This window comes from Chryseomicrobium aureum (genome assembly GCF_016909155.1).
Lineage (GTDB): Bacteria > Bacillota > Bacilli > Bacillales_A > Planococcaceae > Chryseomicrobium > Chryseomicrobium aureum.
Genome location: NZ_JAFBFG010000007.1, coordinates 1 through 57450, shown reverse-complemented (window position 1 = coordinate 57450; position 57450 = coordinate 1). Strand labels below are relative to the sequence as shown.

Sequence of the window (57450 nt, the reverse complement as noted above, 5' to 3'; positions counted from 1 at the left end):
TGACTTCGGTAGAATAAAAAGTGGTTTGGGTAGAATAAATTTCAGTTTCGGTAGAAAAAAAGTCGATTTGAGTAGAATAAATCATACTTTCGGTAGATGAACGCTCGCTCAGTCCAAAACTTCTGATCGCCACATACATCTAACCGTAATCGAGTTGCGCCTCCTAGAAATCCCGCAAGATGCCATCGCGGTCTATGAAGCATAGAACACTTCACAGTCCACGCTGTCATCTCGCACTATTTCTGAACAGTCGGCTCCACATCTAATAGTAAAATATTGCCCTTTCTTTTTCCGGAGATTTTGCTATGCTAAGTAAATGTTTAGCGAGGAAGAAGGAACGCACAATGAAAAAAACAAAACAAACCGGTGACTTAAACCTCTTTCATTTAACATGGCCGATTTTTTTAGAAGTCTTTTTATTCATGTTGATGGGTATAGTGGATACCTTTATGCTCAGCTCCCTTTCAGACGACGCAGTTTCTGGAGTAGGAGCGGCTAATCAGTATATTCATATAGCGATATTGCTACTAGAAGTAGTGGCAGCAGGAGCTTCAATCGTCGTTGCGCAGTACCTTGGATCAAAGCTTTTTAAAGAAGCTTCCAAAGTTGCAGCACTCTCCATCACACTCAATCTTGTGATCGGAATTATTCTCAGCATCGTCTATTTGATTTTTGCCAAATCGATGATGGTTGCGATGAACCTGCAAGGAGATGTCCTGGACTACGCAGTGAGTTATCTATCGATTGTTGGTGGAGCCATCTTCTTACAAGCCATTATTAACTCCTTGTCGGCCGTCATTCGTGTTCATGGATGGACGAAACAGACGATGTATGTGTCGCTTGGAATGAACATCATTCACGTTATCGGGAACTATGTTTTGATTTTTGGGAAATTTGGTTTTCCTGAACTCGGCGTTGAAGGGGCAGCGATTTCTTCAATTGGAAGTCGTTTCTTGGCGATGCTCGTGTTCTTCTGGTTATTTTATAAAGTGATGGATGTTCGCGTTATGTGGCGAGACTATTTCCAGTGGTCAAAAGACTATATTGGAAAAATTCTTCGTATTGGACTGCCCGCTGCGTTTGAACAAATTTTGTACCAAGCTGCGCAAATCGTATTTCTCTTCTATATTACGTACCTTGGTGCAGAGTCACTTGCGGCGAGGCAATATGCGCACAACATTTCGATGTTCACGTACTTGTTCGCGATAGCTATTGGAATGGGGACTGCCATTATTGTTGGACGGTTTGTAGGGGCTGGGCGTTCTGAAGAGGCGTACAGTCAACTTTGGAAGAGTGTGCAATACGCGATGACATTTACTATTGTGGCCGTATCCATAGTGGTCATCTTCCGAGAGTCGATTGTAGGGATTTTCACGGACAATCCTGAAGTCATTCGTCTTGCCGCACAAGTGCTAGTGTTAGGTCTTGCACTCGAAACGGGAAGAACCTTGAATATAGTCATCATTAACTCGTTACGCGCTGCAGGAGATGCACGCTTCCCTGTAATAATGGGAGCTATTTCAATGATCGGTATCAGTCTACCGCTCGGTTATTTCTTCGTTTTTACTTTGGAATGGGGACTAGTGGGTGTGTGGGCTGCGATTGCAATTGATGAATGGACGCGTGGATTGATCATGTTGTTTAGATGGAAGAGCAAAGCATGGAAAAGATATGCGCTCGTTAAAGTGCCAGAAAAACAAAAAGAAGCCGAGTCGTTGTAAACTCGGCTTCACTGCTAGCTGAACATCGGGAATACGTATGAAATCAAGAACCAAAGAATACCAAAGAAAATAATGATGTACGCTGCATATTTGATAAATGTAGCACCGACTAGACCGCTGTCTGTCTTTTCTTCACGTCGAACCTCAACGTGCTTTTCTTCATGACGGTTGTTATCCATAAATAGACCTCCTTGTTTAGGTGTTTACTATGAAATACCCCGCCATGAAAAAATTTAAACGTCGATACGATTCGAATTAATTAGCAACACCAGTGCTGGGCCGGCAATTGGTATGAAGGCCAATGCCTTTGCGCGAGCTTCTGGATAAAAGTGATACACGGCATAAATGGATAGGCCCCAAAGGACGAACCAATCTACTGTCATGACCGATACAAGATGCGACTGTTGGAAAGTTTCCATATAAGCATCTAGTGAAATGCCGTTTTGTAAGGAAATCAAATTGGCGACTGTAATCACAATCAAGAATAGTAGCCATGTTTTTGAGCGTAAAATACGAAGCAACCATTTAGGCGTTCGGATTTTTCGTTCCGGTGGTCGATTTCCGAAAGCAAAATACAAGAGTAGTGAAAACGCACCAAGGCCGAATGAAACGAGCGAGAACGGCCAAGCCGGCCAACGTTTCGTATCGTTGCGAAGTAGTACTGTGAGAAAGATGAGTGGGAAAATCCCTAACGAATTAAATACAGTTAACACGAGGGGATCAATCGCCGCCCAATTTCCTGCAAATACTTCTGTTAACACGGGATCACTGCTGTTGCCTTGCCCAGGTGCTAGAAAAACAGCATAGCCAACGAGTATAATCCACACTACAAAAAATATCATTGGACCACCTCTTTTTTCTTTTCATCATACCCTAAAATGATTCGTGTCACCTAGTTCTAGGAAAAGTGATCCAAATGCAGAGTTTCTGCGTTATCTTATTAATAGTAATACTTTGCTACTTTCCGTTATGATAAGAGGAACTGGAAGTAGGGGAGGGAACTACGTGTCTTTTTCGGATGAAGAGTTGTACGAGCAAATTTTAGCCAAGGATCAACATGCGCTAGAAGAGCTTTATAATAAATATGAACGACTGGTCTATTCATTTGCTTACCGTATGATGCAAGATCAACAACGAGCAGAAGACATCGTGCAAGACGTATTCACAAAGCTCTGGCGTGATCACGCACCATTTGATGCTAGCCGCGGCAAGTTTTCTTCATGGTTGCTCACGATGACACGCAACCGTTGTTTGGACGTGATTCGAAAGTCTGCTAAACAACAAGAAGTCGGATTACTAGATAAAGATGCTGAACGTGTCACGGATACAATGCATGATGCCCCCGAGCAAGCGGTCGAGTGGCAAGAGAAAAGTGATCGTATTCGCAAGGCATTGTCTTATTTGAAAGAAGATCAAAGAAAAATTGTTGAGCTGTTTTATTTTCATGGCTACTCGCAAGACCGTATCTCAAAAGATTTAAATATTCCTTTAGGGACGGTCAAAGGAAGGATACGATTAGCCTTACAACATCTCAGAAAACGATTAGAACCGGAAAGGGGGGAACTTGCAGATGGAACGAGTGATGTGTGATTTAACAATTGATTATTTCAACGAACAACTGACAACGGAAGAGAAGGAAGCGTTTGAACAGCATTTGGCAACATGCGCCGAGTGTCAACAAGAGCTTGCTGAGTGGCAGGCGTTATCAGAAGATTTACCGTACGTGTCGGAATTCACGGAACCCCCAGTGGGAATGAAAGAACGCGTACTTGGGTCAATCTTTGAAGAGACCCCACCAGCGCAAGCGGATCCCGTTGTCCCATTCCGACCAGCACCTAAAGAAACTACACAGCCAACACCTGTAACACATACCTCTAGTAAGAGAAGAGGTACACCAAAATGGCTACCACTACTTGCAGCAGCGCTTGTCCTCTCATTAGTAGGAAACGCTTATCTAGGATGGATCGTAAGTGATCAACAACAAACATTAGTGTCGCAAAGTGAAACAGTCGATCAATTGATTGCACTTGTGAATTTGCAACCTCTTGAAGGTGACTCAACAGGAACCGCATCTATTGTCCGAAATGGCGATGAGATTCGAGTGGTCGTCCAAGCATCTTCATTGCCAGAACTAACAGATGAAGAAGTCTATCAAGTTTGGTTAATTGATGAGGATGGTCCAGATCGTGCAGGAACATTTACATCCACAGGAACAGATGGAGCGGTTGTGTATACACTTCCTGCTGGGAAAGATTTCACATGGGATCAGATTGCTGTATCTCATGAACCAACAAAAGATAGTGAAACACCACTTGGTGATGTATTGATGGCTTCAACTATTTCAGCACCAAATGCCAATTAATTTCTTGAATCGCTCATGAAAATGGGCGATTTTTTCTTTTTGTTATACATTTTGTAGAAGGTTGAAACCCTTATGTATCAACGTTTGGAGAAGGTTGGTCAAAAGAATTTAAAAAAACTTTCAAAAAAAGTGATCCAATCGAATTTCTCTTCCGTTAGCTTGGTGTAAAATAAAAACCCCAAAAAAAGGAGAGATTCACATGAACTACAAAATGAAATCAAAAGCAATTTTAGCGGCAACACTGGCAATGACAATGGCGGCACCGGCGATTGCACTAGCAGATGACCACGGCGATCATTCTTCAATGGGTGGAGCAGTTTCAGATGACATGGGAGTTTCTTCACCAGCATCAGAACTTCGCTCGACACTAACACACTTATTCACTGAGCATGCATTCTTAGCAGTGGAAACATTGAAAAAAGGTGCAGATGGAACAGAAGATTTTGAAGCATTAGCTGGCGCATTAAACGGGAACACAGATGACTTAACAGCAGCTGTCTCTTCTGTATATGGAGAAGAAGCAGGAGCACAATTCAAAGAGATTTGGGCTTCACACATTGGCTACTTCGTAGACTATGCAAATGCAACTGCAGCAGATGACCAAGCAGGAAAAGATCAAGCTGTAGCTGAATTAGATGAATACATTGTCGAGCAAGCAGCATTCTTAGATGCAGCAACTGAAGGACGTTTACCAGCAGCAGATCTAGAAGCAGGGTTGACTGAACACGTAGGTCAATTAGTCGCAGCGTTCGATAGCTATGTAGCTGGAGATTATGAAGCGTCTTACAATAGCGAGCGCGAAGCAATCAACCACATGGTAATGGTAGCATCTGGTATGGCTTCAGCAATTACTGACCAATTCCCAGAGAACTTTGATAATACTGTAGCTGTAACACCAGCAGCGGATTTACGTGCTAACCTAGACCGTATCTTCACAGAGCATGCCGGACTTGCAGTAATGGCTATGCAAAATGGAGTAGATGGTGACCCTGACTATGATGCATCAGCAGCAGCACTTCTTGCTAACGCAGATGACCTATCAGCAGCAGTCGCTTCAGTATATGGTGAAGAAGGCGGAGCACAATTTAAAGAGATCTGGAACAGCCACATTGGCTACTTCGTAGATTACGTGGTTGCTACAGCAAATGAGGATGAAGCTGGACAAGAGCAGGCAATGGCAGAACTTGACGAGTATATCGTTGAGCAAGCAGCATTCCTAGCAGCGGCTACTGAAGACCGTTTACCAGCAGCAGATTTAGAAGCTGGTTTGACTGAGCACGTAGATCAGTTATTAGCAGCATTTGATCTATATGTAGAGGGCGATTTCGAAGGAGCATACTCAAACCTTCGTGAAGCTTATGCGCACATGTTAATGCCATCAGCGGCTATCTCAGGCGCAATTGTTGATCAATTCCCTGAAAACTTCCAAGGTGGGGAGATGCCAGAAGGTATGCCAAGTACTGGTATGGGCGGAATGGCTGAAGAAGAAGGTATGGGTGCACAAGGATTCCTACTTGGATCTTTACTAGCAGCATCACTTGGTGCAGCAGCATTCATGACTCGTCGCCGTAAAAGCGAACAGAACTAATCCAGCGGGTTAAGACATGGATCCCATCATGCGCGACGACCACTAGATTGGAAGATTCCAATTTAGACCCTTACAGCTCTTATCCAGAGTTAGTTCGGGGGACACTAGCAGCATAGGGATGTAAGGGCCAGTATCGTTTCGATGATTTGGACCAACGTCTTTTACCAATAGAAAAAGAGTCCGATACTCTGGGGAGTGTCGGGCTCTTTTGTGTAGTTTTCTAGAAAGATCTTAGGAAATCAGGGCTTGCAGATGAAATTAGTTTCCATAACATGACTCAGGGCACACAAATGAGTTTCGAGGGCACAGAAATGCTCGCTCGAGAAACAAAACAACTCACGCACGTCACAAAAACAGCCGCCCAGGGCACAAACCCCCGAGCGACCCAAGCCCTTACTAGAAAGACCTTAAGAAATCAGTTAAACCTCTGCTCGCACAGAACGCGCTGCATCTAGTAGTGGAAGAATTGCGTCACGGTCACCCCGGTGCAGTGCGTCGACTACAAAGCTTCCAACGATTACGCCATCCACGACCTCACTTAATTGCTGTACATGCTCAGGAGTCGAGACACCAAAGCCTGCCATCACTGGAACTGGGCTCACAGACTTAAGTGCAGCAAGATGCTTAAATGTCTCTTCTGGCAGCGACTGGCGTGTCCCGGTTATGCCGTTCACCGTTACAGCGTAGACGAATCCCTGGGAAGCTTTCGCAATCCGTTCCACACGTTCGCGCGGGCTCGTTAAACTGACTAATTGAACTAAATCGATTCCAGCAGGTTCTAGTACACCAGACAAAATCTCGGATTCCTCGAGTGGAAGATCAGATACGATGACACCTGCAACGCGCGCTTCTTTGGCCAAGTTCGCAAATGTATCGAGCCCGAGCTGTAAAATAGGATTGAAATACGTCATGACCACAAGTGGAAGCGTGATGTCGCTCTTTAGTGCCTTCACAGCCTCAAGAACGTCGCGAAGCGTAGTTCCATGGGCAAGTGAACGAAGGCCAGCTGCTTGGATGACTGGGCCATCTGCGACTGGATCGGAAAACGGAATGCCTAGCTCGACCGCTGTTGCACCCGAATTCTGCAAGAATAGCAGTTGTTCCTTTAACCCGTCGAGTCCTCCGTCACCCGCCATGATATAGGGGATGAACGCAGTTTCTCCTGCCTCCACGCGCGACTGGATTGCTTTTGTTAATCGACTCATTCGTTTTCCTCCTTACTAGCGAGTGCTTCTCGGATTGTATGCACGTCTTTGTCTCCACGACCTGATAAACAAATGACGACATGATCATCTTCGGTTGTCGTTGGGAGGAGGACGTCTAGGTGAGCAAGTGCATGTGCTGATTCAAGTGCCGGAATAATGCCTTCTGTCTGGGCGAGTAGTTGTAGAGCTGTCAATGCTTCTTCGTCCGTCACAGACGTGTACTCGACGCGACCGAGGTCGTGCAGGTAACTATGCTCGGGTCCGATACCCGGGTAATCAAGTCCTGCTGAAATCGAGTGAGCTTCTTGAATTTGACCAGCTTCATCTTGTAAGAGGTGCATCATGGCACCGTGCAATACGCCAACTTTCCCACCAGTTAAGCTTGCTGCATGTTTCCCAGAAGCGACCCCGTGACCAGCTGCTTCAATACCAATTAACTTTACATCGGAATCATTGATGAACGGATAGAACATACCCATCGCATTACTACCACCGCCGATGCAGGCGAGAACGTGTGTAGGTAACTGCTCGAATTGCGCGAGACTTTGGCGCCGTGTTTCTTGGCCGATTACGGATTGGTAGTCTCGGACAATTTGCGGGAATGGGTGAGGTCCTAGAACTGACCCCATGATGTAGTGCGTATCGTCCACATGTGTGACCCAGTAACGAAGAGCCTCGTTGACAGCGTCTTTCAGCGTACCGCTTCCTTGTGTAACTTCGACAACTTTAGCACCCAGCAACTCCATCCGGAAAACGTTCAACTGTTGTCTACGAATGTCTTCTTTTCCCATAAAAATCGTGCACTCAAGGCCGAACAACGCACTAACAGTTGCAGTAGCAACGCCGTGTTGGCCGGCACCAGTCTCAGCAACGACTTTCTTTTTCCCCATACGTTTTGCAAGGAGGGCTTGTCCGACTGTATTGTTGATTTTGTGCGCTCCTGTATGGTTTAAATCTTCACGTTTCAAATAAATTTTTGCTTTGCCATAATGCTTAGTTAAACGTTCTGCAAAATATAAAGGATTTTCACGCCCGACGTACTGTTCCAGATAATAGCGGACTTCTTCGTTAAACACTTGATCTTTTTGCGCGTCAAGGTAGGCTTCTTCAAGTTCTGCTAAAGCGTGCATGAGCGTCTCTGGAACGAATTGGCCACCGTAATTTCCGTAGCGACCTTTTACTGGTGCTGTGTAGTTTGTCATCCTAATTCCTCCCGTACGGCGCGTATGAACGCCTTAATTTTTTCGCTGTCTTTTCGTCCATCAGTTTCTACGCCACTCGATACATCCACCATAGCGGGCTGTAAATCTCGTACGGCTTCTCCTACATTTTCTGGCGTCAATCCACCTGCTAGAATGAAGGGTCTCGACGTTGATACTTGATGGAAGTACGTCCAATCAAATGTGTGACCGGAACCTCCTCGGTGTGTCGTACCTGGTGCATCCACGAGTACGAGGGGAGCAGGGCTTGCAAACGCACGCTCCAAATCTTCTTTTGAACGGATTGAAAATGCTTTAATCACGGGTACTTCAATGGCATCCAGTAATGTGTCGGGTTCATCCCCGTGCAACTGCACGTAATCGAGAGGAACGGCTTGTGACGTGGCATTGATTTCTTCGGCAGTCGCGTTCACAAAAACCCCTACCTTTTTGACAGGGAACGGAATGGCTTTCGCAAGTTGAGCGGCTTCTGATAGCGTGATTTGGCGCTTGCTCGGGGCGAATACAAAACCGATGGCATCTGCCCCAGCAAAAACTGCAGCTTCCACATGTTCCGCCTCTTTTAATCCACAAATCTTAATACGCGTCATGAACGACCCTCCCGACCTGGAATGCTTGCAGCGCTTCTTCCACTGAATCTGCGCGAACCAATGTCTCACCGACTAGTAATCCATGGGCACCACAAGCACTTAGGCGTTCTGCATCTTGCGGGGAGACAATACCGCTTTCACTAATGAGGTGAACGTTTGCAGTAACAGGAATTTTCCGTGCCAGCCGTTCTGTCGTATCAAGAGACACTTCGAAAGTACGAAGGTCTCGATTGTTTACGCCAATCAATTGAGCACCTAGATTTAGAGCGATTTCCAATTCTTCTTCGTCGTGCACTTCAACAAGTACTTCAAGGCCAAGACGAGTCGCATAATCGTAGAGTGCGTGTAGTGCATCAACTTCTAGTGCTGCAACAATCAATAAGATGATGGACGCTCCGTGGCTATACGCGGCATCGATTTGAATTGGATCGACCATAAAATCTTTGCACAATACTGGAAGATCGGTAGAGTTTGCTACTTGCGTCAAATCCTCAAACGACCCTTGGAAATACTCGATGTCCGTGAGAACCGAAATCGCAGCTGCACCACCTGCAACGTAGCGGCTGGCTTGCGCCACAGCATCAAGGTTCGGATGTATCAATCCTTTTGAAGGGGACGCGCGCTTAATTTCAGCAATCACTTCAAGGCGATTCGAATGCGCGAGTGTATTCGATAATTTTTGGCGCAATGGGATGGATCGCTCCGGTAAGACTGTTGTTTTCAGTTGTTCTACTTCTTTATATTTCGTTGCGATGATTGTATCTAGTATTGTCATGACGTTACCTCCACAGCTGTTGGGTAATGCAGCAATTGATGAAGTGCTTTGCCGGACTGAATGCTCTCCCGCGCAGTTTCAATTCCTTCTCTGACAGAAGATGCAGCTCCTGCAGCAAACAATGCGAGTCCACTATTTAACAATGTCGTGTCCAAATAAGCAGAAGGTTCGCCATTTAATACAGCCCGTAAAATGTGTGCGTTTTGTTCTGCGTCGCCACCTGCAATCGCTTCACGTGGAAGTGGGGAGAGCCCGACCTGTTCTGCAGTAAGGGTGTGCGTCGTGATTTCCGAATCGTGCAACACAGTATAGCGCGTTGTGCCATCAAGAGAAGCTTCATCAAGACGCCCTTCACCCGTTACGATGACCGCCCGCTTTCTTCCAAGAAGACGTGCCGCTTCAGCCAGTGTTTGCTGGTAGTCTTCACGGTACACGCCAATTAATTGATGCGTTAACGGATACGGATTGGCGAGGGGTCCAATCAAATTGAAAAGTGTTGGTTTCCCGATTGCTTTTCGAATCGGTTGAAGAACCCGCATCGCCGGGTGGACATCCGGTGCGAATAAAAAGGTAAGGCCTGTCGTCTCAAGGAGATGTGCGCTTTCTTCCGGTGTAACAGTAAGTTCTAATCCGAGAGCAGCTAATACATCGGCACTTCCTGAACGGCTAGAAATGCTTCGGTTGCCATGTTTAGCGACACGGACTCCAGCACCTGAAGTGACAAATGCAGCGGTTGTGCTGATATTGAAACTTCCCGATTGATCGCCACCTGTACCGCACATATCGAATACCGGGAAGGGAACAGTAGGATAGGATGTCGCACGTTCCATCAAGGCATCCACAACACCTGCAAGTTCTTCCGCCGTTTCTTGCCTCGCGTGAAGAGCCAGCAAGATATCTTTGATCAACTTCTCCTCTGCATCTGCTTCAAAAAATTGACCGGCGAGTTGTTTCATCTCCAATCGCGATAAGTAGTCCCCTTCTAGGATTCGCTCATAAGTAGCTTTCACTTCGCATCACTCCTTGTAAGTAATTGGCCAAGCGTTTTCTGCCGTCCGGTGTTCCGATGGATTCCGGATGATACTGCATCCCGACAATGGGTAACGTGCGGTGACGCATCTCCATCAATGTCCCGTCTTCTTGTGCGAAGCTGACAGGTAGAAACTCTTCTGGAAGAGTCGTTGCATCGACAGCTAACGAATGGTACCGCATCACAACACCGCTTTCTTCTTGAGTATCTGCATCTTGTAAGCGTGAGGTCTTGCCATGAAAGATTTGCGGAGCTGAGATAATGGCTGCTCCAGTGCAAAGTCCCATTAACTGATGCCCTAGACAGATGCCGAGGAACGGGTAAGTAGTATGGAGCTCTTTGTAAATATTTTGCGTGACTGTATAGTCTTTTGGGTGGCCCGGGCCAGGAGAAAGTACGATAGCAGTTGGGTTCATTTTTTGGATGGACTCCACTGTCAACGTGTCGTAGCGCACCACTTCGACTTGCTCTCCGAGTTCTTGAAAGTACTGGGCCAGATTGTACGTAAACGAATCGTAGTGATCGATCAAGAGAATCATTGGAACACCTCCAGAAGAGAGCGTGCTTTGTGTAACGTTTCTTCATATTCTTTCACGGGGTCTGAATGGTACACGATACCAGCACCGGCTTGGATTGCGATGGAACCTTCAGAGATGACCGCTGTACGAATTGCTAGGGCAGCATCTAAATTGCCACTCGCGCTCAAATAGCCGACTGCTCCTGCGTAGACACCGCGCTGCGTCGTCTCAAGTTCATTGATCAACTGCATTGCTCGAATTTTTGGTGCGCCCGAAACGGTACCGGCTGGCAGACACGCTGTGAGTGCTTCAAGTGGGTGGATGTTTGGAAGTAGCTGTCCTTCGACTTCCGACACCAGGTGCATCACGTGTTGATACCGCTCGACTTGCTGATATTTTGTGACTTTTACACTGCCAGCTTTACTAAGGCGACCGACGTCATTACGTGCTAGGTCTACAAGCATGTCGTGTTCTGCGCGTTCTTTCGGGTCTTGCCGCAAATCTTCTTCAAGCGCAAGATCAAGTTCCCGCGTAGCGCCCCTTGGTCGCGTTCCAGCAATCGGGTTGGACTGAAAAACACCTTCAGAAACGCGTACGAAACTTTCCGGTGAAGCCCCAAGTACAACTGCATCCCCGAAGTCGATGTAAAACATATAAGGGGAAGGGTTGACGCGTCGTAACTTTCGGTAATAGGCGAAGGGTGTCTGATTAATGGAAGCAGAAAGTCTTTGCGACAATACAAGTTGAAAGATTTCCCCCTCATAAATCCATTCTTTCGATTTTTCAACGTTCGCTAGAAATTCGTCTTTTGTGATGTTGGATGTAAAGTGAAGCGGCGTCGCTTCATCAGGAAGCTCAGTCGTGGGCGTCTTTTGTAATTCCGCAACCACTTGCGCCACTTCGTCTTCATTTCCATTGCTGTTTAGTACGGTTACCGTATGCGTCTGATGATCGTAGACGACGACTGTTGGATACCACAGGAAATAGATGTCTGGTAATTCTCGTGCTTTCGGAAGTGGGTGGCCTGTTGGTTCTGTATGCCCTAGCACTTCATATCCTACGTAGCCGATTGCCCCTGTGGAAAAGGGGAAAGGACCTTCGGGAAGTGGAGGGGGAAGCAACTGTTTCAGAAGCGTCATCGCGTCTCCATGAAATTGATCAGTCGCCCCACTCAGTAAGTCTTTCACAGTCAACTGGCCTTTTTCCCCACAATACATCGTGGATGGGGAAGCGCCGATAAAGGAATAGCGACCGGATTTTTCGTGCTTTAAAGAGCTTTCAAGCAAAAACTTACGGTCGCCTTGTAAGCGGTGGTAGATAGAAATAGGGGTTAAAGAATCTCCATTAAGAGACTCGTGCACATAGTGTGTCATCTGGACTTGGCTCCTCTCATAGGAGCAGAAAATGAAAAAAGCCCTCCACAGGCAAAAAGCCTGCAGAGGGCGAACGGTTCGCGGTACCACCTCTGGTTTCAAGTTCAAAAACTCTCTCCAGATCTTGTAACGGGGATCATCCGTTCTTCCTTTTCAGAAGACTCTCCAAAGTCCATTCCAGCTGATGACATGACCGGTTTTCAGCGATGACCGGCTCTCTTTGACATGTCGCGTCAGTGTACTCTTCTTTGTCGAGGATTTCTCATCTCTGCTCTCTCATCTCAACTCTGCTCTAGGGCGATGGCGGCTCTCCGGCATCTTCTACCCATCCCGAACAAAAAGTTTTGTTTATCTTACCTTCTTTACTGTGTCGTTGTCAATGATGAAGGATTCATCATTTTCAAAAAGTTTCTTAAAATAGTGTGCGGCTTCCGTCATTTTTGCACCGTACCAGAACATTTCCCCGGCGACTAACACGGGCTTAGAAGTTGATGTGAACTCTGCAAATTCCTGTTTGTGTTTCTCGGCAAATGGAAACGGTTCAGATGCGAGAAGTAGATAATCCGGTTTGAGTTCTTCAAGTAATTCAGGTGTGATTTCAGGATAGCGACCATCAAGAGGCTTTGCTGCATTTTGGAATCCAAGTGCTTCTAACGTTGCTTGGATATACGTAGTATCACCGACTGCCATATATGGTTTGCGCCAGATCATATAGAGGACAGATGGCTGTCCAGAAACTTTAGGTAGTGAGTCGAAAGACATGCGCGCTTCTTGCTCAAGTTTTGTTGCAGCAGTTTGCGCACCGGACACCGCTCCAAGGTCACGAATCAGACGGTAAGAATCTTCAATCGTCTGGACCTCAAACACGACGACAGGTGCGATTTCTGAAAGAAGCTCTACCGTTTCTTTTGTATTTTCCTCTTTTTCAGCAAGGATCAAGTCAGGCTTTAAAGCGCGTACTTTTTCGATGGAAACATCTTTGGTGCCTCCGACTGAAGGAAGTGCCTCCACCTGATGTTTTGGGAAAATACAATATTTTGTACGGCCGACTACTTGATCCTGAACGTTCAGTGCAAAGAGCGTTTCGGTAATGGCAGGACAGATTGAAACGATTCGCTGAGGAAAAGTAGGAATCTGTAATTCCCTATCTAAATGGTCTTTAAACAGTTTCATCGAAAAAAACACCTCTTTTATGTTTAAGTATAACGAATATCGGGTAAACATGTCGTGGTGAGGATTTTTATCTAGCCTGATTTTTCCTCAACTTGTACGCTGCAAAAAACAAAAATCTCCGGGCAATGAAAAATTCGAAGGAGCTAACAACAATGAACTGGTATACAAAATTGAACCAATACTTTCCTGTAGAAGAAATGAAGTCACGTGAGCATATGGAGACGTTGCTAGAAGAAAAAGGCAAGGTCTACCGCAAAGATGAGGGGCCAAAGCATGTCCTCATGTATGTGGAATTTAAAGACTTTATTTTTGTCGACTACTTGTTTGTTTCAAAAGAAGCACGCGGAGAAGGTCTTGGGAAGAAGTTACTCGAAAAACTAAAAGCCACTGGTAAAACGATTCTATTAGAAGTTGAGCCTGTGAATTATGAAGATACAGATACTGAAAAACGTTTACGTTTCTATCAGCGTGAAGGATTTGTCCATGCGACTCAAATTGGATACAATCGTCGTTCTCTAGCAACTGGCGAGAACACAGTGCTTGAGATTCTTTACTGGACGCCTGAACCACGTGATGAGAAAGAAGTGTACGAAGCGATGAAATGGACGTATGAAAATATTCATACGTACATAGATGAAGAATTTTATGGGGAATCGTATGATCCAACCAACAAAGTTCTCACGTTCCTTACTGAAAAACGCGATTCGATTTTAGATGATAACTAAGAGTCTTTAGCCCATTCTATAGGAATGGGTTTTTTACTAAACAAATATCTTGAATTCAAGATAATTACGTCGTATACTAAAATCAGAAAGAAACACAAGGAGGAAAAATCATGAATGAATTAAAAGGAATCCACCACGTTACAGCGATCACGAGCAGTGCGGAGAAAAACTATGAGTTCTTCACATATGTGCTCGGGATGCGTTTAGTAAAGAAAACAGTCAACCAAGATGATATCCAGACGTATCACTTATTCTTTGCAGATGACCGCGGTAGCGCAGGAACAGACATGACGTTCTTTGACTTTCCAGGAATTCAAAAAGGGTCTCACGGAACGAACGAAATCTACCGTACATCATTCCGTGTTCCAACGGATGCAGCATTAGAGTATTGGGTGAAACGATTTGACCGTCTAGGTGTGAAAAATCAAGGAATTGAAGAACTGTTTGGCCGTAAAGTTGTAAAATTTGCTGACTTTGACGACCAGCGTTATCAATTGATCTCAGACGAAACAAATAGTGGAGTAGCTTCCGGTACTCCATGGCAGAACGGTCCGATTCCACTAGAGTTTGCGATTACAGGATTGGGTCCGATTGTGTTCCGCTACGACCGCGTCGACTTCTTAAAGGAGATGCTAGATAAAGTACTTGGTTTCCGTGAAATCGCATCTGAAGGCGATTTGACGTGGATGGAAGTAGGGGAAGGTGGAAATGGGGCTGCGGTCATCATCGAGAAGAACGTCGTGTTACCACCAGGTCGTCAAGGTTTCGGTACGGTTCACCACGTGGCGTTCCGCGTTGAAGACCGGGACGCATTGAATTTCTGGATTGACCGTTTGAACCAAGTGGGTATTCCGTCATCTGGCTATGTCGACCGATTCTATTTCGAGTCACTATATGCACGAATCGCACCACCGTTATTATTCGAGTTTGCGACAGATGGGCCAGGATTTATGGATGATGAGCCATATGAGACTTTGGGAGAGAAGCTAGCATTGCCACCGAAGTTTGAAGGCCGCCGTGAACAAATCGAAGCGTTAGTTCGCCCGATTGATACGGTGCGTAGTACGAAGGATATTCAAAAAGAATATGAGTAATAAAAAACCGACCTCGCATGATGCGGGGTCGGTTTTTTGGTGATGGATTGAAGATTTTTCTAGTAAGGTCTTGGGTCGCTTGGGGTTTGTGCCCTGGGAGGCTGTTTTTGTGACGTGCGTGAGTAGTTTTGTTCCTTCAGCGAGCGTTTCTGTGCCCTCGAAACTCTTTTATGTGCCCTGAGTCATGTTATGGAAACTAATTACAAATAAAAAACCGACCTCGCGTGATGCGGGGTCGGTTGTTTTATTTTGCGCTATACGTAGTAACAAAACTAGGTCCATTAAAAATGGCAGGACGTTTGTCGATGCCGTCGTCAGTACCGCGTTTTGCGTGTGCTTTTGAATAGGCTTGTGATGATTGCCAATCCTTGAAATTCTTCTCGTCTTCCCATTCCGTCAATATGATATATGTGTTGGAATCCATTGGGCGCATCACGCGAATCGCAATAAACCCTGGTTCGTCTTCAATCGCGCGAGCGCGGTTCATGAAGCGTTGTTCGAAAACGGGGCGACCTGCTTCCGTCACAGGAATATTATTTAGTACGAAAAATCCTTTATCAGAAAGCTCTCCAGATGAATCAATCACTTCGTAGCCATGCCCCTCTAGTTCTTGCAGAGTTTCATATTCGTTAATATAACGTTCTGTTTCACCTTTTAAATGAAAACCGCTCACTTGCGGTGTATCTGTCAAATAAATGTACATACCTAAACTTCCTCCTTATCCAACTTCTATCGGTTGGAGAGTTTTTAATGCTTCGAGTGCTTCCTTCAATACGTCAACATCTTTTACTAAAGCAATTCGCGCAAACCCGTCACCTTCTGTCCCAAAGATAGATCCAGGTACCATGACGACTCCTGTTTCACGCAATACGTGGAACACAAATTCTGTGTCTTTCATCGGATACGGATACGCTGCCCAAATGAACATACCACCGTTTGAAGGTGCGACTTTCCAGCCGAGTTCTTCAAGTCCTTGTCGCAACACGTGGTGACGTTCTGAAAATACGCGGCGCAGATTGTCAGTGATTTCCTCTGCGTGCGATAGGGCTGTGATGGCTGCTTCTTGAATCGGTTCAAAAATTCCATAGTCGAGATGAGATTTCAAGCTTTTGATTACAGCAATCAATTCAGCATTTCCTGCGATGTACGCAATTCGTGCCCCAGCCAGACTAAAGGTCTTTGATAGAGAATTAATTTCAAGCCCCACTTCTTTAGCTCCAGGAGTGGCCAAGAAACTCTTCGGTCCGCTTCCATCAAAATAAAATTCAGCGTACGCAGCGTCATGGACAACAATAATATTGTGCTTTTTCGCAAACGTGACGACGTCTTTGAAAAACGAATCACTTGGCAAAGCCGGTACTGGGTTGCCAGGTAAATTTAAAATCAACAATTTCGCTTTATCTGCAATTTCATCAGGTATCGATGCGATGTCCGGTAAGAAACCGTTCTCTTCATCAAGTGAAAGGTAGTAAGGTATTGCACCGGCTACATGGATGCCTGCATCATATGCGACATATGCGGGATTGGTTGTCAGGACAATATCGCCTTCATTGCAAAACGCAAGAGGGAGGTGGACAAGACCTTCTTGTGAACCCATTGTCTGAACAATTTCAGTTTCGGGGTCTAGGGAGACGCCCATACGATTTTTGTAATAGGTTGCGACCGCTTCATAAAAACGTGTGGTCCCAGTCAATGTATAGCCATAAGAAGTGGCAAGCGCACTTTTCTCTGAAAGAGTCTGACGGACCGCTTCTGCTGGTGGGAGGTCTGGGCTGCCAAGGCTCAGGTCATAAACAGGTAAGTCATTTGAGGTGCGGACAGCCGCGGCTTTTTTTAGTTCTCCAAAAATTGATGTAGGGAAGCGTTCCATTCGTGTTGCAGGTTGAAAATTCACATGCGTCACTCCTTAACTGATTGGATAAAATACCTTTTCAGTATAGCATGGGTTGTATTGTCTAGAAGTACAACTGTGTTATTTTATAGACTTATACCCTTCAAGTGCGCGTTCCCGTGCTTCTTTATGGTCGACGATCAGTTCGATATCTTGCTCAGCTTTCCAGTGATGTACGTATTCCGCGTTTTTATCGAATTTCTCGAGTTGTGTCGTGGGATTAAAGATTCGGAAATACGGCGCAGCATCAATGCCTGTTCCAGCGACCCACTGCCAACCCATCCCGTTATTCGCCTCGTCGTAATCGACCAATGTCTCTTTGAACCATTCAGCTCCCCACTGCCAAGGAAGGAGAAGGTGTTTGGTGAGGAAGGAAGCTGCGACCATTCGTACGCGATTGTGCATCCAGCCTGTTTCCCAAAGCTGCTTCATGCCAGCATCTACAAGGGGATAGCCCGTCTCACCGCGTTTCCACTTTTCGAAGTCGGCTTTACTTGCTTTCCATGGGAACTTATCAAATTCAGACCGCAACGCCTTCGTCTCAAGCGTTGGATGCTCTAACAATTGACGTTTTGCGAACTCACGCCACACGAGTTGGCGTAGGTAAGGCTCCGCATTCTTTTCTCGTTTCGCAGCATAGTAGACAGCGCGAACGCTAAGATTGCCCCACGTCAAATACGGAGAGATTTCCGAAGTTGCCTGCGCGTCTGGAAAGTCTCGCATTTTTTTGTAGTCCCCAATCTCTTCTTTTGCAAATCGTTGGAAGTTTTTGATGCCCGCTTTCTCACCTGGAATCCAGTGCTTCGCAAACTTTTTCGTCCACGGATGATTGGGGAGGAGTTCTAGTTCTTCAATTGTCTTCAATGTTTTTGCACGGATCCCTTGCCATTCTTCAGGCATCGCAACCGGTCGTTTCACCGTTTCTTGCTGCGAACGTTTATAGAAGGGAGTGAAAATCGAATAAGGTTCACCGTTGTCTTTTGTCAGTTCGTGATGGGGGAAGAGGAGGTCTCCATCCAGTGTTTGATACGTGATGGATTTATCCTCTAACACTTTTTTTACAGCGATTTCTACCTTTCGCTCGTCTGTTGCATAGCTGTCATTCCACAGAACTTGGTCACAGTTATGTTCGTCTACAAGTTTTGGGATGCAAGTCGTTGGATCTTCATCCGTGACTAGAAGTGTAATTCCCTTTTCATGAAGCGTGCTTTTCAGTTCTTTCAATGATTCTTCTAACCACCAACAAGAAGCTTCTAATTTGCGCATCTCAGGGGATAGAGTGAAAAGAGCTAGCACGCGGCCATCGTGACCGGCTTGTGCTAGCGCAGGGTGATCGTGAAGGCGGAGGTCACGACGAAACCAGACAAGTGTCCGTTTAGTCATGCGCAGCGCCTTCTTTCGGTGTATGGTCTTCTTCACGTAACGTGCCGTCTGTCATCTTAAAGACACGGTCACAGTAGTCAATCAATCGCGTATCATGTGTGACAACGAGTGTGGTCGTCTTTTTCGACTTCGTTTCTTTTTGCAACAGTTCCATCACTTCATACGCGCGTTCTGAATCCAGAGAGGCTGTCGGTTCATCGGCTAATACGATAGATGGGTTCGTGTACAAAGCCTTTGCTATCGCCACTCGTTGGCGTTCCCCTCCAGACAAGTCGGAAGGGTACTTGTTGCGAAGCTCTTCGATACCAAGGTCTTTGTAGAGATCTTCAAGCTCTTGGTCGTTTAATGTGTCTTTTTTTACTTTCTTTAAGAGCATCATTTGGTTGTGGACCGTTAAAAATGGCACCAGGTTAGATGCTTGCAAAATAAAGCCGATTTCGTTCAATCGAACTTTGGATAGCTTCTTCTCGTTGAGTTTTGCTAGAGACGTGCCATTGATCAGAACGTCTCCTTCCGATGGTGTCTGCAATCCGCCGGCAATTGTTAAAAACGTACTTTTACCGGAACCAGAAGGACCGATAATAGCAATCATTTCTCCAGCTTTGGCTTGAAAGTTGGTTTCTTTTAGGGCTTCGACTTTTTTATGACCCGAGCCGAATGTCTTTTTCGCTTGTTTGAGTTCAAGTACTGTCATATCATCACGCTCCTATTGCTTTCAGTGGATCGATTTTTACTATCGTTAATACGGAGAAAATCGCGCCTAAGATGGCAACTGCAATTAACACGATGCCGTAGATGGCCATTGCAACACCATCAAATTGCACAGGCACTGCGTTCGGAAGGAACAAGCCTGTCACAAGGGTCAACACATAGCCCGTCACAACCCCGACGGCTGCCAAAATAAACGTTTGCGCTACTACTGAACGTGCCAAGTACCCATTTGAAATTCCTTGAGCCTTCATAACTCCGAACATATTGATCTTTTGCACGGTCAACACGTATAAGAAAATCGCAACGATTGTTGCAGAGATGATGAATAGGAAGTAAATCATAAAGTCGAGCGTTAGTTTCTGCTCTGTATAGCCTGGTAAGTTCTCAATAAATGTTTGGGTATCGACAATTGCCAAATCTTCTGGCGCATCCAGTGCGGATAAATCATCTGAACGAATGACAATACCATTTACTTGATCTGAATTTTGCTCAGCAGCTTCTCCAAAACGCACTATTTGGAATGTGTCGAGTGACGCGTAGAGAACAGGTGCTGCGTTAAAGCGCGCATCTTCTGTGAAGCCTACGATGGTCAATTCTTCATCGGAAGAAGATAGCGTAAGCGTATCTCCGATTTCAAATCCTTCTTCTTGTAAGAAGTCTGCTGCAACCACTTCATTTTCACCGGAGAACAGTTCTCCTTCTGAGATAGCTGGTGTGATAAATTCATCTTCGTTAATACCGAAGATCGCCACACCTTGTTTCAAGTCACCGCTTGTCACGATGGTATTCAACTGGCCAAGTACAGCAGTTTCTGCGTCGAGTTCATCCGCATCGTCAATCGATAGGAACGATTGTGGAAGGCTTTGGTCAGAATCCTCCGTCAACATGATGCCGTCACCGTCCCATTTATCTACGGCCTCTCGGTTTAAGTTTGCGAGTCCATTTGCAAGTCCCGTCAAGAAAAAAACGAGGTAAGAGACAAGGAACAGTACCCCGATCACAAGCGCAAAGCGCAATTTATTCTTTTTTATTTCATTCCATGCTAAAAACATCTAGTCATCCTCCTGTCTTGGTGTAAAGTCTTTGAAGCAGCCAAGCAACTAGCCATCCGTAGAGAAGGTGACCTGTCTGCCACCAAGCTAGCGCACTTAAGTCGGTCACTTCAGGTGTCCGATCTGAAAACCCTGTCGTTGGATAGATGATCAATCCAATGAGTAGTGCTGTTAACACTGTATACAAGAACGGCTTGTTCCAACGATTCCAAAGCCATGCATAGATAAATGCCAATGCAAACGACACAACCATATGGAAGCTAATTTCAATCCACTCAGGGAATGTGTAATTTTTCAAAATCGGAAAATAATCAACATTTAACAATAGTGTATAAACTTTATCTCCTGTTAGCCATTCAATGAACTTGAAGTAATAATTTAAACCAAGTCCTGAGATGAGTCCAACGAGTAAAATACGGCCTACTTTATCCATACATTTAACACATCCTTTACAACAATTATACAGAAAGATTGTTTTCTTCGTCAAATTATTGTATAATGTTATCAAATCAACAAATTGAAAGGAGGCCGACTAATGAAGGGAAATTATAATATCCAACAGGTCTCTGATGTAACAGGTCTGTCTAAACAAGTCATTCGGAAATGGGAAGAGAGGTACCAGCTCATAGAGCCCGAACGGATGGACAATGGGTACCGCCTTTATCAAGATCAAGATATCTCGACGCTTCTTCGTGTAAAACGTCTTTCTGAAGAAGGGTATACAATTAAACAAGCTGCGTTGCTTCTCGAGAAAGAACGCGAGGCTGAACAGGCGGGGAATCAAACTATTCCCGTTCCCGTTGTAGAAGAGTGGAATGATTATGTATTTAAATTACTTGAATACGGTGCAAATTGTGAGGAGCTCGAGTTAAACCGAACACTTCACCAAGCGCATCAAAATTTGGGACTCGACTTATTCTTAAGTTCCGTCGTTCTACCTTACCTTAGAGAAGTAGGGACGCGTTGGGAGAAGAAGCAATGGGATGAATACCAAGAAGCGGTCTCGAGTATGGTTGTACGCGATTTTCTAGTACAAATCCGCCGAAACTACCCTTATCGTGAAGATGCACCGCTTGTTCTTGGCGCGTGTGTCCCAGGAGAGTATCACGAAGTGCCTCTTCATATTTTGCTATTACAATTTATGGTCCGCGGCTGGAAATCGTTTATGATCGGCTCGTCACCAGCGCCTGGTTCCATCGAAGCATTGGTCGACCGACTAAAGCCGAAATTTGTTTTGTTGTCTGCTTCTACGTCAGTTCCCTTAAAGGAACATCCGGAAACTTTAGTGAACTTAAATGAATTTGCTAAAAAGCATCCAAAGGTCAAGTTCTTTGCAGGTGGGAGTGGAATGGAAACGTATTTGAAGACCAATCATCTGGACTCGATTCATTTTGCTCCAGACTTAAACGCTATTATTCAAGAATCCTTATAAAAGTAGAGTCTGTCATGTGATGACAGGCTCTTTTTTTTATGCTACACTCAAATTAGTAGTAGGTACTAATAACAGTTAACAATGGAGGTCGCTATGCGAGATTTGATCAACTTAGCCGGAAAAAATGTTGTAGTCATGGGTGTTGCTAATGAACGAAGTATTGCTTGGGGCGTTGCAAAATCATTGTTCGATGTAGGTGCAAACGTCATTTTCACATACCGAAAAGAACGTTCACAAGGAAAAATTCAAAAAGTATTAGAAAAAGAAGGACGAGAAGCTACAGTCGTGCAATGTGACGTAAACGATGATGCGAGTATCAAACAAGCATTTACTGAAATCGGAGAGAAGTTTGGTGTGATTCACGGCGTCGTCCATTCGATTGCATTTGCTCACGCAGAAGACTTACACAACAATTTCTTGCAGACGTCTCGTGACGGGTTTGCATTTGCACAAGACACAAGTGCGTACTCGTTAATTGCAACAGCGCGGGAAGCAAAGCCGTTCATGACAGAAGGCGGATCAATCATCACGATGAGTTATTTAGGCGCAGAACGCGTATTAGATGGATACAATGTGATGGGCGTTGCGAAAGCATCTTTAGAAGCATCTGTTCGCTATTTAGCAAACGATATCGGAAAAGACGCAATTCGTGTCAATGCAATCTCAGCAGGTGCGATTCGTACACTCGCTGCAAAAGGCGTTCCAGCTTTCAACGAGATCTTGCATCAGATTGAAGCAAAAGCACCTCTGAAGCGAAATGTTACACAACAAGAAGTGGGTGACATGTCTGTTGCGCTTCTTGGAGACACAGGACGCGGTGTCACAGGTGAGGTCATCTATGTAGATAGTGGCTACCACATTATGGCGTAACCTTATACAAAAACCTATCCCAAATTCACTGGAATAGGTTTTTTTTAATGAACTTGGGGAACAGTAAAAATGGAAACGAAGTTCATTAAAGGAGGAAGCCCATTTGACCAATCAAGAAAAGAACAGTAAGCAGCAGCAGCTTGACCAGTTCCGTGTAAATGATCAAGACCAGGCCCTCACGACCAATCAAGGCCTCAAAATGGCAGAGGATGAATTTTCCTTAAAAGCCGGTGAACGAGGACCGACCCTCATTGAAGATTTTCACTTCAGAGAAAAAATGACCCATTTTGACCATGAACGTATCCCAGAGCGCATTGTTCACGCGCGGGGCGAAGGAGCGCATGGTGAATTTGAACTTTATGAATCATTAGAAGCCTATACAAAGGCTGAATTCCTCACAGATACATCGAAAAAAACACCCGTATTCGTACGTTTTTCAACAGTAGCAGGATCTCGTGGTTCTGCAGATTTAGCACGTGATGCTCGCGGATTCGCTACAAAATTTTATACAGAACAAGGAAACTATGACTTAGTAGGAAACAACATTCCTGTTTTCTTCATACAAGACGCAATCAAGTTCCCAGACCTTGTCCATTCCGTAAAACCAGAACCGCATAATGAAATTCCACAAGCGGCGTCTGCGCATGATACGTTTTGGGATTTTGTTGCGAACAATCAAGAGTCTGCGCACATGGTGATGTGGACGATGTCTGACCGTGCTATCCCGCGTAGCCTTCGTATGATGGAGGGCTTTGGTGTGCATACATTCCGTTTGATTAATAAAGAAGGAACATCCCATTTTGTGAAGTTCCACTGGAAACCAGTGCTCGGCACACATTCAGTGGTCTGGGATGAAGCCCAAAAAGTAAATGGAAAAAACCCGGACTTCCACCGTGAAGATCTGTGGCAAGCAATTGAAGATGGGAATTTCCCTGAATGGGAGTTAGGTCTTCAGATCATTTCAGAAGAAGACGAGTTCAAGTTTGATTTCGATATTTTAGATCCTACAAAGCTTTGGCCAGAAGAAGATGTGCCGGTGAAACTTGTCGGGAAGATGACGTTGAACCGCAATCCGGACAATTTCTTCGCAGAAACAGAGCAAGTCGCATTCCACCCGGGTCACTTAGTGCCAGGGATCGACTTCACGAACGATCCATTGCTTCAAGGACGCTTGTTCTCGTACACAGACACGCAGTTGATTCGTCTAGGTGGACCAAATTTCCACGAGTTGCCGATCAATCGTCCTGTTTGTCCGTTCTTCAACAATCAACGTGATGGCTATGGCCGCCAGACAATTAACGTCGGTCGTGTGAGCTATCATAAAAATTCATTGGCAAACAATACGCCACGTACGACACCGGAAGAAGAAGGCGGCTTTAGTCATTACCAAGAAAAAATTGATGCGCGCAAAGTTCGTGCTCGTAGTGAGAGCTTCAAAGACCACTTCTCACAAGCTACGATGTTCTTTAATAGTATGTCGGAAGTAGAGAAGAAGCATTTGATTGACGCGATGAGCTTTGAGCTAGGTAAGTGTAAAGAACCAAGCATTCGTGAGCAAGTCGTGGAGATGTTCAGTCATGTGCATATTGATTTAGCCAAACCTGTTGCTGAAAGTTTAGGTATGGAAGCTCCGACTGAAAAAGGTCCGTACTCTGAAAAGTCATCACCTGCACTTAGTCAGATGAACACAGTGATGAAGCCAGATACGCGGAAAGTGGCAGTATTAACTTCCGTTCATGCTTCTGGTGATGTTCAAGCAGTTGTGGATTCTTTGAAGTCGGCAGGCTTGCAGGTTGAAGTGATTGCAGAGCGTCAAGGGAAACTGGATGGTGGTCTAGAAATCGACCAGAAGTTCTTGACGGCAGATTCGGTTCTCTACGATGCAGTAGTAGCAGTAGCGGGACCGGAAGCTTCGAGTATTTATAAGAAAGAAGCATCCAACTTCTTACGAGAAGCATTTGATCATGTGAAACCGATCGGTTCTGCGGGAGACGGCAAGCAGCTACTTGAGCACCTTGGATTCACTGGGGAGCCAGGTGTCACGGATGATGTGTTGTCAGCATCATTTGTTGACGAAGTAGCCAAACACCGTTTTTGGGAACGTGAGCTTGGCGGCAAATCTAACAACAAACACTAATTACATCAGCCCGTCCGACGAAATTACCGTCGGGCGGGTTTTTATTTGAGATTGATGATGGTAATTAGTTTCCACAAAAGTGTGACAGGCACCAAATTTGCGAATACCAAACTAAGTTGAGTGAAGTGGAGGGGCTGACTCCGGAGGGATTAAAAGCGGAACGTGAGACCCCGGAAGCGTGATCTTGCGCTGAGGAGGCTCACGACGCGCCCTCGGAAAGCAGCCCCGCAACGGAACTCAACGTTTTAGTCAGTTGTCGGCTCTACATCTAAAATTTAGTTTCCATAATATGACTTCGGTAGAACAAATCTGATTTCGGTAGAATAAAAGTCCATTTCGGTAGAAGAAATCACAATTAGTGGAGAACAAATCTCCATTTCATCCGATGAACGCCCGCTCAGCGCAAAACTCCACACACGTTTTTCAAAAATTCATCACGATTCAGAAGAAAGTAGAGAATGTTTACTAAGCAAAGGTTATACTTATCAAAGATGTTTATTTGTACCAGAACCCAAAAGATTCAAGTTAATTAGAAACTAGCAATGGGAGGAGATTAAATGAGAAAATCGATGAAATATTTAATCAGTTTTGTAATCCTAGGATGTATATTTGCAGGGGGATATAGTGAAGGTATCAGAATTTGCTTGATTGAAATCTATCAATTGAATCTACTTTGAAGAACGGAATTCAGAATAAGTAAGGGAGATGCTTTTTAAATGTCACTAGACCCAAATTCATTTTTTATTCACTCTGGTCAAGAGTGGACTGGACCGACATTAGTCGTCACGGATTATTGGAATGATGATTTGAGAAATCTCATGGTGAGTAAATCTATTTACTATTTGAGGTTAAGTAGAAGTGTAGGTTGGGAAGATCATGATTTAGAGTTTTTGAAGAACCTAGATTTCTTAAAGGGTGTTGAAATTTATGCGGATGACATAAAAGATGTTAGTGCGTTGGTGCACCTCAAGTCACTTGAGCACTTATCTTTGGATTGCAAACTGAATATAGAACTAGATGTCAGTCAGTTTAAAAACTTAAGTTCACTCTATTTTAAGTGGAATAAGAAAGTTTTAAATTGGTTTAATGCACCTTCTTTAGAACGGTTAAATGTTGTGAACTATCCATTTGAGAGCCTTGAAGTTTTTAGTAATCTCACAACCTTAAGAGAGTTACTTTTGACGTCAACTAAGTTGCAAACGTTAAAAGGAATTGGATATTTAAAAAGCTTGAAACTATTAGATTTATATAGATGTACTAAATTATATTCACTTGAATCTCTAGGATTTTTAAAAAAATTGGAAAAGATAGTGTTAGATAATTGTAAGCGTATTGAAGATTTAAGCGAGTGTGTAGGATTAGAGACTTTAAAGGCTTTTTTGATTATTGATTGTAAAGAAATTGAGTCAATTGAACCTTTGAAAAATTGTTTAGCATTGAATAGAATTTATATCGCTGGAAACACAACTATAATTGACGGAGATTTTAACCTTATCGTTGATTTACCGAACTTAAGAAAATTTATTTTTGTGGAAAAGAAGCACTACAACTATCAGGAAAAAGAGGTTAAAGAGATCTTATCTATAAAGGATTAGTGTCTCACAATAAATCACACTACTTAAATTAAATTATCTTTCAATAATTTTAGAAAAAAACGGAGGTAAAGCAATGAGTGAACTTACGTACATAAAAGCAAAAGAATTAATTTTTGAGAATGAAGATTTAGCAGACTTCTCAGGTGAAAGGCCAATTAATTTTATTGAAAAAGCAGAGAGAGTAATTGGTTTAAAATTCCCTTCTCTTTATTCGGGTTTTTTGAAAGAATTTGGTTATCTTGGCTTTGGGGCTCAAGAAGTATACGGAATAATTAATGATGATTTTGTAAACTCATCTATTCCTGATGGTATTTGGTATACACTTCAACTTCGTGAGGATGTGAACTTACCATCAAACTTTTTAGCGATTTGTTATGACGGAATGGAAGAAGTTTATTGCTTAGACTTTAACAATGTAGATAAGAATGGAGAACCAAAAGTTGTAGCTATTGATATGGGATATGACTTGGAACATCAAAAGATTCAAATCGTGGCAGAAGACTTTGGAGATTTCCTCTTGGAATTAGTTGAACTAGAACTTGAATTAGAAAACGAATCAGATGATGAATAGTTTGAACCGTTGAATGTTTAGTGAATGGAGTGAATAAGGGGGATGGAGCAACCTACTAGTGAGGAAATACTTAATAAATTCAAGTTTATTTTACAAGGGAAAGTAACAAGAGAAGAAGTTGCGGATTTTGCTTCTTATTATGTTTTTCAAGATACCCCAAACATTGAGAATGAGCTAACTTGGAAACTGCTTACGATTGCTTGTGGGGTCGATTTGAAAAATAGTCCGGACGACTACTTACATGATGAACAAGATATTAAAGACTGGATAACTAGCTATTCACCTTTACTTTCTGCAGAATAAGAGATACTTTAATGATTTTGGGGAGAATGTATAACACATGATGAATAAACTTCACGAGTATATTTCAAACAAAGATATAGTTTCATTAAAAGCATTGTTGGACGCAGGATACGATGTGGATATTAGAGAAGAAAATAATCGTACGGCATTAATAAAAGCAATAATCGAGAGAGACACAGAAATTGCAAAGTTATGTATTGAATATGGTGCTGATTGTAATCAAATAGATGATATCTCTGGAATAACGGCTTTACACTTTGCAGTACAACATCAGTTAATTGAAGTAGTGAAACTCTTAGTAGAAAACCAAGCTGATATAGAGGCTGTAGATGTGAACGGAAATACGCCTTTGTCCGATGCAGTATTTTATTCGGAAGGGAAAGGTGAAATTATTAAGCTCTTGTTGGCCCATGGTGCTGATAGAAATAAAGAAAACTATCATGGTGTTTCTCCATTAAGTTTAGCTAAGAACATTGGAAATTATGATCTTGTTAAATACTTCGAGTAGGAACTAACTTTGCTAAGTTAGTCAAGAGAGAGGAGCAGATAGAATGGTTGAAAAAATCAGAGAATCAATTGAGCAAGGGAAGTTTGAAACAAATATTTATTTGCAATTCACCAGATTGCATTTGCAAGAAGATTGTCTTTCCCTCGTTCTCTCCATCTTCTTAGATAAACTAGATAAAGCTAAGTTAGCCGAACAGTGGCATATAGAGTGCAGGGGCTGGGGAGATTATCGACTTGATAATTTCCTGTCTTATGAGGAAGATGAGTTTGAAATGACAGACGAACACCCTTGCCTTTGGGATTATCAAAAACCGTTGTCAGAGTTATATTTTAGAGGACAAGCCACGAATGTTAAAGCTCTAATAGGAGACTTGTATATAAAGCATAAAAGCCTGACGAATAATACAATCTCGCTAGAACATTACTTGAATACGGAAACCGGTCCAGGTGATTTAGAATGGTTGCTGAGCAGTGGTCAAGGATTGTTCTCAGCTGCACCAGAGATTTTAACAGAAGCCTATCAGGAACTACTTGAGCTATATGGATTCTCAACCCACCTTTTGTTTCAAAAAGTAACTTTAAGTAATGAAGGATTTAAACTACTTCGGTTGGGACCGAGTTATATTATTGCCAAAGAGTTTGCGGTCGAAAAGATTGATTCTAAAATTTTGGGTTTATAAAAAAAAGATGCAATAGATTGAAGCGCCCGCTCGATAATTCATAGAGTGGGTTTTTGAGTAATTGGCTCTTTATTTAACTATTTCTTAGAAATGGTTTAGTTATCTGTAATTAATGCGACAGGGCCGTGATCATAATAATGAACGTTACAAAAGGGTGACAGGCACCTTTTGGGAAATATTGGTAATACGCATCGTTATTAAATGGGGGTTTCAACTAATCTCGAGGCAAAATGGTGCTGAAATGGTTCCAGCCACCGAACTTAACAATAAATAGTCAAAAGTATTTTTAGGAGGTAGTGGAAATGTCAATCATAGCAAAAACTATAGAAACTTTAATGAAACGCCTAGATTCGAATGGATTGTTAGAAGTTCAGCAAGAAGATGGCTATCTTGATAATGTACAAATGATTTTCAACTCTCCTTCTACTGAAGAAGAACTCCGACGGCTACCATTTGATTTGCCGAGAGATTACCAAGAGTTTTTGAGTCTTCATAATGGAGGTGTTATTTTCAGTCATCCTCAGTACGGAGGAGGATTTGAGCTCTTTACAATTGATCAAATACTAGAGTTCAGAGCTATTCCTGGCTACGATTTTCCGGATAATTGGTTTCCAATTGCTTATGGATATGATAGCTGTTGCTTGGTAATTACAGATAAACTAGTAGACTCAGGGTATTTATTTGTTATGGAGACAGGTGATAACTTTGAAGAAGATCACCATATCGGTTTGACATTTGAAAATTGGTTTGAAAAAATTATCGTGGCACAGGGTTCAAAGTTTTGGGAATGGAATGTTAGAAGTCCTAACCTATAGAGACATTCAATGAATGGGAGATATATTATCACTAGATAAGATGAGTGACTATACCATAGATGATATCTAAATCAAAAAAGCTCCTCAAACTACAAAATTTCAGTCTTTTGGGGATTTTTTATATAGTCACAAACCAAACTCCTCACGGCACAATAACCACAATCCAAGGCGTAAAGCCTAAGCGACCCAAGCCCTTGCTAGAAAGCCCTTGGGAAATAAGGGTTTAGGTCCTGTTTATGGGGTGACAGGCACCATTTGGGAACTGTTGGTAATGCACATCATTATTAAATGGGGGTTTTCAACTAATCTCGAGGCAAAATGGTGCCAGTCACCGAGCTATATTTCCGCTGAACTTTCTCATTATTGTGCCGCACTTTTCATGTTTACTGCTGGATTTGCTTGTGGGGGAAGGCTTCGTTGCTGCAAGGATGACAGGCACCAAATTTGCGAATACCAAACTAAGTTGAGTGAAGTGGAGGGGCTGACTCCGGAGGGATTAAAAGCGGAACGTGAGACCCCGGAAGCGTGATTTTGCGCTGAGGAGGCTCACGACGCGCCCTCGGAAAGCAGCCCCGCAACGGAACTCAACGTTTTAGTCAGTTGTCGGCTCTACATCTAAAATTTAGTTTCCATAACATGACTTCGGTAGAACAAATCTGATTTCAGTAGAATAAAAGTCCATTTCGGTAGAAGAAATCACAATTAGTGGAGAACAAATCTCCATTTCATCCGATGAACGCCCGCTCAGCGCAAAACTCCACACACGTTTTCCCTAAATTCCCCACGATTCAGAAAGGACTAGAAGGGGTAGAGCTAGAATAGAGATAGAAAAGGAGTGTGGGCATATGAAATACGTCATCATCGGGGGAGACGCAGCCGGTATGAGCGCTGCGATGGAAATCGTCAGAAATGAAGACAACCCAGAAATCACTGTGCTTGAGGCAGGCCATATATATAGTTACGGCCAATGCGGACTTCCGTACGTGATTAGTGGAGAAATCGAAAAGTCATCAGATGTTATCGCGCGAAGTGTGGAAGAATTCCGGTCAAAATACGGCATCGATGCACGAACGGGGCACGAAGTACGTGAAGTGAACAGCGAGAAGAAAATTGTTCGCGGACGCATCTTACATTCTCTCGAAGACTTCGAAGTCTCGTACGACAAACTCCTTATCGCGACAGGAGCAGCCCCTATTTGGCCTGACTGGGAAGGGATTTCACTAAAAGGCATATATCCGCTGAAAACGATTCCGGACACAGAACGTATACTGACCGCTCTTCAAAAAGACGTGAAACGCGTTGCCATCATCGGCGGAGGATACATAGGACTCGAACTCGCAGAATCGTTTCGTGAACTGGATAAAGAAGTTCGCATATTCCAACGAGGACCACAACTTGCGAACATTTTTGATTTCGAGATGGCCGAGCTAATTCTACGAGAAGCTGAGCGGAAAAATGTGCGTGTCCATCTAGAAGAAGAGGTTCTAAAATTCAGCGGAGAAGATGCAGTTGAAAAAGTACACACGTCGAAAGGAGAATACGAAGCAGACCTTGTCATTGTTGCGATTGGTGTAAGTCCCTCCACACAATTCATCACGAATGCCGAGAAATTGAAAAACCGAGCACTTCTCGTCAATGAGCGTATGGAAACAACTGTGCAAGACATTTACGCCGCTGGAGACTGTGCGAGTCATTACCATATGTTAAAAGAACAACCGGATTACGTACCGCTTGGTACAACTGCGAACAAGCAAGGACGGATTGCAGGGCTTTCCATGATTGGTTTCAATAATGAATTTAAAGGAATCTTAGGAACGTCCATTATAAAATTCTTTGACCTCACACTTGGTAAGACAGGCCTTAGTGAAAAAGAAGCAACAAAACTTGGCATCTCGTATGAAACCAATACACGTATCGGGCATGATGTGGCTGGTTACTACCCTGGAAAAGAAGAACTGCATACAAAATTAATTTGGGAAAAAGAGACCCAATGTCTGCTCGGAGCACAAATTATGGGTGGCGCAGGGGTCGATAAACGAATTGACGTATTAACTGTAGCCTTGACCCAAAAGATGTGTTTAGGCGAACTGTTAGATCTTGATTTGAGCTACGCACCGCCATACAATGGAGTATGGGACCCAATCCAACAAATTGCGAAACGTAACTGGAAACTTGTAAAACGCGAACATGACCATGAACCTTACTAAAGGGGCATGGTTTTTTGCTGTGAATTATTTTTGTGCAAGCGCTTGCATAATCATTTTGAAAGCAGTAGAATGAGAGAAAGAAAATGGGGGAGTGAATGTCGTGCAACAACAGCCATGGTGGAAAACGAGCGTCGTCTATCAAATTTATCCACGTAGTTTTATGGATAGTAATGGTGACGGAATTGGTGATATTCCAGGAATCATCTCGAAGCTCGATTACTTACAAGACCTCGGAATCGACGTCATCTGGCTAAGCCCAGTCTACGATTCACCAAACGATGACAATGGCTACGACATTCGTGACTACCGGGCCATCCATAAAGAATTTGGAACGATGGCCGATTTAGAACAACTGATTGAAGAAGCCAAAAAACGTGGTATCCGCATCGTGATGGACCTCGTTGTCAATCACACATCCGATGAGCATGCTTGGTTCACAGAATCAAAATCATCGACAGATTCTCCTTATAGAGACTATTACATATGGAAGCAAGGAAATCCACCAAATAATTGGGGCTCTGTGTTCTCAGGTTCTGCGTGGGAACGCACTGAAGAGGATTGGCATTACTTGCACTTGTTTTCCAAAAAACAACCTGATTTGAATTGGCGCAGTGAAGCACTCCGGAAAGATGTCTATGATATGATGACCTACTGGTTAGACAAAGGAATCGGCGGTTTCCGAATGGACGTCATTAACTTCATCTCGAAACATGAAGACTTGCCCGACGGGATTGTCCATGAAGGGTCACATTACGGAGACGGCAGCCCCTACTTTATGAACGGACCTGTTATTCACACATACTTACAAGAAATGAATGAAAAAGTTTTAAAACACTATGACATTTTAACGGTTGGAGAAATGCCAGGCGCTACAACAGACGACGCGATTCTCTATACAAAAGAAGATCGTCATGAACTAAACATGGTGTTTACATTTGAACATATGGATCTTGATTCAGGTCCTGGTGGCAAGTGGAATTACAAAGACTTATACTTGCCAGACTTGAAACGAAACTTTGAAAAATGGCAACTTGCCTTAGAACATGAGGGATGGAACTCGCTTTACTGGAACAATCATGATCAACCGCGTATCGTGTCTCGATTCGGAAATGACGAGGCGTATCGCGTACATTCTGCAAAAATGTTGGCACTCGTGTTACACGGCCTAAAAGGAACGCCGTATATTTACCAAGGTGAAGAAATCGGCATGACAAATATCCAACTGCCCGACATCTCGCATTATAAAGATATTGAAACACTCAATATGTACAACGAACGATTGGCTGCAGGGGAAGAGCCGGAAAGTATCTTGAAGCGCATCTACGTTAAAGGACGGGACAATGCACGGACACCGATGCAGTGGACTCCACAAGGCGGATTCACGACAGGTACACCGTGGCTTGCGCAAAACCCGAACACGGCTTCAATCAATGCAGAGCAAGCTGTGAATGATCCTGATTCTATCTTCGCTTTCTATAAAGAGCTAATCGCACTTCGAAAAAAAGAAGCGATTCTGACAAAGGGCGATTTTACTTTACTTTTGCCAGACGATGAAGAATTGTTTGTTTATAAACGTAGTTATCAAGGCACAGAATGGTATGTGCTGGCAAACTTTTCACAGACGACTCGTACTGTAGCGCATGAAGAGTTACCACTACCATCTACACAACACGTAATTGGAAATACAAAACTCAAAACTAGTGCACATGGTATCGAACTTGGTCCCTATGATGCAGTGATTGTCGAGTGTACAAAAGGAGAAGGCAAATGACACAAGTACTTGGAGTAGATATCGGCGGTACGAAAATTCGTTTTGGTGTCGTTACGACAACAGGTGAAGTTTTAGCTGACTGGACCATTCCGACACAAATTCCTCTTTATCCTTATTTAGAGCAGCACGTGAAGCATGCCATTTCTGACCATCCTGGAATCCAAGCAATTGGAATCGGGACGCGCGGAATGGTGGAACCAGGTACAGGCAAAATTGTTTTTGAAATGCAGTTAGAGGGCTGGGAAGGGACACCAGTGAAAGAGTGGCTAGAAGGCGCAACAGGACTTCCGGTCGCAGTAAACAATGATGCGAATGTAGCAGCTCTAGCAGAAGCCATCCTCGGTGCAGGGCAAGGGGCTCGTAACGTTGTAGCAGTCACTGTTGGAACTGGACTAGGTGGCGGGCTGATCTTTGACGGGAAAATCATGGACGGCAAACATGGGGGTGGCGGAGAAATCGGCCACATGCTGTTGTATCCACACGGAATCCCTTGTGGGTGTGGCAGACGCGGGTGCGCAGAGCAATATGTTTCCGGTTCAGCGATTCATCGTTTGATTCAAGAATATCAAGTCGTGCACGCGGACGGTTCTTTCGTCACACCACGTGAAGTGTTCCCGTTAGCATTACAGGGTCATAAACAAGCGCAACAAGTACGCGCGCGTTATGTGCAGGATCTAGCGCTCACAATTTCATCATTACAAGCCATTCTCGACATGGACGTGGTCGTAGTCGGTGGAGGTGTGATCGATTCAGCTGAAGTGTGGTGGAGTCACCTATTAGAAGAGTTAGAACCTTTGTTACTGAAGCCTTTGACTTTAAAACGAGCTCAATTTGGAAATGAAGCAGGCATGCTCGGAGCAGCTATGCTTGTACGCGACGCTGCGGCGCACCGCGAGAAAGGAAGTTTGGCATGACAACTCTTACACTAAAAAATATTACAAAGCGTTATGACAATAAAGTACAAGCAGTAACAGATTTTAATTTAGACATTGAAGACCGTGAGTTCATCGTCTTCGTAGGTCCTTCTGGTTGTGGGAAATCAACGACACTTCGTATGATTGCAGGTCTTGAAGATATTTCAGAAGGCGACTTCATGATTGATGGCAAGCGTATGAACGATGTGGCTTCTAAAGATCGCGACATCGCGATGGTGTTCCAAAACTACGCACTTTATCCACATATGAGCGTGTTCGACAACATGGCGTACGGATTGAAAATTCGCAAAGTGCCAAAAGATGAAATCAAGCGCCGCGTAGATGAAGCTGCAAAGATCTTAGGTCTTGATCCGTACCTAGATCGTAAGCCAAAAGCGCTTTCTGGTGGACAGCGTCAACGTGTAGCATTAGGCCGCGCAATCGTCCGTGATGCATCTGTCTTCTTAATGGATGAGCCTTTATCGAACTTAGACTCCAAATTACGTGTTCAAATGCGTTCAGAGATCATTAAACTTCATAACCGCTTAAACACAACAACGATTTATGTAACACATGATCAAACAGAAGCAATGACGATGGCAACGCGCATTGTCATTATGAAAGACGGTGTCGTTCAACAAGTTGGTACACCAAAAGAAGTATACGACAATCCAGACAACATGTTCGTCGGTGGCTTTATTGGTTCACCTTCTATGAACTTCCTAACAGGTACAGTGGTAAACGGTCAGTTCAAAGTTGGCGAAGTACTGATTTCACTAACGGATGACCAACAAGCACGTTTAAAAGCATACGAAGGACAAGAAGTCGTTCTTGGTATTCGTCCAGAGCATGTTACAGATGATAACGGAGCTTATGATGTAACGCACGCACACCGAGTACCTGCCTACATTGAAGTGGCAGAACTTACAGGTGCCGAGCAGATTTTATATGCAAATTTAGAAGGGCAAGACTTCATTGGACGTGTAGATGCACAAAACGGTATCGAACGCGGCCAGACTGTGGATCTCGTGTTCCACATGGAGCGGGCACACTTCTTTGATAAAGAGACTGAACTACGAATCGGCGCGGTTGACACTATCTAAGAAAGAAGGAGTTCGCATGGCTGTAACGATTATAGATGTTGCACGAGAGGCCAATGTCTCTCCTTCCACTGTTTCACGTGTCATCGCCGATCACCCACGGATTAGTGAAAAGACGAAGAAAAAGGTACGGGAAGTCATGGAAAGTATGCACTACTATCCAAACTTCCAAGCACGAAATCTTGCAGCACGCACGACGCAAACTATTGGTGTCGTGATGGCAAACTCAGCGACACTCGCATTCCAAAACCCGTTCTTCCCGGAAGTCATCCGAGGAATTTCTACAACGGCACATGCCTGCAAGCTAGGTCTGTATTTATCTACAGGTGGCACAGAAGAAGAGATTTTCCAAGAAGTTGTCGCGATGGTACAGGGGAGAAAAGTAGATGGCATCATCTTGTTGTACTCTCGAGTAGATGATAAAACACTCAATTACTTACGTGAGATGCATTTCCCGTTCACGATTGTGGGGCGTCCATATGCATTTGAAGACCAAGTAGATTTTGTCGACAATGACAACAAAAAGATTGCACAAGATGTGGTGGAATATTTATTCGGATTAGGGCATCGCGAAATCGCCTTCATCGGAGGAGATTTAGAGTTCGTCGTATCATCTGATCGTCTAGAGGGATACCGTGCGGCACTTGAATCGCATGCATTAAAGTATCAAGAACAATATTTTATCCACGACTTTGCTTTTGAGCAGGATGGAAAAGAAGCAATCAGACAGTTAATGACACAACAGTCACCACCTACTGCTCTAGTGGCGCACGATGACTCAGTAGCGTACGAAATCATTCGTTACCTTGAACAATTAGAGATTCGCGTACCAGAAGATGTTTCGATTATTAGCTTTAATAACCATGCCTTGTCAGAGCATGTAAAACCACCTTTGACATCAGTGGATATCAATATTTTTGAATTGGGTCTAAAAGCGACCGAGTTACTACTCGAGCGCATCAAACAACCAGAGAGAGAAGCGACCCATCAGTTTGTGGACACTACGCTCATCGTCCGCAACTCCTGCCAATCTCTCAATACACGGTAGAAGTAAGTGAGGCACGTAATGAAAAAAACATGGTGGAAAGAAGCGGTAGCGTACCAAGTCTACCCACGCAGCTTTCAAGATTCAAACGGAGACGGGATTGGAGACTTGCAAGGTCTGATTTCTCGCTTAGATTACATTCAAGATTTAGGCATCGATATTATCTGGATTTGCCCGATGTACAAGTCACCAAATGATGACAACGGCTATGACATTAGTGATTACCAAGACATCATGGACGAGTTCGGGACAATGGAAGACTTCGATTTGTTGCTTGCAGAAGTGCACAAACGGGGCATGAAATTGATCATCGACCTTGTCATTAACCACTCATCGGATGAACATGAATGGTTCATCGAGTCGCGCTCTTCTAAAGAGAGTGACAAACGTGACTGGTACATTTGGAAAGACGGAAAAGATGGCAAAGAACCAAATAACTGGGGAAGTATTTTTGGTGGTTCTGCATGGGAATATGATGAGGCGAGTGGTCAATACTTCTTGCACTTGTTCTCTACTAAACAACCAGACTTAAACTGGGAAAATGAAGATGTGCGCACAGCTTTATATGACATGGTCAACTGGTGGTTGGATAAAGGAATCGACGGCTTCCGCGTAGATGCGATTAGCCATATCAAGAAAGATCTTACGTTTTCTGATATGCCGGAAGAAGAAGGCAAAGAGTATATTCAAGCATGGTCCAAATACATGAATGTAGAAGGTATCATGCCTTTCCTGGGTGAGTTGAAGGAAAAGACGTTTGCGAACTACGACATTATGACGGTTGGAGAAGCAAACGGAGTAAGTAGTGAACAAATCTCGGAATGGGTCAATGAAACCGATGGCAAGTTCGATATGGTCTTCCAGTTTGAGCATCTCGGACTTTGGGATGGCAACTCTTTAGATGTACTCGAGCTGAAAAACGTTTTAACGCGTTGGCAGCACGCCCTTGCAAACGATGGATGGAATGCATTGTTCATTGAAAATCATGACAAAGCGCGCATCGTTTCAACATGGGGGAATGACCAAGAGTATTGGGCACAAAGCGCAAAAGCTCTTGCGACGATGTATTTCTTCATGAAAGGAACACCATTTATCTACCAAGGGCAAGAGATTGGGATGACAAATGTTCAATTCGACTCGATCGATGACTACAAGGATGTGTCGGCGAAGAATATGTATCGTGAGCGGTTGGCAAATGGCGACACACACGAAGCAATCATGCAAGATCTGTGGCAGACGAGCCGCGACAATTCGCGTACGCCAATGCAGTGGTCAGAGGAGATGAACGCTGGCTTCTCTGAGGGGACACCTTGGATTGGTATGAATCCAAACTACACAGAAATTAACGTGGACCGCCAACTTTCGGATGAACAATCGATTTTGAACTATTACAAAGCGATGATTCGTTTGCGTAAAGAAAATGATGCTTTTGTTTATGGCGATTATGATTTGGTGTTAGCAGAAGATGCACAAGTTTATGCCTATACACGCACTCATGAAAACACTCGCTTCCTCGTTGTAGCGAACCTCACAGCAGAAGCAGCTTCCATCGAGAGCCTTTATGAGACTGTAAAAGATGCACAAGTTGTGCTTGCGAACTCTGACTCAGAAAGTCTAGAGCTTGCACCGTTTGAAGCGCGTATTTATAAATTAGTATAAGGTAGCATGCTAAAATCAGTATTTTCTCTTGTGTACAGTTGAGAGTAAATACTGATTTTTGCTATGTTGAGCTACATTGCAGGGCTGCTTTCCACTCAACGTTTCAGTCTGTAAATGATACTCTTCAAGCCTAATTTATTCTTTATGTTGTAAAATTTCTGTACACTTAAATTGATAAGTAAGATGAAAGCACTATTTCTATTAACTGCCCGGAAGCTAGAACGTCATTTCCCGGGCTATCGAAGTTTTGCCGAGACCCCGCAACAAGACGCAGTCGATGGGAGGAGGCTCGGTGAAAGTTCCCCAGGAAATGGCGTTCTAGCTGGAGGGCTTACCAGTTAAGAGTGGCGTTCAACATATTTAAACAAAAGGAGGAAAACGATGAAACTCGCAATTTTCGGAGGCACAGGGCGTGTCGGGAAACAGGTCGTGGATATGGCGCTGCAAGGTGGCCACGAAGTTCAACTACTCGTTCGTACGCAGCAGGACTGGATGGATCAACCAGGAATTACTGCGATTGTCGGAGATGCTAAAAATCCCGAAGATGTAGCAAAGACAGTTCAAGGAACAGACGCGGTCTTTAGCGGCCTTGGTACAGATAAGACCACGACACTGACAGAATTCATCGAAGGCCTGATTCCAGCACTAGCTATTGCAGAGATTTCACGAGTCGTGACGATTGGAACAGCTGGAATTTTAGATAGTCGAACGACACCAGGTGTATATCGTTTCCAGTCTGGTGAATCAAACCGCAAATTGACATTTGCAGCTGAACAACATGCACACGTGTATGAAACGTTTCGTGATTCCGATTTGGACTGGACCATCATTTGTCCGACCTATCTACCAGATGGTCCGTTAACAAAAACGTACCGTACGGAAGAATCGATGCTTCCTGCAGACGGAAAGCATATTTCAACAGCGGATACAGCGCACTGTGCGTACACAGCACTCAGCGAAGGAACATTTAATCGTGTGCGCGTAGGATTAGCCTATTAAAAAACAGCATTTTTTCATCGTATCGATGAGAAAATGCTGTTTTCATTTTATTAAAACCCGGGTTTGTTCAACAAACGGAACATGTTCACTTTGTATTCTTCAACGCCTGGTTGGTCGAAGGGATTGATTTCTAGAAGATACGCACTGTATGCACAGCTAATCATGTAGAAGTATAACAAATACCCAAGCGTGTCTTCCGAGAAGTCCGGAATTTCAAGCGTTACAAGTGGCACGCCACCTGACAAGTGTGCTTCTGCAGTTGCTTGCTGGACGGCATCATTTACTTCATGTAGTGTCTTACCAGCCAAGTAGTTTAACTCATCGCTGTCGTTGTCCGCCAATTGCATCGTGATATCTTCTTCCACGGATGCCACTTTTAAGAATGTCTCAAACAACATGCGTTTACCATCTTGAACATACTGACCGAGAGAATGAAGGTCTGTCGAGTAGACGACGGATGCTGGGAAAATTCCCTTGCCTTCTTTTCCTTCGCTTTCCCCAAACAATTGTTTCCACCATTCTTGAATAAACTTCAAACGCTCCTCGAAAATAGCTGAGATTTCAACTGGGTAGCCACTTGCATACAAGTGATTACGAATCACTGCATATTGTATCGCAGGGTTTGTTTCTAAACTCACTTCTGCGAGCTCTTCTTCTGCGCGCTTCGCACCAGCAAGTAAATTTTGAATCGAATAGCCAGCTGCTGCAATCGGAAGAAGACCAACAGATGTGAATACGGAGTAGCGACCGCCAATATCATCTGGCACGACAAAACGTGCGTACTCTTTCTCTTTTGCAACGTCCAATAGCGCGCCTTTTTCAGCGTCCGTTGTCACATAAATGCGTTCTGCCGCCTCCGCACCATAGCGTTTTTCCATATAGTCTTGGAGGAATCGGAAAGCAATTGCGGGTTCCGTTGTTTTTCCTGACTTTGAAATGACGTTAACCGCGACTTCTTTTGAATCGAGGTAGTTCATGAGATTCTTCAAATAAGCGCCACTTACTAAATGACCCGCGAAGATGATTTCAACTTTTTCATTTGTTTTAAAAGGTTGTCGTAGCGCTTCAAGTACTGCTTTCGCACCTAAGTACGATCCACCGATACCGATGACAACTAATACGTCTGCTTGCTTTTGAATCTTTTCAGCAGTTTGTTGCAGACGTGCAACGAGTTCAGAATCAATTTCAGATGGCCAGTTTTTCCATCCTAAAAACTCGGCGCCTGCCGATGTGCGTGCATTCATTTGTTCAGAAATTGTAGTGATTTTTTGTGTCGTTTCCGGCGTAATGAGTTTTGAGTAATCCCCGGAAAAAGAGATGTGAACAGTCATTGAAAAACTCCCTTATTTATGTCGTTTTGCTCCTTCAATTATAGCACAGAAACGTGCATTTTGATGCGATTTCCTGGAACTAGAAGCATGTTGTGAATTCGTGTATAATGGGAGGCGACTGAATAGAAAGAGAGTGACAATTTATGGGACGTAAATGGAATAATATTAAAGAAAAGAAGGCTTCAAAAGACGCCAATACAAGCCGAATTTATGCTAAATTTGGTCGTGAAATCTACGTGGCTGCTCGTCAAGGTGAGCCGGATCCAGTTTCTAACCAAGCATTGAAAGTTGTACTTGAGCGTGCTAAAACGTACAGTGTACCGAAGCACATCATCGATAAAGCGATTGAAAAAGCAAAAGGTGGCGGAGAAGAAAGTTACGACGAGCTTCGTTACGAAGGATTCGGTCCTGGTGGCTCAATGGTCATTGTCGACGCACTGACAAACAATGTGAATCGCACAGCTTCAGACGTGCGCGCAGCATTCGGGAAAAACGGCGGGAACATGGGTGTCAGCGGTTCGGTATCGTATATGTTTGATGCAACAGCTGTTATTGGTGTTGAAGGAAAAACAGAAGATGACGTATTGGAATTGTTGATGGAAGCAGATGTGGATGCACGTGATATTTTAGGCGAAGAGGAAGCAGTTATTGTCTATGCAGAACCAGACCAGTTCCATACCGTACAAGAAGCTTTCCGCGGGGCGGGTGTTTCGGAATTCTCAGTTGCAGAATTAACAATGCTTGCACAAAATGACATTCAATTAAGCGCAGAAGACCAAGCACAATTTGAAAAAATGATCGACGCAATCGAAGATCTTGAAGATGTTCGCCAAGTCTATCACAACGTGGATTTGAGCGAATGAAAAAACTAGTCGTGTCCATCTTGATTGTTGGGTGGCTACTACTGCCGATTCAAGCATTTGCAAACTTTGCAAGTTTCTTTGTCGTCTATGAAGATCATGTCTATGAATTATCAAGTGAAACTGTGGATGAGGTCGGAAAACGAATCGGTGAAGTCACCGAGTACGGAGACCGAGTTGAGTTCTACAGCGGGAATTTCTCCAATGCGTATGAAGTAGGAACGCCGTACTATGAGATTCCCGGAGTCGATCCTGCAGAGAAGATTGCGGTAGAAGAATCTCCAGGTGTCTATATAGTCGGAGAACGAACAGTTGAGTTTACGGGAGAAGCTGTTCGCGAAAGTTCATTAACGACTGAGTCCATCGGTTCAGTTTTTTCGTTTGTCGTTCTTGGGTTAATCGGTTTCTTCTTGTTTAGACGAATTTCATTCCGTAAAGGGAAGAAAGAAGAAGAGGAGCCTGAAGAAGAATAAAGAATGAAGCCCGGCTCTTACTAGGAGCCGGGCTTTTACTGTCACTGCACGTATTCAACACCATTCTCTGTATAGGATTCTAGATAAATTTGACCCTTCTGAGAATAATAATAATATGTACGCGCATCATCCTTCAATTTAATGGCAACCATCCAATTCTTTGCTCCAGGCAAATTCGCAATGAATGAATCACTGACTAAAATTGACTCTTCCGGTATCGATTCATGTTCAATCAAATACTCAGTTACACGCATTTCTACAAATGCAAGTCGTCCTGATACGGCAATCGCGGTAAACAAAATTACTATACTAATTCCAAAAAGTATTTTTTTCATCACAAATCTCCAGTATATTCGTTTCTAAATTATACGCATCGCTATCACCAAAAGTTCCCACAAAAAAACTGCTGACCCCATTCGGTCAACAGTTCATGCTACTTAAGATGAGACACTCCGACGATATTTCCACTGTTGGTACTGAAAACGAATAAAGCATCCGACACAGAAACCAGCGAGTGCGATGGCAGCAGCTAACCCGACCATAATGCTCGCTGCAACGAAAATAACAGTGCTACCAGCAAGTCCCCCAGCAATCGCAGTTCCTAGAAACGCGACAGCCATAAATTGGTTAAAGCGAAGTTGCCCAACATCTTCTTGTACATACGAAGACAAAGGGTTTTTTAACAATTTCTTTGCCGGTGCTAAAATTGGGTGGAAGCCTGTTGCAAGACTGATTCCATTTGCGAGGAATGGAATGAGCAGTGGCCAAATAGACTGTATACTGAGTGCTGCCACGACAGCTAGCACGATGATCCATTGATTGAGAGTGACAAGAGGTTTTGGAATAGTTTTCATTTAAAACCCACCATTCTTGTATGAATTATAATATTTAAATCATACAAACAAAACGAAGAAATGTAAATTACTTTGCTTGGCTTGTATAAAAATACGTGAACTATTAAGATTATTCTTGTACAATAGATAGTATTACTTTAGGGAGGTAGTGTAATGAAGCAATTAGATGCACATGAAATTATTTCGTACATTCAACACGCTAAAAAATCGACACAAGTGAAAGTCTATTTAAACGGGAATGATCTCGACAAACTTTCATTTGGTGACAATACAAAAGTATTCGGTCAAGGCAACTCGGTCATCCTTTTCGGTGAGTGGGCAGAAATTGAGCCAGCTCTAGACACTGCAAAAGCGCAAATCACAGATATCGTCATCGAAAACGAGAGCCGCAACTCTGCGATTCCGCTTCTTGACTTAAAAAACATCAACTCACGTATCGAACCAGGTGCCTTTATTCGTGATCAAGTACACATCGGCAACAACTGTATCATCATGATGGGCGCTGTCATCAACATTGGTGCATCAATCGACGACGGAACGATGATCGACATGGGCGCTATTTTAGGCGGCCGTGCAACAGTCGGGAAGAACTGTCATATTGGTGCAGGCGCAGTCCTTGCTGGCGTAATCGAGCCACCATCCGCAACACCCGTAATCGTGGAAGACGATGTTCTCATCGGTGCTAATGCAGTAGTGCTTGAAGGCGTTCGTATTGGAAAAGGGTCTGTCGTTGCTGCAGGAGCAGTCGTAACGAAGGATGTTCCAGAATATACAGTGGTTGGTGGAACTCCAGCACGCGTTATTAAAGAAATCGATGACAAGACCCGTTCAAAAACAGAAATCATGCAAGAGCTTCGTCAACTGTAAATGACACATGAACTGATTCAGTTACGCCGCAAATTTCACCAGATTCCGGAGCGTGGATTTGAAGAAGTCAAAACGAAACAGTTGATTGAAGAGACGCTTGCGACATTTCCACAAGACGCACTTGAAGTTTTTCACTGGAGAACGGGTCTCGTTGTAAAAATCAACGGAACAGCTCCTACTAAAACAATTGCGTGGCGTACCGACATCGATGGACTACCAATCGCTGAGCAGACGGGTCTCGAATTTGCGAGTCAACATCCGGGATTCATGCATGCCTGCGGTCACGATATTCATATGACGGTCGCTTTGCATTTAGTGAAGGCACTAGCGGAAAAACCAGCGCGTGATGACGTTCTTGTGTATTTCCAACCTGCTGAAGAATCTCCGGGTGGCGCGTTACCAATGCTTGAGTGGGTGCGTACGGAAAAGCCGGAACTTGAACCGGACGAGTTTTATGCCCTGCACATCGCACCGGAACTTCCGGTCGGTACAGTGGCGACGAAACCTGGTATTTTGTTTGCGAACACCTCGGAATTGTATATCGATTTGTACGGAACAGAAGGTCACGCCGCGTTTCCGCACCGGACAGCAGACATGTCGGTTGCAGCCGCCCATCTTCTAGTGCAGCTACAATCGATTGTCAGCAGGTCTATAGATCCTTTAGAACCAAGCGTAGTGACAATAGGTAAGATGATGTCAGGAACTGTGCAGAACATCATTTCTGGACATGCTCGACTCGAAGGGACGATACGCACGTTCGATGCGGAAGTGATGAAGCAGATCAAGTCACGTATCGAGGCACTTGCACGCGGAATCGAGCAGTCATTTGATTGCCGTGTCACGATTGACTATGGGTCAGCGTATCACCAAGTCTATAATCATGAAGTGCTGGCTGGTCAATTTATTCAGTTTGCACAGCAGGATGCGACTGTCGATTTCTTGTTGTCTAAAGAAGCGATGACAGGAGAGGACTTTGGCTACTTCATTGAAGATATTCCAGGCCTCTTGTTTTGGGCAGGTGTTCAGTCCGAAGCAGGCCTCCATCATGCGAAGTTGAACCCAGATGAGTCCATGATTCCGCTCGTTGCGGAATTTGTGGAACGCTGGATTCGCGCGCGTGCATCCTAAGTAGAAACCCCGACCAAATTTGGTCGGGGTTTTTGTATTCTAGCAAGTACTAGGGTCGCCAACGGTTTTGTTTATGCCCTGATTCCGTTTTATTATGCCCTGGTGGAGGCCTATTGTGCCCTGGAAACTTCGCTTTGTGCCCTCAGTCGTATTATAGTAGCAAGGGGTGGTGTGGTAAAGTTCACACTACCCGCAAATCCACACATCGAACTCCTCCTCGTAGCTAGTATACGGAGCACGGCAAAAAAAAGAACAGGCACAAGGCCCGTTCTAAGTAGTAGTTTTGAAGACGGCTCTAAATTTCGACAAGATTCCGCCTGTTGTATAAGTTAAAACGCTTCGTTTATAGAAATGCATGGTGAAGAAGAACAATCCTACCACGGTTCCCGTGAGAATCAAGAACGATAGGCCCGCTTCCCATACTGGCATGTCTGTTGCTCCGATACGAAGGGGCATGACCATACCGGATGAAAACGGTAGATACGAGAACACTTTTATGAGCATCGTGTCTGGATTAAATGAACCTGTAATCAATACGTAGAAGCCACTTAGTGCCATCATCATCGCAGGAACGAGTGCTTGACTCGCTTCTTCTACTTTTGAAACGAGAGAACCAAGTAGAGCTCCGAAAATCAAATAGAACATCAGTGTCATCAATAAAAAGGCAACTGTATACAGCAGGTACGCACCTGACAAGTCCCCTAAAATATCTTGCACAATCTCTAATCGTGATCCACCATCTGCTACTAGAAGCAATAACACCGCAATAAGAGCGACAGCTGCCAGTTGCGTTAAAGCGACGAGCAATGTTCCGACAAGCTTCGCAAGGAAGTGTGTCGTCGGTTTGATTGTTGCAAGCAATACTTCAAGAACGCGCGATCCTTTTTCAGATGCAACATCTGAAGTAATCATCGATAAGAACGTCATGACGAAGAAATAAATCAAAAATCCAACTAGATAAGAAACACCAATTCCAGCTGCTTTTTCGGATTCACTTTTTCCACTCGTCGCTTCTTCGTTCACTAATTCATATGCGACAAATGCTTGAGCACCGAGCACTTGCTCCGCTTGTTCAGGTGTTAAGTTCATTTGCTGAACTGCATAAAGCTTCCCAGCATAATCAAGCTGTGCAGAGAGTGTTGTTTGTGTTGTAAAAGATAACGGTTCGTTCGTGAAGATTGTAGCCGCGAGCTGATCCTCTTGATCCTCAAGAGAAATCACCGCATCCACTTGTTCATCGACCAATGCTTCTTTTGCATCTTCTAACGAGCCAGTCGACTGGACGACTTCCATATCTTCTGTCGATTGTAGCAATTCCCCAGCACCAGAAGCTGTCTCATCCACAATGGTCACCTGCATCGGTTCATCACTGAACAAGAACTCACTGATATCATTCCAAAACAGGACGCCTGCTAGAACAATCGCGTAGAGCGCAATCGTGAAGATGAACGATTTTGCTTTTACTTTTTGTTTATAGAGTTGTTTCACGAGCAGCCAAAACTTTGCCACTTGGTTCACCTACTTTCAGTTTGAAGATTTCATCAAGGGACAAGTAATCAAGACTAAAACGTTCGATATAGTTCCCGGCAGAAACAAAATCAAAGATAGACTGCGCGTAGGATTCGTCACGCAAAGTCAACAGGACATGGTCTTTTTTCTGCACCCCTGATGCGACTCCATCAAGAGCCAGCAATTGCTCAAGCGAATGGTCCGAACGAATCGCAAGTTTGATTTTGCCGTAGCTTTTCTTTAAATCCAGTAAGCTTCCTGAAAACAGAGATTGCCCGCGCTTTAATAAACACAAGTGGTCACACAGTTCTTCGACGTGGTCCATCTGATGACTAGAAAACAGAATAGTTGTGCCTTGTTCTTTTAGATGTAGAATCGCTTCTTTCAGTAAATCTTTGTTTACCGGGTCGAGACCACTGAACGGCTCATCCAAAATTAAGAATGCAGGTTTGTGGATAAAGCTCGCTATCAACTGAACTTTTTGTTGATTTCCTTTTGATAGCTTTTCAGCCTTTTCTTTACGTTTGTCTTCTAGATCAAAGCGTTCAATCCAGTAGTCCACTTCTTTCTTCAAGTCTTTCCGCTTTTGCCCGCGCAACTCTCCAAAGAAATAAAGTTGTTCCTCGACAGGCATCGTGGGGAAGATGCCGCGTTCTTCCGGTAAATAGCCAAGTAGGTCACGGTCTACTGAGTTCATAGGGCGACCATCCCAACTGATTGTCCCTTTTGTAGTTTCTTGAAGGTCCAGTATCATACGAAACGTCGTCGTCTTCCCAGCACCATTTTGTCCAATCAATCCAAACGATTCTCCTTTTGGAATGGTAAAGCTCAGTGCATCGACCGCTGTGAAATTTTGATAGGTCTTCGTTACATTTTCAATGACGAGTGTCATCACGTTCACTCCTTCCATAGGTGTTTTACGGTTTACGAAACAAAAAGTTTCAAAAAAAAGAAGCCCAAAGTGAAGGGCTTACTAATTGTATTACAGCAAAAGTTGTTTCATGAGCTCTACTGGTAACTGTCCTGGGGCGGATGGAGTGGAGCCTGCTGCAAATGTTGCAGATGATCCATAGTGATGTCCACCAAGACGTGAAATTGCACCGAGGTCACCCATCGACATCACAATGAACGGCCTGTCTGCGTACAACGTTTTCATTTGATCGGCTGCATCTAAGAGGCATAGTACATCATGTGGACGCTTCGGCATGACTGCGAGCTTCCCGATATCTCCGTTGATGAATTGCATTTCACGTAAACGCCAGATTAATTCTTCCTTTGGAGGCGTTTTTTCGAAATCATGATTTGAGACGATCACTTTTACACCCTCCGCATGAATGGAGGCGACAAGCTGTTTATTGTCTTCTGAAAATAATTCAACATCTACTAAGTCACACAGTTGGCTCTTCGCAATCAGCTGTAATAGATTTGCATATGCGTTGGATCGAAGTCTTCCTTGGCCACCTTCTTGAACAGTTCGATAGGTGACGAGGAGGGGGGAAGGGAAAGTGAGTTCACGGATCAGAGACAGCGTTTCAATAAGCTCGGCTTCTTCAAACGTTTCCATGAAATCAAGTCGCCATTCCCAAATATCCGGTTTTTTCTGAAGAAGGTATTCAATTTCAGCTTGTAGACGATCGCGCGTAGAACTAATTAACGATACGATAATTTTTGGCTTGCCATGACCAATCGTAACACCACGAATTTCGACCAATTTCAACATTCTCACCTGCCTAGTTTTTCTTTTATCCTACCATACTCAACTATCTCAGAATAGGTCATTTGAAATAGAAAGTTCAGAAAATTTAATGTGTGAACTGTCCCGTATAGGGAATACAAAAAATAGAAAACGAAAATCTAGGAGGCGATTCATACATGTTTCAACGTGACACGGGTATTGCGTATAAAGAAGTAGGGACAGGTGAAGCTGTCGTGTTCATTCATGGTTTTTGTGGCAGTCGGTCGTATTGGAGTGCTCTGGAGGCCCCATTAAAAAATCATATGAAAGCCTATTATTTAGACTTACCGGGGCACGGGGAATCGAAAACTGTACAGTATTCTTCCCTTGAAGACTATGTGGAACTATTAAAAATGTGGAAAGAGAGTATTGGTATTAAGAAAATGACACTTGTCGGTCATTCGCTGGGAGGCTATTTAACATTAGCCTATGCAGAGAAATACCCTTATGATCTCGACAGTTATGTATTGATCCATTCCACTGCATTCCCAGATTCAGATGAAGCGAAAGAAGGACGAGACAGAGGATTACAGATAATTGAAAAAGAGGGGTTAGAGTCGTTTATTGACGGTCTCATCCCCAAACTATTTGATGAGGGGTTTGCTACACGTCACCCTGAAATTTTAGAAGAGACCAAAAAAATCGGATATGCTACGGATGAGAAGCAAGTAAGACGTTTTCTAAAAGCAATGAGAGATCGTAAAGATCGTAGGCAAGTTATCAATGAAGTGGATATTCCCCACTTACTTGTAGCGGGTGAAACGGATGAAGTTGTTCCGTCCTATAAAACATTTATTGGAGAATCCAAAAAGGCTACAGAGAGCTTGATTCGAGGAGCAGCACACATGAGCATGTATGAACGACCAGACGAACTAGCTGAAACGTTCATTCACTGGTATCAAGCAACCCGACAAGTGACAACTTAACCATAAAATCCCACTTGTAAAAGGAACTGGAAGTATTCTGGTTCCTTTTAAGTATGCAAAAAATTGCAAGGCTATGGTGAAAAGTATGAAAAGACTGAAAATGGTTGCTTTTTCGCAAATTGTCTAGTATTATCGAAACTTGAGCGAATATGAGATATATCAATAGAAAGTTGAGGGTAATTTTGATGAACGAACGTTTATCCTTCTCAAATCAATTAGTCATTGGCGTTATGTTATTTGCACTTTTTTTTGGTGCAGGGAACTTAATTTTCCCAGCTAGCCTTGGTCAAAATGCAGGAACGGCATTATTTTTTGCAGTTCTTGGTTTCTTAATTACAGGAATTGGTTTACCATTTTTAGGAATACTTGCAATGGGCTTTTCAAATAGTCGAAGCTTACAAGACCTGGCAGGTAAGGTTCATCCGATTTATGGAATTGTATTCACTGTTGCCCTTTACTTAACAATCGGACCATTCTTTGCTTTACCACGTACGGGAGCCGTAGCATATGAAATTGGTGTATTACCGTTTGTAACTGAATCGTTTGCTTCTACTGGATTACTAGTATTTACAATCGTGTTCTTTGGAATCACCTTACTCTTATCTTTAAATCCTACGAAAATCGTTGATCGCGTCGGGAAATACCTAGCACCTATCATTATTGTAGGGCTATTTGTATTAATTGCCGCGGCTTTGTTCAATCCAATTGGAACATTCACAGGGCCAAATGGTAGCTATGAAACAAATGCTTTCATGACAGGTTTTACTGAAGGGTATAATACAATGGATGCTTTAGCATCACTTGTTTTTGGTATTATCGTCATTCAAGCTATTCGTCGATTAGGTGTTACTTCGACGAAAGGTGTACTGAAAGTGACAGCAAAGTCAGGCGGAATTGCAGTTTTATTCCTAGGTCTTATTTATGCAGGAGTTGCCTACTTAGGGGCAACGACAACTGAACAGTTTGGTTTATTTGATAATGGGGGGCCGGTATTAAGTACGGCAGCTGATTATTATTTCGGAGCAGTTGGGTTAGCGGTCTTAGCGGTAGTGATCATCGCAGCTTGTTTAACGACAGCGATTGGTTTGACAACAGCTACAGCTGAATACTTCAATACATTGTTTCCAAAAATCAGTTACAAAGTATTTGTAGTGATCTTTATTATCATGACAACCGTATTTGCGAACTTTGGCTTGTCATCAATCATCACGTATTCAATTCCAGTATTATTATTGCTTTACCCATTAGCCATCACATTGATCTTGTTAACTTTTGCAGCGCCTCTATTCGGTCACCAACGCTGGGTGTTTGTATCAGTTACGGCATTCACGTTCTTGATTAGCATTATCGATGGCCTGAAAGGCTTCTTTGGAGAAGCAGCACCTTCATGGTTAGCATCAATCGTGAACGTGTATGATTCAATCTTGCCATTCTATGGAATCGGACTCGGTTGGCTCGTACCATTTATCATTTTAGTGGTAGCAGGGATTGTCACTGCGCCTAAATCTTCTCGAGTACGAACAGCAGCATAATTACAATAAAAAACAGTAGGTCCTCTGATTGAATTCTCAGAGAACCTACTGTTTTTTTGTCATGTCGTCTTACACTTTATAATTCTTCGAGTGTATAAAGCCAGTTGTCTGTCATAAGTGAGGCAAGTTCCTCAGTTTGTTTTGCTTTATACAAAGCAATCAATTTCGCATGTGTCTCAATGGAAGACTCACGTAAAATGATTTTCTCTGAGTAGAAAAGACGACGTACATGCGCTTGTAACATCTCAACGATTTGCGAAATATACGGATTGTTCGCCGTATCAATAATTAGTTGATGGAACTGTTCGTCGATTCGTAGAGCCTCTGTAAAGTTTTTAGCTTTCAAAGCATTTGCAAATTGTTGATTCGTCGCTTCAAGCTCTGCGATAATCTCATCTGTCATATGAGGTGCAGCTAATTCTGTCGCTAATGCTTGAAGAGAGGCAAGAGGTGGTAATAAATGATTAATGTCATCTTTTTGGACCGGTGTCACTTGTGTGGCACGACCTGGCTGCATCGTGACAAACCCTTGTGACTCTAAAAGCTGAAGTGATTCACGAATGGGTGTACGACTAACACCCAATGCTTGAGCTAGTTCAATATCATTTAATTTTTCTTCCGGTTGTAAAGTACCATCAATGATCCAGTTTAGCAATTGATGATAGGCATGCAATTTCGCCGTTTTACGTACGGGCTTACTCATATCTGATGGAATGGGCATGTCAGTACAATCCTTCCTTTATGGTTACAATGTAGTTCTATTATACAATATATTTGTTCGCAATGCGTAAGAATTGAGAGGAGTGTTCAGATGAAGACAGTAGTAGTGACAGGCGCAGGAAATGGGATTGGAAAAGGGATTGCCCAGCTTCTAGATGCCGAGGGGTACAAAACGATCTTACTCGACCACGATGAAAAGGCACTTCAAACACTGACAGCAGAGCTTGAAACTAGCACAGCCTACACTTTAGATTTACAAGATTCAAAAGCAGTGACGGCAACATTCGCAATTATTTTCAAAGAACATGGAACACCTTATGGTCTCATCAACAATGCAGGGATTAGTAAATTCAAAGATTTCTTCGATGTCACCTTAGATGAATGGCATGAAGTACTAAATACCAATTTGACCTCCACGTTCTTATGCAGTCAACTTGTAGCTAAAGAAATGAAAGAGTCAGGTGGAGTCATTATCAACATGGCGTCTACTCGAGCATTTATGTCTGAACCAGATACAGAAGCTTATGCCGCATCGAAAGGTGGCATTGTAGCACTGACACATGCACTCGCACGCACATTAGGCCCTTATCATATTCGAGTGAATAGCATCTCACCGGGGTGGATTGCAACAGCTGATTATGAAGAGTTGCGGGAAGTCGATCATGCACAACATTTGGCGGGGCGCGTCGGAAAACCTTCAGATATCGCACGGATGTGCTTGTTTTTACTAGATGAGCGCAATGATTTCATTACTGCGGAAAATTTCACAATCGATGGTGGTATGACACGAAAAATGATTTATGAGCACTAAGTTGTTTTAGGCGATTGCTGTTCGGGTATTCTTTCTAATAACTGATGAGTGAGAGGAAGAGGACTATGAAGTATGAAAAGTTAAAAAAACAATTGCTCGAACGCAAACATGAGCTTGAAGAGCATGAGAAAACTCAAGAAGACCTAGAATCTACAGAGCTTTCAAATTACGATAATCACCCTGCAGACAATGCGACGGATTTAACAGACCAACATACTCAGCAAGCACTTGATCGTCATGAGGAAGAAGAGTTGGAGTCCATTGATGTAGCTTTACAGGCAATGGATGAAGGGACGTACGGGACATGTGCAGTCTGCGGCAAAGAAATACCTATCGAGCGCTTAGAAATCGTACCTACTGCTTTGACATGTGTTGATCACGCGGATCAATCGCCAAAAGATCATCGCCCGATCGAAGAGAAGATTTTAGATGCTGCTGCGGAACGTGAAGATATGGACAATAGCTTTGAAGACGTAGAAGATTTCGGAAGCTCAGATTCACCAGCTGATAAAGCGTAATTATTGGGGCCAGCGATGGATGCTGGTCCTTTTCATATGGGTGTCTCTTCCCCTATACTAGAAAGAAGAGAGGGTGATAGTATGCCAAGTTGGTTTATAGCATTGGTCATTGCCGTAGTCATCTCGTTTGTTATCATTACAGAGTGGATCACACGGAAAGACTAAGGAGCGAACGGGATGAATGGAAAAAAAGTAGCTGTTGGAATCGTGGTTGGCGTCGTTGTTGTCATTGGACTGATCATGTTTGCGGTTTTTGCCTTTTTTGCAAACAATCCAACACAACAAATAACAGAAGGACCAAATGAATTTACAGGGCAAGTCATTGCTTTAGAAGATGAGCGCGTGTTGGTCGTGTCGGGAACGGATGAAGAACTAGAGGGGCTGACAGGAGAGGCGGTAGTTGATTCTGGTCTACCTGCCATTTGGTTTACCGTGACAATTGATCAGCGAGATATGATTCGAGTAGGCGACACTGTTCGCGTTACACATAATCAAGTAGCGGAGTCCTATCCGGGCCAAAGTACAGCGGTTACAATCGAAAAACAAGAGTAAAAAAGACCCCGCGGCGGGGTCTTTTTTTAGTTACCGTGTTCTGTTTCGCCGTCCCACTCTAACATACCGCCAGTCATGTTCGACACATTGTACCCTTGCTGATCTAAGAACATCGTTGCTTGACCACTACGGCCGCCTGAACGACATACCATGATGTATTCTTTGTTTTTATCAAGTTCATTCATACGGAATTCTAAAACACCTAGTGGAATATGTGTAATTCCTTTAATGTGTCCTGCAGCAACTTCATCTGCTTCACGAACATCGATTAAATTTAATTGTTTACCTTCTTTTAATTGTTGTTCAACTTCTTGTGGTGTGATTGTTTTCATCAGTTGACGCTCCTTTTAATATGTTTTTTTGCAGTTACCGACTTCGAACGAGAAGTTCGACTGCTTCTTTGACATAGGCATCTGACGGTTCCCCGTCCTCTTCTGCTTTTCGGACACAAGCTACAAGGTTCTCACTGACAATAACGCCAATGGTTCGGTCAATAGCCGATCGAGAGGCAGATAACTGGGTGATAATATCTTTACAATCCTGTTCTTCTTCCATCATACGAAGTATGCCCCGTAGTTGTCCTTCAATGCGTTTGATACGGTTTTTGGTCTTTGCATCATAGTTCATGGTTCTACCCTCCCGAGACTCTTCATTGCAGAAAAGTATAGCACAAAAAATTGAAGATGCCTTCTACAGACTATCTTATACCCATAGGGGTATATAGTCAAGCGAAAAAATTCGCCCATTTCTGAGCGAATTTTGATTAGTGAAGACCGCCAGCTTTGTACGGACCTTTGCGGAATGGCAACCACCAATTCCACTTTCCAAACAGTTTCATCAAGCTCGGTACTAACAGCAGTCGGATAATGGTCGCGTCAATAGCAATAGCGATGGCAATTCCAACTCCGATCTGTTTGACCGGCATGACATCTGTGAAGGCAAATGCACCTGTGATGACAATCATGATGAGTGCTGCGGACGTAATGATTTTACTCGTAGATACGAGTCCCGTAATCGTCGACGCTGTGTTGTTTTGCGTTTTGACGTATTCTTCCTGGATACGTGAAATCAAGAACACTTCATAGTCCATACTTAATCCGAACACAAGACTAAATACAATGACCGGAATAATCAGTGCAATCTCGGTTTCCGGCAAGCCAAAATGACCAAACTGGAAGATATACACGAGAATACCGAATGTAGCGGCCAGCCCAATGATGTTCATGATGATCGCTTTCAACGGAATTAAAATCGAACGGAAAGCAATCATTAAAATAATGAACGTTGACCCTAAAATAATCGCAAGCAGTAAGCCGATCTTACTTGAAATTTCATCAAAGATTTCTTGATTAAACTTTGGTTGTCCTCCAATAGATACAGAGTAATCAAACTCGCGCTCTCCAAAGTCACGTACCCATTGCTGCGCCTCGCTAGAAGACCCTTCGTAATCTAGTGTGACTGGAACAAATAATAAATCGTCTTGAATGAAGCCTTCAAATGCTGGCTCAAGTGCAGCGGCTGCTTCTGGAACTTGCAGTTGTTGCTCCAATACTTCTGGTGATGGGATGTCGGTCGCTGTGAATATCGTAGCGACATCCGTTACTGCTTCATCTTCTTGAAGAGACTCTTGCAAGTCAAAGATGTCTTGACGCGCCTCTTCAGAATCCCAGCCATCTGACCGTTCGGCTAGTAGGTAAACTGTAGACTCTTCACCAAACCCAAAGCGTTCATCGAGTAAATCATACGATTGACGAGACTCATACTTCTCAGGTAACGAGTCAACTTGTGGAATAGAGAGGTTCATGTCTTTCACAGGAACAATCGCAATACCGAGCAACACGAATGCAACTACAATGAGTGCAACCGGGCGACGCATGACAAACGCCGCAAACTGTTGCCAACGATTGCTGCCACCAGGGCGTACACGTAAAATCGTCCATTTATTAATGCGGTCTCCAATGAGCATCAATAAAGCTGGTAATAATGTTAAAGAAGAAAGAACAGCCAGTGTAACAACAAGTGTCCCACCAAGTGCAATATTCATAAAGATATCGACGCGCATCACAAGCATCGCACCTAGACCGATGAAAACACAGATTGCAGAGAATATGATCGAACGTCCTGACGTGCGAACGGCAGTCTGAACAGAATCGATAATCGACGAATGCAGGCGCTCTTCTTTATATCGATTAATAAAGAGGAGAGCAAAGTCGATACTAAGCGCTAATCCAAGCATCGGTATGACGTTGAGGATAAAGATTGATAAGTCTAACGAGTTCCCAATAACACCTAATACACCAAGTGAAATCACGACTGTCATCACACCGATGATCAGTGGAACAAACGAGGCCATGACGCTACCAAATGCCAGTAATAAAACAACAATTGCAATCGGTAATCCAATCGCTTCTGCACTTGCCAAGTCACGTTGACTCGCTGTATTGATATCTTTATTGATGACAGGTCCACCTGTAAGCGTGACCGACTCTTCTTGGTTCGCAATGTCTTTTAAGTCATCGACGATTGCAGGAAGGTCTTCTACATCTTCATCAAAATGAATCTGCGCGTAAGAAAGGTCACCATCGCGAAGAGATTCATCCTCTAGGGGAGAGACGATAGTGTCCGCTACTCCTAAGTCGTCTACTTGACGTAACGCGTCTTCGATGACGTCATCTGAGGACCCTTCAAATACCATGAGGATCGTTTCGTTTGGAATATCAAATTCCGCTGTCAATGTCTTCATGACGTCCTCGTGTTCGCCATCTGTCCGGAAGCCGTCCCCTTGTAATGTACTTGGCAGTTGAATCGCAAAGTACACAGAGGCGACCAATAGAATAACCCAAAATGCAATAATGGATTTATAAAAGCGCGTCACAAACGTCGCTAATGTTTTCACGAAAGTTCCTCCTTGAGTTTCAATGTGTCTTTTACAGTTTACTCCAACCGGTAGTATCATTCGACTTTTAAGTCACTTTAATTGTTTGACGATTTGTTGAACGGTATGATGGAAACGATAAATACTTAGGAGGGTTTTGGATGACATATCGTATTGAAAAAGATTCAATGGGTGAAATTCAAGTTCCACAAGACAAATTGTGGGGAGCCCAAACACAACGCAGTAAGCAAAATTTTAAAATCGGTACAGACTTAATGCCACTTGAAGTCGTTTATGCACAAGCAGCTGTCAAATCTGCTGCGGCAGAAGTGAGTTTTTCACTTGGCAACCTCTCAAAAGAAAAACGAGATGCGATTGTCCAGGCAGCTGAAGAAATTCGATCAGGGCAGTGGGATGATCATTTTCCACTCGTTGTTTTCCAAACAGGTAGTGGGACGCAAACGAATATGAATGTAAACGAAGTGATTGCGAATCGTGGAAATCAGTTGTTAGAGGAAGCAGGAGTAGAAGAACGCTTGCATCCGAACGATGACGTCAACAAGTCACAAAGCTCAAACGATACCTTCCCAACAGCACTCCACGTTGCAGGCGTTCTTGCCGTCGAGCAACAACTTCTGCCGGCCATCGATGCACTTCATAAGACGCTAGAAGAAAAATCAAACGCGTATATGGACATTGTGAAGATCGGGCGTACACACTTGCAAGATGCAACACCATTGTCACTCGGTCAAGAGTTCAGTGGCTGGGTGCGGATGCTTGAGAAGTCGAAGTACATGATAGAAGCGGTTCTTCCGTTTATGCGTGAGTTGGCAATCGGTGGAACAGCAGTAGGGACCGGAATCAATGCGCCAAAAGAATTCGGAGAACGCGTTGCTGAAGAAATCACGAAGCTTGTAGGCAGTGAGTTTACATCTGCGTCAAATAAGTTCCATTCATTGACATCGTATGATGATGTGGTGGCGGTTCATGGTGCAATCAAAGGTCTGGCAGCAGACGCAATGAAAATTGCAAACGATGTGCGCTTATTAGCGAGTGGTCCCCGTTCAGGGATCGGGGAGTTGACAATTCCAGCAAACGAACCGGGAAGTTCGATCATGCCTGGGAAAGTGAACCCGACGCAAAGTGAAGCATTGACAATGGTTGTAGCCCAGGTGATGGGGAATGATTCGACGATTTCATTCGCAGCGAGCCAAGGAAATTATCAATTGAATGTCTTTAAACCGGTCATCATCTTCAATTTCTTGCAGTCTGTGCGCTTGTTATCAGACGCTCTCCACAGTTTCAATGACAACTGTGCAGTGGGAATTGAGCCGAATCGAGATGTGATCACTCTTCATGTTGAAAATTCATTGATGCTAGTGACGGCATTGAATCCGTATATTGGCTATGAGAATGCGGCAAAGATTGCAAAGCATGCGCATGAAAACGGCACGACATTAAAAGAAGCAGCCCTTCATCTGGAATTGTTAACAGAAGAGCAGTTTGATGACTATGTACAGCCACAAAAAATGATTTAACTAAAAACAGCTCTTCTCTAAATTTAGTTTAGGGAGGGCTGTTTTATTTTGAGTGACACAGGAAATCCCTCCACCCAGGCCGCCATTTCCTGGGGGACTTTCCCCGAGCCCAATGTCATCAAGCTAACAAGTAAAATACTTACAATTAATGATTCGCGTAACTAATTTGAAAATTGGCTTCACTAATACTTGTCGGAAGTAGTAA

General features: G+C 43.7%; 59 protein-coding genes and 1 other annotated feature. Of the genes, 33 read left to right on the top strand and 26 right to left on the bottom strand.

Features of this window, described 5'->3' with window-relative positions; all coding sequences use genetic code 11:
* The first annotated feature begins 344 nt into the window (after positions 1 to 344).
* The gene (locus JOD03_RS07045) at positions 345 to 1721 is read left to right on the top strand and encodes an MATE family efflux transporter (RefSeq protein WP_204590143.1); all 1377 of its coding nucleotides are present in this window, start codon (positions 345 to 347) and stop codon (positions 1719 to 1721) included.
* Between the two features lie 14 nt (positions 1722 to 1735).
* Here the strand turns inward: JOD03_RS07045 and JOD03_RS07040 are convergent, their stop codons facing one another.
* Positions 1736 to 1900, bottom strand: coding sequence for a hypothetical protein (locus JOD03_RS07040; RefSeq protein ID WP_204590142.1), 165 nt, complete (start codon positions 1898 to 1900; stop codon positions 1736 to 1738).
* 54 nt (positions 1901 to 1954) lie between these two features.
* Positions 1955 to 2563, bottom strand: coding sequence for a hypothetical protein (locus JOD03_RS07035; protein ID WP_204590141.1), 609 nt, complete (start codon positions 2561 to 2563; stop codon positions 1955 to 1957).
* 163 nt (positions 2564 to 2726) lie between these two features.
* Here JOD03_RS07035 and JOD03_RS07030 point away from each other — a divergent pair, with 163 nt between their 5' ends.
* The 3 genes from JOD03_RS07030 to JOD03_RS07020 all read left to right on the top strand — a co-directional run bounded on the left by JOD03_RS07030 (position 2727) and on the right by JOD03_RS07020 (position 5671).
* The gene (locus JOD03_RS07030; protein ID WP_338032445.1) at positions 2727 to 3311 is read left to right on the top strand and encodes an RNA polymerase sigma factor; all 585 of its coding nucleotides are present in this window, start codon (positions 2727 to 2729) and stop codon (positions 3309 to 3311) included.
* Positions 3292 to 4083 (top strand): anti-sigma factor, encoded by a 792-nt coding sequence (locus JOD03_RS07025; RefSeq protein WP_204590140.1) that lies wholly within the window; start codon positions 3292 to 3294, stop codon positions 4081 to 4083. Before JOD03_RS07030 ends, JOD03_RS07025 begins: the two co-directional genes overlap by 20 nt.
* Before the next feature lie 199 nt (positions 4084 to 4282).
* Positions 4283 to 5671 carry a copper amine oxidase gene (locus JOD03_RS07020; RefSeq protein WP_239584876.1) on the top strand — a complete coding sequence of 463 codons (1389 nt, stop codon included), beginning with the start codon at positions 4283 to 4285 and terminating at the stop codon, positions 5669 to 5671.
* 419 nt (positions 5672 to 6090) lie between these two features.
* On the opposite strand, the gene trpA is transcribed toward JOD03_RS07020, so the two are convergent.
* The 8 genes from trpA to JOD03_RS06980 form a co-directional block, all read right to left on the bottom strand.
* Positions 6091 to 6876 (bottom strand): tryptophan synthase subunit alpha, encoded by a 786-nt coding sequence (gene trpA, locus JOD03_RS07015; protein ID WP_204590139.1) that lies wholly within the window; start codon positions 6874 to 6876, stop codon positions 6091 to 6093.
* Positions 6873 to 8078: a tryptophan synthase subunit beta gene (gene trpB, locus JOD03_RS07010; RefSeq protein WP_204590138.1), complete on the bottom strand. Its 1206-nt coding sequence runs from the start codon at positions 8076 to 8078 to the stop codon at positions 6873 to 6875. Before trpB ends, trpA begins: the two co-directional genes overlap by 4 nt.
* Positions 8075 to 8686 (bottom strand): phosphoribosylanthranilate isomerase, encoded by a 612-nt coding sequence (locus JOD03_RS07005; protein ID WP_204590137.1) that lies wholly within the window; start codon positions 8684 to 8686, stop codon positions 8075 to 8077. The genes trpB and JOD03_RS07005 overlap by 4 nt, the downstream gene beginning before the upstream one ends.
* Positions 8673 to 9461 (bottom strand): indole-3-glycerol phosphate synthase TrpC, encoded by a 789-nt coding sequence (gene trpC / locus JOD03_RS07000; protein ID WP_204590136.1) that lies wholly within the window; start codon positions 9459 to 9461, stop codon positions 8673 to 8675. Before trpC ends, JOD03_RS07005 begins: the two co-directional genes overlap by 14 nt.
* Positions 9458 to 10471, bottom strand: a complete 1014-nt coding sequence (trpD, locus tag JOD03_RS06995; protein ID WP_204590135.1) for an anthranilate phosphoribosyltransferase — start codon at positions 10469 to 10471, stop codon at positions 9458 to 9460. Before trpD ends, trpC begins: the two co-directional genes overlap by 4 nt.
* Positions 10455 to 11030, bottom strand: coding sequence for an anthranilate synthase component II (locus JOD03_RS06990; protein WP_204590134.1), 576 nt, complete (start codon positions 11028 to 11030; stop codon positions 10455 to 10457). The genes trpD and JOD03_RS06990 overlap by 17 nt, the downstream gene beginning before the upstream one ends.
* Complete coding sequence (trpE, locus tag JOD03_RS06985; RefSeq protein WP_204590133.1) at positions 11027 to 12382, bottom strand: anthranilate synthase component I; 1356 nt, start codon at positions 12380 to 12382, stop codon at positions 11027 to 11029. The genes JOD03_RS06990 and trpE overlap by 4 nt, the downstream gene beginning before the upstream one ends.
* A 62-nt stretch (positions 12383 to 12444) precedes the next feature.
* Positions 12445 to 12646 (bottom strand) — a binding site (T-box leader).
* A gap of 84 nt (positions 12647 to 12730) precedes the next feature.
* Positions 12731 to 13555 carry an ABC transporter substrate-binding protein gene (locus JOD03_RS06980; protein ID WP_204590132.1) on the bottom strand — a complete coding sequence of 275 codons (825 nt, stop codon included), beginning with the start codon at positions 13553 to 13555 and terminating at the stop codon, positions 12731 to 12733.
* A gap of 152 nt (positions 13556 to 13707) precedes the next feature.
* Between JOD03_RS06980 and JOD03_RS06975 the strand changes: the two genes are divergently transcribed.
* Together JOD03_RS06975 and JOD03_RS06970 are read left to right on the top strand one after the other, a co-directional pair.
* Entirely contained in the window at positions 13708 to 14280 is a 573-nt protein-coding gene (locus tag JOD03_RS06975; RefSeq protein ID WP_204590131.1) for a GNAT family N-acetyltransferase, read from the top strand.
* Positions 14281 to 14390: 110 nt separating this feature from the next.
* Complete coding sequence (locus tag JOD03_RS06970; RefSeq protein ID WP_204590130.1) at positions 14391 to 15374, top strand: ring-cleaving dioxygenase; 984 nt, start codon at positions 14391 to 14393, stop codon at positions 15372 to 15374.
* Positions 15375 to 15618: 244 nt separating this feature from the next.
* On the opposite strand, the gene JOD03_RS06965 is transcribed toward JOD03_RS06970, so the two are convergent.
* The 6 genes from JOD03_RS06965 to JOD03_RS06940 form a co-directional block, all read right to left on the bottom strand.
* On the bottom strand, positions 15619 to 16077 hold the full coding sequence (locus tag JOD03_RS06965) for an antibiotic biosynthesis monooxygenase family protein (protein WP_204590129.1): 459 nt from the start codon (positions 16075 to 16077) through the stop codon (positions 15619 to 15621).
* Positions 16078 to 16092: 15 nt separating this feature from the next.
* Entirely contained in the window at positions 16093 to 17268 is a 1176-nt protein-coding gene (locus tag JOD03_RS06960) for an aminotransferase class I/II-fold pyridoxal phosphate-dependent enzyme (protein WP_204590128.1), read from the bottom strand.
* 78 nt (positions 17269 to 17346) lie between these two features.
* A complete protein-coding gene (locus JOD03_RS06955; RefSeq protein WP_204590127.1) occupies positions 17347 to 18648 on the bottom strand; it encodes a cryptochrome/photolyase family protein in 1302 nt (433 codons plus the stop codon).
* Positions 18641 to 19342 carry an ABC transporter ATP-binding protein gene (locus JOD03_RS06950; protein WP_204590126.1) on the bottom strand — a complete coding sequence of 234 codons (702 nt, stop codon included), beginning with the start codon at positions 19340 to 19342 and terminating at the stop codon, positions 18641 to 18643. Before JOD03_RS06950 ends, JOD03_RS06955 begins: the two co-directional genes overlap by 8 nt.
* Positions 19343 to 19346: 4 nt before the next feature.
* Entirely contained in the window at positions 19347 to 20411 is a 1065-nt protein-coding gene (locus tag JOD03_RS06945) for an ABC transporter permease (protein ID WP_204590125.1), read from the bottom strand.
* A gap of 4 nt (positions 20412 to 20415) precedes the next feature.
* Positions 20416 to 20844: a hypothetical protein gene (locus JOD03_RS06940; protein ID WP_204590124.1), complete on the bottom strand. Its 429-nt coding sequence runs from the start codon at positions 20842 to 20844 to the stop codon at positions 20416 to 20418.
* Positions 20845 to 20946: 102 nt separating this feature from the next.
* On the opposite strand from JOD03_RS06940, the gene JOD03_RS06935 reads away from it, so the two are divergent.
* The 16 genes from JOD03_RS06935 (at position 20947) to JOD03_RS06860 (ending at position 39016) form a co-directional block, all read left to right on the top strand.
* On the top strand, positions 20947 to 21843 hold the full coding sequence (locus JOD03_RS06935; RefSeq protein ID WP_204590123.1) for a MerR family transcriptional regulator: 897 nt from the start codon (positions 20947 to 20949) through the stop codon (positions 21841 to 21843).
* A gap of 93 nt (positions 21844 to 21936) precedes the next feature.
* The gene (gene fabI, locus JOD03_RS06930) at positions 21937 to 22713 is read left to right on the top strand and encodes an enoyl-ACP reductase FabI (RefSeq protein WP_275580372.1); all 777 of its coding nucleotides are present in this window, start codon (positions 21937 to 21939) and stop codon (positions 22711 to 22713) included.
* A gap of 103 nt (positions 22714 to 22816) precedes the next feature.
* The gene (locus tag JOD03_RS06925) at positions 22817 to 24850 is read left to right on the top strand and encodes a catalase (RefSeq protein WP_204590122.1); all 2034 of its coding nucleotides are present in this window, start codon (positions 22817 to 22819) and stop codon (positions 24848 to 24850) included.
* A gap of 716 nt (positions 24851 to 25566) precedes the next feature.
* Complete coding sequence (locus JOD03_RS06920) at positions 25567 to 26445, top strand: leucine-rich repeat domain-containing protein (RefSeq protein WP_204590121.1); 879 nt, start codon at positions 25567 to 25569, stop codon at positions 26443 to 26445.
* A 73-nt stretch (positions 26446 to 26518) separates the two neighbouring features.
* Positions 26519 to 27016: an SMI1/KNR4 family protein gene (locus JOD03_RS06915; protein WP_204590120.1), complete on the top strand. Its 498-nt coding sequence runs from the start codon at positions 26519 to 26521 to the stop codon at positions 27014 to 27016.
* Between the two features lie 42 nt (positions 27017 to 27058).
* Positions 27059 to 27319, top strand: coding sequence for a DNA-binding protein (locus tag JOD03_RS06910; RefSeq protein ID WP_204590119.1), 261 nt, complete (start codon positions 27059 to 27061; stop codon positions 27317 to 27319).
* A gap of 37 nt (positions 27320 to 27356) precedes the next feature.
* Positions 27357 to 27827 (top strand): ankyrin repeat domain-containing protein, encoded by a 471-nt coding sequence (locus JOD03_RS06905; protein ID WP_204590118.1) that lies wholly within the window; start codon positions 27357 to 27359, stop codon positions 27825 to 27827.
* A gap of 43 nt (positions 27828 to 27870) precedes the next feature.
* A complete protein-coding gene (locus JOD03_RS06900; protein ID WP_204590117.1) occupies positions 27871 to 28506 on the top strand; it encodes a hypothetical protein in 636 nt (211 codons plus the stop codon).
* A gap of 302 nt (positions 28507 to 28808) precedes the next feature.
* Positions 28809 to 29321, top strand: coding sequence for an SMI1/KNR4 family protein (locus JOD03_RS06895; RefSeq protein ID WP_204590116.1), 513 nt, complete (start codon positions 28809 to 28811; stop codon positions 29319 to 29321).
* A gap of 845 nt (positions 29322 to 30166) precedes the next feature.
* A complete protein-coding gene (locus JOD03_RS06890) occupies positions 30167 to 31528 on the top strand; it encodes an FAD-dependent oxidoreductase (protein WP_204590115.1) in 1362 nt (453 codons plus the stop codon).
* A 100-nt stretch (positions 31529 to 31628) separates the two neighbouring features.
* Positions 31629 to 33299 carry an alpha,alpha-phosphotrehalase gene (locus tag JOD03_RS06885; protein WP_204590114.1) on the top strand — a complete coding sequence of 557 codons (1671 nt, stop codon included), beginning with the start codon at positions 31629 to 31631 and terminating at the stop codon, positions 33297 to 33299.
* Entirely contained in the window at positions 33296 to 34213 is a 918-nt protein-coding gene (locus JOD03_RS06880) for an ROK family protein (protein WP_204590113.1), read from the top strand. The genes JOD03_RS06885 and JOD03_RS06880 overlap by 4 nt, the downstream gene beginning before the upstream one ends.
* Positions 34210 to 35316, top strand: a complete 1107-nt coding sequence (locus JOD03_RS06875; protein WP_204590112.1) for an ABC transporter ATP-binding protein — start codon at positions 34210 to 34212, stop codon at positions 35314 to 35316. The genes JOD03_RS06880 and JOD03_RS06875 overlap by 4 nt, the downstream gene beginning before the upstream one ends.
* Positions 35317 to 35332: 16 nt before the next feature.
* A complete protein-coding gene (locus tag JOD03_RS06870) occupies positions 35333 to 36361 on the top strand; it encodes a LacI family DNA-binding transcriptional regulator (RefSeq protein WP_204590111.1) in 1029 nt (342 codons plus the stop codon).
* An 18-nt stretch (positions 36362 to 36379) separates the two neighbouring features.
* Positions 36380 to 38017 carry a glycoside hydrolase family 13 protein gene (locus JOD03_RS06865; RefSeq protein ID WP_204590110.1) on the top strand — a complete coding sequence of 546 codons (1638 nt, stop codon included), beginning with the start codon at positions 36380 to 36382 and terminating at the stop codon, positions 38015 to 38017.
* 381 nt (positions 38018 to 38398) lie between these two features.
* Positions 38399 to 39016, top strand: a complete 618-nt coding sequence (locus JOD03_RS06860; RefSeq protein ID WP_204590109.1) for an NAD(P)-dependent oxidoreductase — start codon at positions 38399 to 38401, stop codon at positions 39014 to 39016.
* A 50-nt stretch (positions 39017 to 39066) separates the two neighbouring features.
* On the opposite strand, the gene JOD03_RS06855 is transcribed toward JOD03_RS06860, so the two are convergent.
* On the bottom strand, positions 39067 to 40347 hold the full coding sequence (locus tag JOD03_RS06855) for a glucose-6-phosphate isomerase (RefSeq protein ID WP_204590108.1): 1281 nt from the start codon (positions 40345 to 40347) through the stop codon (positions 39067 to 39069).
* Positions 40348 to 40490: 143 nt separating this feature from the next.
* Between JOD03_RS06855 and JOD03_RS06850 the strand changes: the two genes are divergently transcribed.
* Together JOD03_RS06850 and JOD03_RS06845 are read left to right on the top strand one after the other, a co-directional pair.
* On the top strand, positions 40491 to 41210 hold the full coding sequence (locus JOD03_RS06850; protein ID WP_204590107.1) for a YebC/PmpR family DNA-binding transcriptional regulator: 720 nt from the start codon (positions 40491 to 40493) through the stop codon (positions 41208 to 41210).
* Entirely contained in the window at positions 41207 to 41680 is a 474-nt protein-coding gene (locus tag JOD03_RS06845) for a hypothetical protein (protein WP_204590106.1), read from the top strand. Before JOD03_RS06850 ends, JOD03_RS06845 begins: the two co-directional genes overlap by 4 nt.
* Before the next feature lie 41 nt (positions 41681 to 41721).
* Here JOD03_RS06845 and JOD03_RS06840 read toward each other — a convergent pair whose 3' ends face one another.
* On the bottom strand, positions 41722 to 42015 hold the full coding sequence (locus tag JOD03_RS06840) for a hypothetical protein (RefSeq protein WP_204590105.1): 294 nt from the start codon (positions 42013 to 42015) through the stop codon (positions 41722 to 41724).
* A 102-nt stretch (positions 42016 to 42117) separates the two neighbouring features.
* On the bottom strand, positions 42118 to 42534 hold the full coding sequence (locus JOD03_RS06835; protein WP_204590104.1) for a DUF4395 domain-containing protein: 417 nt from the start codon (positions 42532 to 42534) through the stop codon (positions 42118 to 42120).
* 153 nt (positions 42535 to 42687) lie between these two features.
* Here JOD03_RS06835 and dapD point away from each other — a divergent pair, with 153 nt between their 5' ends.
* Positions 42688 to 43401, top strand: coding sequence for a 2,3,4,5-tetrahydropyridine-2,6-dicarboxylate N-acetyltransferase (gene dapD, locus JOD03_RS06830; protein ID WP_204590103.1), 714 nt, complete (start codon positions 42688 to 42690; stop codon positions 43399 to 43401).
* Complete coding sequence (locus JOD03_RS06825) at positions 43402 to 44529, top strand: N-acetyldiaminopimelate deacetylase (RefSeq protein ID WP_204590102.1); 1128 nt, start codon at positions 43402 to 43404, stop codon at positions 44527 to 44529. It abuts the gene before it with no gap.
* A 270-nt stretch (positions 44530 to 44799) separates the two neighbouring features.
* Here JOD03_RS06825 and JOD03_RS06820 read toward each other — a convergent pair whose 3' ends face one another.
* The 3 genes from JOD03_RS06820 to aroD all read right to left on the bottom strand — a co-directional run bounded on the left by JOD03_RS06820 (position 44800) and on the right by aroD (position 47758).
* Positions 44800 to 46038: an ABC transporter permease gene (locus tag JOD03_RS06820; RefSeq protein WP_204590101.1), complete on the bottom strand. Its 1239-nt coding sequence runs from the start codon at positions 46036 to 46038 to the stop codon at positions 44800 to 44802.
* On the bottom strand, positions 46001 to 46930 hold the full coding sequence (locus tag JOD03_RS06815; protein WP_204590100.1) for an ABC transporter ATP-binding protein: 930 nt from the start codon (positions 46928 to 46930) through the stop codon (positions 46001 to 46003). Before JOD03_RS06815 ends, JOD03_RS06820 begins: the two co-directional genes overlap by 38 nt.
* A gap of 90 nt (positions 46931 to 47020) precedes the next feature.
* Positions 47021 to 47758, bottom strand: a complete 738-nt coding sequence (gene aroD, locus JOD03_RS06810) for a type I 3-dehydroquinate dehydratase (protein WP_204590099.1) — start codon at positions 47756 to 47758, stop codon at positions 47021 to 47023.
* Between the two features lie 152 nt (positions 47759 to 47910).
* Here aroD and JOD03_RS06805 point away from each other — a divergent pair, with 152 nt between their 5' ends.
* Together JOD03_RS06805 and brnQ are read left to right on the top strand one after the other, a co-directional pair.
* Positions 47911 to 48699: an alpha/beta fold hydrolase gene (locus JOD03_RS06805; protein ID WP_204590098.1), complete on the top strand. Its 789-nt coding sequence runs from the start codon at positions 47911 to 47913 to the stop codon at positions 48697 to 48699.
* Positions 48700 to 48884: 185 nt separating this feature from the next.
* On the top strand, positions 48885 to 50231 hold the full coding sequence (brnQ, locus tag JOD03_RS06800) for a branched-chain amino acid transport system II carrier protein (RefSeq protein WP_204590097.1): 1347 nt from the start codon (positions 48885 to 48887) through the stop codon (positions 50229 to 50231).
* Positions 50232 to 50307: 76 nt separating this feature from the next.
* Here brnQ and JOD03_RS06795 read toward each other — a convergent pair whose 3' ends face one another.
* On the bottom strand, positions 50308 to 50952 hold the full coding sequence (locus JOD03_RS06795) for a GntR family transcriptional regulator (RefSeq protein ID WP_204590096.1): 645 nt from the start codon (positions 50950 to 50952) through the stop codon (positions 50308 to 50310).
* A 90-nt stretch (positions 50953 to 51042) separates the two neighbouring features.
* Between JOD03_RS06795 and JOD03_RS06790 the strand changes: the two genes are divergently transcribed.
* From JOD03_RS06790 to JOD03_RS06775, 4 genes are all read left to right on the top strand, one after another.
* Positions 51043 to 51762 carry an SDR family NAD(P)-dependent oxidoreductase gene (locus JOD03_RS06790; protein ID WP_204590095.1) on the top strand — a complete coding sequence of 240 codons (720 nt, stop codon included), beginning with the start codon at positions 51043 to 51045 and terminating at the stop codon, positions 51760 to 51762.
* 65 nt (positions 51763 to 51827) lie between these two features.
* On the top strand, positions 51828 to 52280 hold the full coding sequence (locus JOD03_RS06785) for a TraR/DksA C4-type zinc finger protein (protein ID WP_204590094.1): 453 nt from the start codon (positions 51828 to 51830) through the stop codon (positions 52278 to 52280).
* 15 nt (positions 52281 to 52295) lie between these two features.
* Positions 52296 to 52445: a hypothetical protein gene (locus tag JOD03_RS06780; RefSeq protein ID WP_204590093.1), complete on the top strand. Its 150-nt coding sequence runs from the start codon at positions 52296 to 52298 to the stop codon at positions 52443 to 52445.
* Positions 52446 to 52457: 12 nt separating this feature from the next.
* Positions 52458 to 52832, top strand: a complete 375-nt coding sequence (locus JOD03_RS06775; RefSeq protein WP_204590092.1) for a DUF3221 domain-containing protein — start codon at positions 52458 to 52460, stop codon at positions 52830 to 52832.
* A 26-nt stretch (positions 52833 to 52858) separates the two neighbouring features.
* On the opposite strand, the gene JOD03_RS06770 is transcribed toward JOD03_RS06775, so the two are convergent.
* The 3 genes from JOD03_RS06770 to JOD03_RS06760 form a co-directional block, all read right to left on the bottom strand.
* Positions 52859 to 53164 carry a rhodanese-like domain-containing protein gene (locus tag JOD03_RS06770; protein ID WP_204590091.1) on the bottom strand — a complete coding sequence of 102 codons (306 nt, stop codon included), beginning with the start codon at positions 53162 to 53164 and terminating at the stop codon, positions 52859 to 52861.
* 34 nt (positions 53165 to 53198) lie between these two features.
* Complete coding sequence (locus JOD03_RS06765; protein WP_204590090.1) at positions 53199 to 53459, bottom strand: metal-sensitive transcriptional regulator; 261 nt, start codon at positions 53457 to 53459, stop codon at positions 53199 to 53201.
* A 136-nt stretch (positions 53460 to 53595) separates the two neighbouring features.
* Positions 53596 to 55728 carry an MMPL family transporter gene (locus JOD03_RS06760; RefSeq protein ID WP_204590089.1) on the bottom strand — a complete coding sequence of 711 codons (2133 nt, stop codon included), beginning with the start codon at positions 55726 to 55728 and terminating at the stop codon, positions 53596 to 53598.
* Positions 55729 to 55868: 140 nt separating this feature from the next.
* Here JOD03_RS06760 and fumC point away from each other — a divergent pair, with 140 nt between their 5' ends.
* Positions 55869 to 57245: a class II fumarate hydratase gene (fumC, locus tag JOD03_RS06755; RefSeq protein WP_204590088.1), complete on the top strand. Its 1377-nt coding sequence runs from the start codon at positions 55869 to 55871 to the stop codon at positions 57243 to 57245.
* Positions 57246 to 57450: the final 205 nt, after the last annotated feature.

Excerpts from the sequence above, each read along its gene's own strand:
- JOD03_RS06860 (WP_204590109.1), top strand. The coding sequence starts at position 38,399 with ATGAAACTCGCAATTTTCGGAGGCACAGGGCGTGTCGGGAAACAGGTC.
- JOD03_RS06990 (WP_204590134.1), bottom strand. The coding sequence starts at position 11,030 with ATGATTCTCTTGATCGATCACTACGATTCGTTTACGTACAATCTGGCC.
- JOD03_RS06790 (WP_204590095.1), top strand. The coding sequence starts at position 51,043 with ATGAAGACAGTAGTAGTGACAGGCGCAGGAAATGGGATTGGAAAAGGG.
- aroD (WP_204590099.1), bottom strand. The coding sequence starts at position 47,758 with ATGTTGAAATTGGTCGAAATTCGTGGTGTTACGATTGGTCATGGCAAG.
- JOD03_RS07035 (WP_204590141.1), bottom strand. The coding sequence starts at position 2,563 with ATGATATTTTTTGTAGTGTGGATTATACTCGTTGGCTATGCTGTTTTT.
- trpA (WP_204590139.1), bottom strand. The coding sequence starts at position 6,876 with ATGAGTCGATTAACAAAAGCAATCCAGTCGCGCGTGGAGGCAGGAGAA.
- JOD03_RS07005 (WP_204590137.1), bottom strand. The coding sequence starts at position 8,686 with ATGACGCGTATTAAGATTTGTGGATTAAAAGAGGCGGAACATGTGGAA.
- JOD03_RS06890 (WP_204590115.1), top strand. The coding sequence starts at position 30,167 with ATGAAATACGTCATCATCGGGGGAGACGCAGCCGGTATGAGCGCTGCG.
- trpB (WP_204590138.1), bottom strand. The coding sequence starts at position 8,078 with ATGACAAACTACACAGCACCAGTAAAAGGTCGCTACGGAAATTACGGT.
- JOD03_RS06825 (WP_204590102.1), top strand. The coding sequence starts at position 43,402 with ATGACACATGAACTGATTCAGTTACGCCGCAAATTTCACCAGATTCCG.
- JOD03_RS07040 (WP_204590142.1), bottom strand. The coding sequence starts at position 1,900 with ATGGATAACAACCGTCATGAAGAAAAGCACGTTGAGGTTCGACGTGAA.
- JOD03_RS06940 (WP_204590124.1), bottom strand. The coding sequence starts at position 20,844 with ATGGATAAAGTAGGCCGTATTTTACTCGTTGGACTCATCTCAGGACTT.
- dapD (WP_204590103.1), top strand. The coding sequence starts at position 42,688 with ATGAAGCAATTAGATGCACATGAAATTATTTCGTACATTCAACACGCT.
- JOD03_RS06910 (WP_204590119.1), top strand. The coding sequence starts at position 27,059 with ATGGAGCAACCTACTAGTGAGGAAATACTTAATAAATTCAAGTTTATT.
- JOD03_RS06905 (WP_204590118.1), top strand. The coding sequence starts at position 27,357 with ATGATGAATAAACTTCACGAGTATATTTCAAACAAAGATATAGTTTCA.
- JOD03_RS06855 (WP_204590108.1), bottom strand. The coding sequence starts at position 40,347 with ATGACTGTTCACATCTCTTTTTCCGGGGATTACTCAAAACTCATTACG.
- JOD03_RS07045 (WP_204590143.1), top strand. The coding sequence starts at position 345 with ATGAAAAAAACAAAACAAACCGGTGACTTAAACCTCTTTCATTTAACA.
- JOD03_RS06870 (WP_204590111.1), top strand. The coding sequence starts at position 35,333 with ATGGCTGTAACGATTATAGATGTTGCACGAGAGGCCAATGTCTCTCCT.
- JOD03_RS06865 (WP_204590110.1), top strand. The coding sequence starts at position 36,380 with ATGAAAAAAACATGGTGGAAAGAAGCGGTAGCGTACCAAGTCTACCCA.
- JOD03_RS06965 (WP_204590129.1), bottom strand. The coding sequence starts at position 16,077 with ATGTACATTTATTTGACAGATACACCGCAAGTGAGCGGTTTTCATTTA.
- brnQ (WP_204590097.1), top strand. The coding sequence starts at position 48,885 with ATGAACGAACGTTTATCCTTCTCAAATCAATTAGTCATTGGCGTTATG.
- JOD03_RS06970 (WP_204590130.1), top strand. The coding sequence starts at position 14,391 with ATGAATGAATTAAAAGGAATCCACCACGTTACAGCGATCACGAGCAGT.
- JOD03_RS06900 (WP_204590117.1), top strand. The coding sequence starts at position 27,871 with ATGGTTGAAAAAATCAGAGAATCAATTGAGCAAGGGAAGTTTGAAACA.
- trpC (WP_204590136.1), bottom strand. The coding sequence starts at position 9,461 with ATGACAATACTAGATACAATCATCGCAACGAAATATAAAGAAGTAGAA.
- JOD03_RS06805 (WP_204590098.1), top strand. The coding sequence starts at position 47,911 with ATGTTTCAACGTGACACGGGTATTGCGTATAAAGAAGTAGGGACAGGT.
- JOD03_RS06815 (WP_204590100.1), bottom strand. The coding sequence starts at position 46,930 with ATGACACTCGTCATTGAAAATGTAACGAAGACCTATCAAAATTTCACA.
- fumC (WP_204590088.1), top strand. The coding sequence starts at position 55,869 with ATGACATATCGTATTGAAAAAGATTCAATGGGTGAAATTCAAGTTCCA.
- JOD03_RS07025 (WP_204590140.1), top strand. The coding sequence starts at position 3,292 with ATGGAACGAGTGATGTGTGATTTAACAATTGATTATTTCAACGAACAA.
- JOD03_RS06945 (WP_204590125.1), bottom strand. The coding sequence starts at position 20,411 with ATGTTTTTAGCATGGAATGAAATAAAAAAGAATAAATTGCGCTTTGCG.
- JOD03_RS06765 (WP_204590090.1), bottom strand. The coding sequence starts at position 53,459 with ATGAACTATGATGCAAAGACCAAAAACCGTATCAAACGCATTGAAGGA.
- JOD03_RS06875 (WP_204590112.1), top strand. The coding sequence starts at position 34,210 with ATGACAACTCTTACACTAAAAAATATTACAAAGCGTTATGACAATAAA.
- JOD03_RS06840 (WP_204590105.1), bottom strand. The coding sequence starts at position 42,015 with ATGAAAAAAATACTTTTTGGAATTAGTATAGTAATTTTGTTTACCGCG.
- JOD03_RS06955 (WP_204590127.1), bottom strand. The coding sequence starts at position 18,648 with ATGACTAAACGGACACTTGTCTGGTTTCGTCGTGACCTCCGCCTTCAC.
- JOD03_RS06915 (WP_204590120.1), top strand. The coding sequence starts at position 26,519 with ATGAGTGAACTTACGTACATAAAAGCAAAAGAATTAATTTTTGAGAAT.
- JOD03_RS06920 (WP_204590121.1), top strand. The coding sequence starts at position 25,567 with ATGTCACTAGACCCAAATTCATTTTTTATTCACTCTGGTCAAGAGTGG.
- JOD03_RS06850 (WP_204590107.1), top strand. The coding sequence starts at position 40,491 with ATGGGACGTAAATGGAATAATATTAAAGAAAAGAAGGCTTCAAAAGAC.
- JOD03_RS06935 (WP_204590123.1), top strand. The coding sequence starts at position 20,947 with ATGAAGGGAAATTATAATATCCAACAGGTCTCTGATGTAACAGGTCTG.
- JOD03_RS06880 (WP_204590113.1), top strand. The coding sequence starts at position 33,296 with ATGACACAAGTACTTGGAGTAGATATCGGCGGTACGAAAATTCGTTTT.
- JOD03_RS06780 (WP_204590093.1), top strand. The coding sequence starts at position 52,296 with ATGGATGCTGGTCCTTTTCATATGGGTGTCTCTTCCCCTATACTAGAA.
- JOD03_RS06785 (WP_204590094.1), top strand. The coding sequence starts at position 51,828 with ATGAAGTATGAAAAGTTAAAAAAACAATTGCTCGAACGCAAACATGAG.
- JOD03_RS06975 (WP_204590131.1), top strand. The coding sequence starts at position 13,708 with ATGAACTGGTATACAAAATTGAACCAATACTTTCCTGTAGAAGAAATG.
- JOD03_RS06835 (WP_204590104.1), bottom strand. The coding sequence starts at position 42,534 with ATGAAAACTATTCCAAAACCTCTTGTCACTCTCAATCAATGGATCATC.
- fabI (WP_275580372.1), top strand. The coding sequence starts at position 21,937 with ATGCGAGATTTGATCAACTTAGCCGGAAAAAATGTTGTAGTCATGGGT.
- JOD03_RS06770 (WP_204590091.1), bottom strand. The coding sequence starts at position 53,164 with ATGAAAACAATCACACCACAAGAAGTTGAACAACAATTAAAAGAAGGT.
- JOD03_RS06895 (WP_204590116.1), top strand. The coding sequence starts at position 28,809 with ATGTCAATCATAGCAAAAACTATAGAAACTTTAATGAAACGCCTAGAT.
- JOD03_RS07020 (WP_239584876.1), top strand. The coding sequence starts at position 4,283 with ATGAACTACAAAATGAAATCAAAAGCAATTTTAGCGGCAACACTGGCA.
- JOD03_RS06775 (WP_204590092.1), top strand. The coding sequence starts at position 52,458 with ATGAATGGAAAAAAAGTAGCTGTTGGAATCGTGGTTGGCGTCGTTGTT.
- JOD03_RS06950 (WP_204590126.1), bottom strand. The coding sequence starts at position 19,342 with ATGACAGTACTTGAACTCAAACAAGCGAAAAAGACATTCGGCTCGGGT.
- JOD03_RS06795 (WP_204590096.1), bottom strand. The coding sequence starts at position 50,952 with ATGCCCATTCCATCAGATATGAGTAAGCCCGTACGTAAAACGGCGAAA.
- JOD03_RS06980 (WP_204590132.1), bottom strand. The coding sequence starts at position 13,555 with ATGAAACTGTTTAAAGACCATTTAGATAGGGAATTACAGATTCCTACT.
- JOD03_RS06845 (WP_204590106.1), top strand. The coding sequence starts at position 41,207 with ATGAAAAAACTAGTCGTGTCCATCTTGATTGTTGGGTGGCTACTACTG.
- trpE (WP_204590133.1), bottom strand. The coding sequence starts at position 12,382 with ATGACACACTATGTGCACGAGTCTCTTAATGGAGATTCTTTAACCCCT.